We start from the raw sequence: 57,615 nt of genomic DNA on the forward strand, positions 1-57,615 counted from the left end.
AGCAGTCGACCCGCGGGCGGCGCGCGTGATCAACGCCCGCCGCATCGACTCGCTCGCATTGGACAACTATCAGCGCGCCGCCCGGGTGATCCTGGCCAATCACCTGGTCACCCGGACCTATCCGGACCGGATCGCGCTGCCGCTGATCCGCCGCTGGGCCACCGAACTCCGCGAGGATCTGGCCGAATTGTTCGGCTATCGGCTCGAGGTCACCGAAACGACGGCTCGGGTGTTCCCGGTCATCGATCGGCTCGATTCCGGCAAACCGGCCCGCTCCGTCACCGACCGTGTCTTCGACCGCCGCCGCTACGCATACCTCGCCTTGGCGCTGGCGGCACTCGGGCGCGCGGGCGATCAGATCACGTTGTCGGAGTTGGCCGATCAGGTCGCCGCCTATACCGGCCGGGTCGACGGCCTCGAACTGTCACCCGACCGCGCCGCCGATCGCGATGCCTTCGTCGATGCCGTCGGCTGGCTCGCGCACCGGGGCGCGCTCACTCTGGCCGATGGCGATGCGGGTGGCTGGGCCGCCGATCCGGAGGCGGGTGAAGCGCTGTATGACATCGACCGGCCGGTGGTCTTCGCGCTGTTTCGACCGCCGCGCGCATTGCAGCATCTGCATAGTGTCCGCGGTCTGTTGACCGAGGACGCGCTGGCGCACGGACCGGCCGCTGATGCGCAGGCCGCCGATGCGGCTCGGCGGGTGCGACGCAGTCTCGTGGAGCGTCCGGTGGTGTATGCCGAGGACTTGGCCCATGCGGAACGTCCGCTGTTGCAGCAGGATCGAGTCGTCGCGGATGTCGAACTGTTCACCGGGTTGCGCGCCGAACGCCGGGCCGAGGGTGTCGCGCTGATCGATATCTCCGGACGTCTCTCCGACGTCCGCTTCCCGGGCACCGGCACATTGGCACAGGTGGCGCTGCTGCTGGTCGGTGAGATCGCCGATCGGGTACTCGATATAGATAACCCGGTGCCGGTTCGTCCCGGTGCACCCGATCCGGCGGTCGCGCTGGCCGAGCAGCTCGACGGTGCCATCCCGGAGTCCACCGTTTTCGTTCCGCTCGCCGATCTGCCATCGACCGATCCAGAAGCGGTGCAGGAGGTTTCCGATCGCGATGCGGAGGCGACGGCGTATGTGCGCGCGACCTACCCGTTCGTCGAGGCGAGCTGGGTGGGCGAGACCGTACAGGCACTAACCGACCGCTACGGTGTCACCTTCGCCGCGCAGTGGCAGGCCGATGTGCCCGGGCTGACCAGGGAGGTGACCGCCCTGTTGGAACGGCTGCGGCTGGTCCAAGTGGTCGAGGACGGTCTGATCATTCTGCCCGCACTGGCCCGCTACCGCGGCGCGGTCGTCACCGTCCGCACCAAACGGGCGGCCGAATTGTTCGTCACGGTCTCCGACACGCGCGGGGCCGATAGCGTTGGTACGGAAGGGATTTAAACCATGTCGCTCATCCATGGCGGAGTGCGGTTCGTCCCGACCCGCGCCGGAATCATCAATCTGTGGGACTACCGCGACCAGGAATACTGCTTCGCCGACGGCAGGCTGGTACTGCGCGGACCCAACGGTTCCGGTAAGACCAAGGCACTCGAGGTGCTGTTCCCATTCGTGCTCGACGGCCGGATCGAACCGCGCAGGCTCAATCCGTTCGCGGGTGAAGAGCGCACGATGAAGTCGAACCTGTTGTACCGCAAGCAGGAATCCGCGTATTCGTATGTGTGGATGGAGTTCGCGCGCGGTAAATGGGACGATCCCGAGGTCGTCACCATCGGCATCGGTATGCGCGCCACCCGCTCCTCGGACAAGGTGACCCGCTGGTACTTCGTCGCCGATGGCCGTGCGGGCGTGGACTTTTCACTCATCGGCCCGGATGACCGTCCGCTGACCCGCAAGCAATTGGCCGAACAGATCGGCACCGACGCCATCGTCGATCGACCGGTGGAGTATCGCAATGCGATCGATGCGCGCATGTTCGGTCTCGGCAGTCAGCGCTACGACCAGCTGATCAACCTCATTCTCACGCTGCGCCGCCCGCAGCTCGCGAAAAACCTTGATCCGCGCGGGCTTTCGCAGGCGCTCACCGATGGTCTGCGCCCGCTCGACGAACAGCTGATCCTGGACGCGGCGCGTTCGTTCAGCGATATGGAGGAGGTCGGGCGCACCCTGGAGGGCCTGGTGCACGCCGACACCGCCACCAGGTCTTTCGTCGATGTGTATCGCAAATACCTTGCGGTACAGGCGAAGACCGATGTCGATCAGGTGCGGACCCGGCTCGATGCGGTGACCCACGCCAGCACCGCGCTCTTCGCCGCCACCGCACTGCGCGAACGTCGCGAGGCCGAACGCAGCGCCGCCGAGGCCCGCGCCGACGATGCCGACCGCGCCTACGAACAAGCGCTCTCCGACCGGGAAACCCTGCAGCGCTCCAGCGCCTACGAGGGCAAACAGCAGCTCGACGATCTCGCCGACGCGGTCCGGCGCCTGGAGACTTCGGCGGCCGTGCACAAGGATAAGGCGCTCAAGGCCCGCCAAACCCTGGATCAGCGGGGCCAGGAGGCAGAGCGTGCCAAGGCGGCGGCACAGAATGCGGCCGCCGAACTGGCCCGTGGCGAGGACGAATTGCGTGCCGCCGCCGAAGAGGCGGGTATCACCTGGGCCGGTTCGGCCGACCAGGCCCGCGGTGATCAGCTGACCGCCGCGGTTCGCGGACATGCCGAGGAACGCGACGCCGACGTTCGCGCGGTCCGCAAGGCACTCGGTCTGCTGGATTCCGCTAAGGCCGAACGGAATCGGGCCGAACAGCTCGCCGAACGGTCCAGGGCACTGCGCGAATCGGCCGCCGCCGAGGTCTCGGCCGCCGAGGCGGCGGTTGTGCTGGCGCGCACCGAAGCCGGTGGCGCACTGCGCACTTGGTGGGAGGCGCACCGTGCGGTGTACTCCCCCATTCAGAAGGGCCTGTTCGAAGCGCTCGATGCCGCTCTGGCCACCGCGGGGTCCGATGAGGCCGCCGGTCTCGCCGAGATTCTGGCCGAACGTGCCGAACCGCTGCTCGAGGACATCCGCACCCGCCGTCAGCAAGCGCGTGCCGTCGCCGCGCTGGCCGGTGACCGGCTGGTCGAACTCGAGGCCGAACGCGATGAGGTCGCGGCCCAGCGTGCTGAGGCCCCACCGGTTTCGCCCGCTCGTGCGCGGAATGCGGAGGGCCGTCCGGGTGCGCCGCTGTGGCGATTGGTCCGTTTCGCCGATTCCGTGACACCAGCGCAGGCCGCGGGCATCGAGGCCGCGCTGCACGCCGCCGACCTGCTCGACAGTTGGGTCTGCGCGGAATCCGAACGGCCGGAATACATTTCCGACCAATTCCTGGTGCCATTGCCTGCCTCTGCGCGGCCATCCGGTCGGACGCTCGCCGATGTCCTTGTAGTGGAGGAGGATTCGGCCGACCTCGCGGTGCCGAAGCAAACTGTCGCCGACGTATTGGCCTCCATCGCGCTGTACGACAAGGACTCCGACCTCGGCATCGAAGTCGGCGTGAGCACCACCGGCGGATTCCGCCAAGGCGTCCAGGTCGGCCGCCACCACAAGCCCGACGCCGAATTCATCGGTGCCACCGCCCGCGCCAAGCGCCGCGAAATCCGGCTCGCCGAGTTGGCCGCCGCGATCGAGGCAGCGAAGCAGACGCAGCGGCAGGCTCAGGCCGATGAGTCCGCCGCCAGCGCCGAAATCGCGCGAATCTCCGCGGCCGCCAAGGCATTACCGCGTCTCTCGGCCGTCACCGCCGCCCTGCGCGCGGTTTCGGAAGCCGCGGGCATGATGCGCTCGCGCTCCGAGGCGCTCACCCAGGCCGAACGCGACCTCGATCAGGCGGTGGCCGAGACGTCGGCCGTCGAGAAGAAGCTGCGCTCGGTCGCCCAGGCGCACCGCAGTCCCCGCGACGCCCGCGAGATCGATGCGCTCGCCGCCGCCATCCGCCACTTCGAGAACACCGGAACCGGGCTACTGCGCCTGCGCGCCGACCACGAACGGGAGCGCGAACGCGAACGGGAGGGTTCGGACCGCTTCGACGAGGCCCGCGATCTGGCCGAGGCCTTCGCCGAAGAGGCCGAGGCCGCCGACGCGGGCTACCAGGAGCAACTGCGCAAACTCGAAACCCTGCGCGAGGCGCTCGGCGCGGGCGCCGCCGATATCGATCGGGAACTCGAACAGGCGCGCGCGAAGATCGAGGCGACCAGGGCCGAGCAGAAGGCCGCCCGCAAGGCCGCCAATGCGGCGATCGAGGCCGTCGGTGATGCGGAGGCGGCCTATCGCACCGCGCACGAGTCGCTCGGCACCGCGCTCACCGAGGTGCTGGCCGATGTGAAGGCCCTCGCGCCCTATGCCCAACCGGATCTGCTCACCCTGCTCGGCGCACCCGCCGACAGCCGCTGGCCGAGCAGCGACGCCGCCTGGTCGACCCCCGAACAACTGCTCTACCGCATTTCGGCGGCTGGACCGCAGGTCGAACCCCAGGTGCTACCGGACGAGGTGGCCGAACTGTTCGACAACCTCACCGCCGCAACGTCTTCCGTGCGAGCGGGCGAGGCTGCCCGCAAATCCACGCGCAGTGCGGTGACCTCCGCGCTGCAGGAATTCGATGCCGCACTGGCCGCTTCCGGCCGCGACTACCGGCTGCAATGGGATGCCGCGGACGGTCTGACCGTCGTCCAGGTACAGGACGACAACGGGCTATCGGCACTCGCGGATTTCGCCACCCGCATCGACGCCGCCCGCCGCGATCAGGAACTGCTGCTCACCGACGCCGAACGTCGGATACTGGAGGACGCGCTGCTCACCGGCCTGGCACAGCAGATCCACGAACGAACCAGCGATGCGCGCGATCTCATCGCCCGCATGGGTGCGGAAATGAAGAAGCGCCGCATGTCCTCGGGCAATACCATCGGCGTGCACTGGGTGCTCGCCGATTCGCTCTCGGATGCGGCCCGGGCCATGTGCAAGCTGTTGGATCGCGACGCCTCCTCGCTCGGCGCCGATGATCTGGCGGCCATCCGCGCCCACTTCGCCGCCGAGATCCGGGCCGCGCGCGCCGCGCACCCGGAGCGTTCCTACCCCGAAATCCTCGGCGCGACATTGGATTACCGGACCTGGCGGGTGTTCTCCTTCACCCTCATCTCCGCCGACGGCAGCGAGGACAAGCTGACCGTGGCCAGGCACAGCGCGCTCTCCGGCGGCGAGCAGTCGGTCTCGCTGCATCTGCCGCTGTTCGCGGCCGCGCACGTCATGCTCGACTCGGCCGATCCGCAGGCGCCGCGACTGCTCGCGCTGGACGAGGCGTTCGCCGGTGTCGACGACAACGGTCGCAGCGAATTGCTCGGCCTGAGTGTGCAATTCGACCTCGACCTGTTCATGACCGGCTACGACCTGTGGATCACCTATCCGCACGTCCCCGGCTGCGCGCATTACGATCTCGCGCATTCGGCCGCCGAGAACACCGTCAGCGCGACGCTGCTGGTATGGGACAGCGGCGATCTGCTCGCCGAACACGATGGAACCGATCTCACCGCCGCGCTCGGGTCCCCCAACCGCCGCCGCGTCCCGAACTCGATCGAGGGCGGGCTGGCGCTGGACAATATGCCGGGCAGCCCGGCCCCGGTCGGCTGATTCTGAATGGATACCAGTGTCTTCGAGTTCCACCCCGCCCCATCGCAAGGTCGCCATCGCCACACTGATCGGCACCACCCTCGAGTGGTACGACTTCATGCTCTACGGCACGGCATCCGCGCTGATCTTCAGTAAACAGTTCTTCCCAACGCTGAGCCCGGCCGCCGGAACACTGGCGGCATTCAGCACGTTCGCGGTCGGCTTCGGCGCGCGACCGATCGGCGGGTTGCTGTTCGGCCACTTCGGTGATCGGATCGGTCGCAAGACCACCCTCGTGGTGTCGCTGTTTCTGATGGGCGTGAGCACCATGCTCATCGGGGTGATCCCGAGCTACGAGAGCATCGGATTCTGGGCTCCCGCACTGCTGGTCGCGCTGCGACTGCTGCAGGGCATCGGACTCGGCGGCGAAGGTGCGGGGGCGGTGGTGCTGTCGATGGAGCATGCGCCGCCGCGACGACTCAACCGGTATGCCAGTTTCCCGCAGATGGGCACACCGGCCGGGCTGATTCTGGCCAATGCTGTCTTCCTCGGCGCCAGCTCGCTGCTGCCGGATTCGGCCTTCCTGAGCTGGGGTTGGCGAATTCCGTTCCTGCTCAGCGCTATTCTCGTCATGGTCGGGCTCTGGGTGCGACTGGGGATCACCGAATCCGCCGACTATGCCGAACTGGTCCGACGCGGCGAGGTCGCGTCGTTCCCGCTTCGCGACGCGCTCCGGGTCGGGCCTGTCCGGCTACTGCTGATTCTGTTCGCCGCCACCGCGACCTCGGCGGCCGTCTATATCTTCATGGTGTTCACGTTGACCTACGGCACCAAGGCACTCGGGTTCAGCCGAGACTTCCTACTGCTCGGTGTCATCGTTTCGGCCGTTTTCTGGTGCGCCACAATGCCTTTGTGGGGCTCGCTCGCCGACCGGTACGGCACGCGTCGGATATTCCTCGCTGGCACCGCCGCACTGACAGGGTGGTGCGCGGTCTACTTCCCGCTGCTGAACACCGGCAACAAGGTTGTCGCGTTCCTCGCACTGCTCGGCATGGGCGTGACGTTGCCCATTGCCCATAGCGTCGGCGGCATCATCATCGCCGAACTCTTCCCACCATCGGTCCGCTACTCCGGCACGTCGCTGATCGTGCAGGTCTCGGTCATCCTCGGCGGCGGCCTCGCCCCGCTCATCGCGACCGCGCTGTGGACCGCGGGCTCGACCTCGGCAGCGGTGACCTGCTATATCGTCGCCGTCTGTGCGTTGAGCACGATCAGCACGGCGGCGCTGATCCGGGCAGCCGAGGAGCCCACCGACACGCTGGCACCCGTGCCGGTCGGCTGAAACCTACAGCCCGAAGGAGCCGCTCAACCACGGCGGGAGCGGGATCGACGGCAGAGCCGGGAGGACGGGCGGAATCGGCGCGGACGGCGCCGGGGCGGTACCGCCCTCGCTCGCATCCGCACGCAGCGCCGGGCAGGCTCCGCCCGGTGCCGTGGCCAGTTCGAAATGCCACCATTCGTTCTGATAGATCCGGCACAGGCCCCAGCGATTCCCATTCGCCTCCAGCCACTGCGCCCCGGCCTGCGGCCCCACGTCGATCGCCCGTCCCTGCACATGCGTCGACTCGTTGGGCGGCAGCACCCACCGCCGCGCCTCGTCGGGACTGCCGTAGGTCCGCAGCCCCTCGTCCCACAGCGCCTGCTGTTCGGCGGGCGTGCGGTAACCGGAGTTGATGTACAGCGCGACCCCTTCGGCATGTGCCTGGTTCTCGGCCTGCGTGTACGCCGCGGCGAGGCCGGGCTCCAGCCCATCGGTCCCGCTGGCATTACCGGCCACCTGCCCGACCGGCGCGGCGGTGGCGGTGGGCATGGACAGCCCGACCGCGACGATCACCGGGAACAGCGTGGTCGATACGCCCAGCAGGGTCCGGGTACGAAGCGTGAGCGACATGTCAGGGATAGTAACGGGCCCGCAGCCGCCGACCCCGCAGCTACGCCCCTACGGCTCACACCGCGCCGTCGATCATCGCGAGCAACATACCGGCGAACAGGAGGACACCGCCCTGTCCGAACGGACGTCATTCACATAGCTTTCCACATATTCACAGCACAATTAATCACCAATGTCCGAAACATCCTGTGCCCCGCCCGATTTGTCGCACCGGAAATCCCCCTGTCCACAATCCATTCCAGTGTTGTGGATCACGATCAACAATCCCCAGCAATCTTCGAGAAACCGGAAACTACCGCGCCTTCATAAGTTTCACGACCTCGAGGCAAAGTCTGTTGCAGCGCAAGCCTTTCCGGCCCGACACGAACCTTTCCGACGCATAGCGGGTGACCATCGCGCACAAGCTGTTACCTGTGCGCGATAGCCACCCGCTATGCGTCGTGCTTATGGGCTATGTGGTGTCGATCGGCTTGGGTCAGGGGCGCACAGAATCCGAACCGCGGATCGCTTCGGCCGCTTCACGATTGCGGTCGATGCGTTCGATGATCTCCGGGCCGTGCGCTCGCGCGTAGGCGATGGCGACCTTGATCTTGCGGGAATGCAGATCGGACTGCTGGCTCAGGACAGCGATGCGGCGTTCGACCGGACCGTCCAGTTCCTGTAGGCGCGCAACGACTTCCCACACCTCCGGACCGGCGGCCAAAGCCGCGCGGCGGTCGGAGATGGGACCGCGGAAAACGATTCCGGGATGGTCTAGCTGGTCGAAACCCTCCCGGATCAGGCGGTGCAGTAGCGCGGTCGAACTGGTTCCCTCACGAGCGGCGCGTTCGGCCAACCGACGGCTGGCGGATTCCGAGATACGAAACGACGTACTCATTGCCCTCCTCGACCTCCATCGACACCGGTGCAGCGATGTACCCCCCGATTAAGGGTGCCTTGCTTCGGCGGCATTGTTACCCCGGCGAACGGGGTGACATTCCGGTGTCCGGACACATGCCCTGATGGATGACCGTTTCAACCGTTCAGACGCGTTCCTTCGAACGGGTACGGACCCGCAACGCAATCGGCTTCTGCGTTTCGGCGAAGAAGTCGTTGCCCTTATCGTCCACGACGATGAACGCAGGAAAATCTTCGACCTCGATCTTCCAGACCGCCTCCATACCCAGCTCCGGATACTCCAGCACCTCGACGGATTTGATGCAGTCCAGTGCCAACCGCGCCGCGGGCCCCCCGATGGAACCGAGGTAGAAACCGCCGTGTTCCTTGCACGCCTTGGTCACCTGCGCGGAGCGATTGCCCTTGGCCAGCATGACGAACGAACCGCCCGCGGCCTGGAACTGATCGACGTAGGAGTCCATCCGGCCCGCGGTGGTCGGACCGAAGGAACCCGAGGCGTAGCCCTCGGGGGTCTTCGCCGGTCCGGCGTAGTACACGGCCATCTCGCGCAGGTATTCCGGCATCGGCTCGCCCGCGTCGAGGCGCTCCTTGATCTTGGCGTGCGCGATATCGCGGGCGACGACGAGCGGACCGGTCAGCGAAAGCCGGGTCTTCACCGGATATTTCGACAGTTCGGCGCGGATCTCCGACATCGGCCGGTTCAGATCGATCTTCACCACATCGCCGCCGAGGATGGAGTCGGTCTGCTCGGGCAGGTAATGCGCGGGCTCACGCTCGAGCTGCTCCAGGAACACACCCTCCGGCGTGATCTTGGCCAGCGCCTGCCGGTCGGCCGAACAGGACACCGCGATGGCGACCGGGCAGCTGGCGCCGTGCCGGGGCAGGCGCACCACGCGCACGTCGTGGCAGAAGTACTTACCGCCGAACTGCGCACCGATACCGAAGGACTGGGTGAGCTTGAAGACCTCTTCCTCCAGCTCCAGATCCCGGAAGGCATGCGCCGCGAGCGAACCCTCGGTGGGCAGGGAGTCCAGGTAGTGCGCGGACGCGTATTTCGCCGTCTTCAACGCGAATTCCGCACTGGTGCCGCCGATTACCACCGCGAGGTGGTAGGGCGGGCACGCGGCGGTGCCGAGCGAGCGGATCTTCTCGTCCAGGAACTCCAGCATGCGCGTGGGATTCAGCACGGCCTTGGTCTCCTGGTACAGGAAAGACTTGTTCGCCGAACCGCCGCCCTTGGCCATGAACAGGAATTTGTAGGACGGATGCGCGGGATCGCCCGGCGTGGAGTACAACTCGATCTGCGCGGGCAGATTGGTGCCGGTGTTCTTCTCGTCCCACATGGTGATGGGAGCGAGCTGCGAGTAGCGCAGATTCAGCTTGGTGTAGGCGTCGAAGACGCCGCGGCTGATCCATTCGGCATCGTCCACACCGGTGAGCACACCCTCGGACTTCTTGCCCATCACGATCGCGGTGCCGGTGTCCTGACACATCGGCAGGATGCCGCCCGCGGAAATGTTGACGTTCTTGAGCAGGTCCAGCGCGACGAAGCGGTCGTTACCGCTGGCCTCGGGATCATCGATGATCCGGCGCAGCTGCGAAAGATGCGCGGGCCGCAGGTAATGGCTGATGTCGTGCATCGCCTCGGCGGTGAGCAGGCGCAACGCCTCGGGCTCGACCTGCAGGAAGGTGCGGCCATTGTGTTCGAAGGTGCTGACGCCCTCGGTGGTGATCAACCGGTACGGGGTGTCGTCGGCGCCGATCGGCAGCAGATCTGAATAGCGGAAATCCGGCGCGGTCACGGACGCACTCCTTATTCGGTCTCAGGGCTGACGCACCGCCGGGGCCTCGAGAGGGTCTTCGGCAGGCTGGTCACGAGCACAAGGAGCGTATCCAGTAATTAGGGCCGACCGTTGCTTAGGCAACCCTCACTCAGTGCATCCCAACCAAAAGGTTGCACGTTCAACCCCACCAGTGCTACCTCTCAGTTCTGGCATTCGTCGCGCGACAGCACGCGGCCGGACAGTTCAATGACATGTCAGAGTTTGGAGCGCTCTCGTGACCGATCCCCACTGGCTCGATGACGTCGAAATGCGCGCATGGGTGGGTTATGTGCGCACCAGGGACCTCATCGCCGCCGCGGTCGGGCGCGACTCATCCCGCGAGTCGAACCTCACCTACGTCGAGTACTCGGTGCTGGCCTACCTAGCCGACGCACCGGATCATCGACTCACCTTCGCCGATCTCGCCGCCAAACTCGAATGGTCGCAGAGCAGGCTGTCCCATCAGATCACCCGGATGGAGAAGCGGGCACTGGTGGCCAGGGAACCGATTCCGGACGACGCCCGCCGCACCGCCGCCCGGCTCACGCCGCGCGGCGCCGACGTGCTGGCGACGGCCGCGCCCGCACATGTGCAGAGCGTGCGCAGACACATGATCGACGTGCTGGACCGCCAGCAATTGGCCGCCCTCGCCGATATCTACGACACGCTGCTCGCCCATCATCGAAGAGTCGCGGCCACCGAATAACTCACCAGCTCAAGCCGATTGCACGGCCGGGTCCGGCACCCCCAATGCCCGCTCGAAGCCGTCCGGCACCACCAGATCGCTCCGATCGAGATCGCCGACGCTGGTCTTGCGCAGTCCCAGTAGCGCTGAATCAATACCGCCACGCAGGATGTCGAGCACATTCTCGACACCGGCCTGCCCGTTCGCGGCGAGGCCCCACAGGTACGCCCGCCCGATCATGACCGCGCGAGCGCCGAGCGCCACCGCCTTCACCACATCGCTACCGCGCCGGATGCCGCCATCGAGCACCACCTCGATCTGCGATCCGACCGCCTCGGCCACCACGGGCAATGCCCGAATCGCGGCGGGCGTGCCGTCCAGATTGTTTCCGCCGTGATTGGAGACCGAAATCGCCGCGACACCGGCATCGACCGCCCGCAGCGCATCGTCGACGCGCATCACGCCCTTGAGCATGACCGGCCCGTCCCACTGTTCGCAGATCCACGCCACATCCGCCCAATCCGGTGCGGGAGTGCCCATCCACTCGCCGTAGGCGCCGAAAAATCCGGGCGCGGGACCGTCGCCGACGGCCATATTCGGTGCGGTGAGATCCGGAATACGGCCGGAGCGAACATAAGTCGCGAGCCAGCGCGGCCGGGCCAGGGTCTGCGGCGCGAATGTCAGCATGGTCTTGAAATCCAGCTTCTCCGGGATCACCGGGCTGCCCCAGTCGCGCCCGTGCGAGAAGGACCAGTCCAGGGTCAGGATCAGACCGACCGCACCCGCCGCCTTGGCCCGCGACATCCGTTGCAGGATCTCATCTTTCGAACCGCACCAGTACAGCTGGAAGAATGTCGCCGGATTCGCCGCGATGACCTCCTCGATCGGCTTGCTCGCGAAGGAGCTCAGTCCCATCGCGATGCCACGAGCCGCCGCCGCCCGCGCCACGGCCACTTCACCATCCGGATGCACCGCCTGCACGCCGGTCGGCGAGATCAGCACCGGCATCGAGAGCTGCTGTCCCAGTATGGTTGTCGACTGATCGCGCTCGCCGATCGGTCCAGCGCAGTGCGGGGCGAAGCCGAGTTCGGTGAAGGCCTGCTGATTTTCGTCGATGGTCTGGCCGCGCTCGGATCCGGCGATCAGTGCGCCGTACACCGACTTCGGCAGTCGTTTCTTTGCCCGCCGCTGCGCCTCGGCAACGGTTTCGAACCAGGGGTTCACGAGGAGGATCCTTTCGGGGAAGCCACCGGCCACCACAGCCGGATCTGTTCATGCAGGTCAGTGGTCAGTTGGATGAGCAGCGCAGCGCCCTCGTCGGCATTCGCGCCCGTCGGGTCGCCGAGCACTCCGTTGGCGCTCACCGCGCGCACTCCCCCGGCGCGCAGCAGGGGCAGGATTTCGGCGAGCGGTCTGGTATCACCGGCGGCGGCGAGTTCGGTCCGCACCGCATCCGGCCGCAGCGCCAACTGCATCGAGGTCTCGGCGCGGCCCGCGTGCGGATCACCCGGATAGTGCGGCATGAACACCCGCACGTCCCGGGATTCGGTGCGCAGCAACGCCTCGGCTTTGCGCAGCGGCTCGAGATTGCCGCCGTGCCCGTTGACGAGCACGATGCGGTCGAAAGTCTCGGTGGCCGACCGGCACAACTCCACGATCAGCAACTCGAGCGCGACCTGCCCGATCGATAGCGTGCCAGGGAAACCCGCGTGCTCACCGCTGGCGCCGTATGGGATCGCCGGTGCGACGAGCACATCCGACCGCGATTCGGCCAGTCGCGCGCACAATGCCACCGCGATATCGGTATCGGTGGACAGCGGCAGATGCGGTCCGTGCTGTTCGGTCGCCCCGACCGGCACGGCGAGGATCGCGCCCGTGGCCGCGCGCGCCCCGGCCTGCGGCCAGGTCAGTCGCGCGGCCACGGTGTGTTCCGCGACACTTTCCACCATGCCGCGAGATTATCGTCAGTCACTGACATAATCAAGATCCGGCGATCGACGCCCATAATCAACAGCCGTGACAGATGCCAAGGTGCGGGGCCGTCCACGCGGCACAACCAAGCGCGAACTCGAACTGATCGCCATGCGACTGTTCACCGAACAGGGCTTCGACGAAACCACCGTCGAGCAGATCGCCGCGGCCGCGGGTATCAGCGGGCGCACCTTCTTCCGCTACTTCCCCACCAAGGCGGAGGTGCTCTGGTACCAGTTCGACGCCGAGGTCGAGGCGCTGCGCGCAGCCTTCGCCACCGTGCCCGACGAGGTACCGATGATGACCGCCGTGCGCCGAGTTGTGGTGAACGCCAACCGATATCGCGCCGAAGACGTGCCCGAACTGCGGGTTCGCATGCACCTCGTCGGCGGCGATCCGGCACTGGCCGCCACCGCGGGCGCGCATTACGACGCCTGGGAGCGGGCCGTGAGCGCATTCGCCGCACGCCGACTCGGCGTACCGGAGGACGACCTGGTCGCGATGGCGGTCGGGCGCACCACCCTGGCCGCGGCGCGCGCCGCCTTCGACGCCTGGCTGACCCGCGCCGACGCCGACCTCACCGTCTATCTCGACCAAGCGCTCGCGGCGCTGGCACGTGGATTCGCGCCGCCGCGCGAGGATCCGGATCCAGCATCGAGCTAACGGCAGGTTTCACGGGCGACCGGGATGGGGTATGACTAGGCTCGGTATCGGCGCGCAGCCGCATGCACGACTATCCCGACAATCCCGTCGAAAGGGGCTGGAATTTCCATGTCCGAGGTGTCCATGAGCCTTTCGGCGGATTCCCTGCCCGTAGGACCGGTCGACAACCTGCTTCCGCAGCTGGTCGAACACCTGCGGCAGAACCGAACCGCGCTGCGTGAGGAGTGGGCACGCCGCATTACCGATGCCCAACTGCTGACCGCCATGACCCCGGAGGAGATCTTCTCCGAAGCGACGTCGATGTACGACAACTACGTCGAGGTCCTCGTGACCGGTAGCGTCGAAGCGCTGCAGGCCTACGCCCGCGATCTGTCCGAGCGCATCATTCCGAGAGGAGTCGATACTGACGAGGTACTCGGTATCGTCCTGCTGCTGCGCGACGTGCTCGCCCGCTCGCTATTCGAGAAGTACCAGGCCGATTTCGAACTGCTGAATGCCGTTCTGGACGCCTATGAACCGGCGGCCAACCGCATCGCGAGCACCGTGGCCATCTCGTTCGTGCAGGAGCGCGAGCGCGTCATCCGCCAGCAGCAGGAAGCCATCCGCGAGCTGTCCACCCCGGTGCTGCAGGTGCGCGAGCAGCTGCTGATTCTGCCGATCATCGGCGTGCTCGACAGTCAGCGCGCTCGCCAGCTCACCGAGCAGCTGCTGCGTGCCATCCGCGCCAACCGCGCGAAGGTGGTCGTGATCGACATCACCGGTGTGCCCGCGATCGACTCCACGGTGGCCAACCACCTGGTGCAGACCGTGGACGCATCCGGCCTGATGGGCGCCAATGTGATCATCACCGGCCTGTCCTCCGAGATCGCGCTCACGCTGGTGACCATCGGCCTCGACCTGTCGAAGATGAACGCGGTCGGCGACCTTCAGGGTGGTATCGAAGAGGCCGAACGCTTACTCGGCTATGAGGTCACTCGAATGACGGACCGGCAGCTCACCGAACGCGATGGGCGCTGATCGGGCGCACCCATGCCGGTTCCGATACTCAAGCAAGGCACGTATCTCATAGCGTCGGTTCAGTCAGCCTTGACCGACGCGGATACCGAGCGTCTGCAAGACGACCTGATGAAACAGGTCAGCAAATATCGAGCACACGGAATCATCGTAGACGTCACCGCGATCGATGTGATGGATTCGTTCGCGGCCAGATCGCTGCGTACCATCGCGCACATGACGCAGCTCCGCGGTGCCGAAACGGTCATCGTGGGATTACAGCCCGAAGTCGCGTTCGCCATGGTGCAGCTCGGCCTCACCTTCGAGGACATGCACACCGCCCTCGACCTGGAAGAGGGCTTGGCGTGGCTGAACCGCAAGACTACGGGCCGCCGCCAGCGAGATGGTCGTGACAGTGGCCGCTGAGAACTTGGTGATCGCGGTGAGGGTGTCGGGTGACATCGTGACCGCGCGTCAAGCCGGACGGGAGCTGGCAGCCAGGCTCGGTTTTTCTCTGACAGATATGACCATGATCTCGACCGCGATCTCCGAGATCGCCCGCAACATAACCAGTTACGCGGGCAGTGGTGAAATACGTTTGCTGGTCGATGACCGGGAGGGTCGCCAGGCACTCGTCGTCCAGGCCGAGGACCAGGGACCCGGCATTCTCGATATCGCCCGCGCACTCGATGACGGGTACTCCACCGGCCGTGGTCTCGGCCTCGGCCTGCCCGGCGCGCGTCGGCTGATGGATCGGCTCACCGTCGAATCCGCACCCGGTCGCGGCACGTTGGTGGAGATGTGGAAGTGGGTACCCAACGGTGCATGAGGACGGGATCATCGGCCGGATCGAATGGGCGGTGGCCGGTCGCGCCCTGCCTGGCCAGCGGGTTTCCGGTGATCGCGGCGTGGTCCTCGACGCGGGCGGCGGTGCGGTGCTCTTCGCCGTCCTCGACGGGCTCGGCCACGGCACGGCGGCCGCGGACGCCGCCGATCGGGCCGCCCAGGTGCTGTCGGAGAACCGCGCCGAACCGCTGGACGTGCTGATGGTGCTGTGTCATCGGGCCATGGCCGATACCCGAGGTGCGGCAGTGTCTTTGGCGCTGTTCGGCGCATCCGATACGGTGCACTGGCTCGGCGTCGGCAATGTCGACTGCCGAATTCTGACCGCGGGTCCGGTGGGGCTCGCCATGCGCGCGACGGTCCTGATGACCGGTGGCATCGTCGGCTATCGGCTACCCCAGACACTACAGGTGCAGACCGTTCCGGTGCGGCCGGGCGATCTGCTGCTGATGTCGACCGACGGCATCGTCACCGAATCCGCCGACAGCGGCATCGATCCGTCCAAATCCACCGCCGAGATCACCGCCGAAATCCTGGCCAGGCACGCCAAGGATACCGACGACGCATTGGTGCTCGCGGCCCGCCACCGGGGCGGCGTACTGGAGGGATCAGCATGAGCGCGGCGTTGGCCGCATTTCTCGACGCCTACTCGGATGCGCTACGGCGGCATCTGAACTCACCGTCACAGGCGAGTCTCGGTGAGGGTTACGAGCTCGGCCGCCGGGCCCTCGTCGAGGGCATCAGCCTGCTCGATCTCACCGAAAACCATTACCGCGTGGTGCAAGCCACGGAATCGGGAACCGGGGACGCCAAACATGCCGAGACCGCGTTGGAGTTCTTGCTGCAGACTCTCGCCGCGCTCGACATCGCCACCCGCGGATATATCGATGGCACCCGCCGCGCCGAACAACAGCGTTCGCGCATCGACGATCTGGCCGGGCGCGACGCCTTTCGCACTGCCCTGGTCGAGTCGCTGCAGGACGGCTTCTTCGTCGCCGACGCGCGTGGCACCATCATCGAGGTCAACTCCGCCTTCGGCGCGCTGACCGGCTACGGCGCATCGGAACTTCCCTTCCCGCTCCCGCATCCGTGGTCCACGCCGGAGGGGCCGCGCTATCCCGATCTCGGTAGCGAGGCACAGCGATTCGTGATTCCGGTCAAACATCGCGACGGCCGCACGGTCTGGCTGGCGGTCAGCACCAGCGCGATGGTCGAACCGGAGAAGTACGAGCAGATCTTCGTCGGCACCATCCGCGATGTCACCGCCGAACACGATGCGCAGGCGCGCGATCAGGCGGCGTCACGACTGGCCACCGCGGTCGGCGCGGCGACGAGTGTGGTCGAGGTGCTCGCCGTCGGGCTGGACGAGCTGCGACGCACCGTCGGCGCGGAAACCGCGGTGGTGATGGTGTGGCCCAACCGCAATACCGGGCCGGAGACGTATGTCTCCGGGGCCGAGGGGGTTCCGGAGGGCTCGGTGCTCGACGCCCGCGCGCGGGCACTGCTGGATCGGGCTCGACGTCGTCCGGCGCGCAGCCTGTTCGCGATTCCGGAGGGCACCGAGAGTTCCGAGGGCATCGTCGCCCCGCTCGGCGAGACCGGTGATGCGGCGCTGTGGCTGCGCTTCGCCGCGCCGCGCGCCATCAGCGCCGCCGACTGGACATTGTTCTCACTGCTCATCGGACATCTCAGCCTGGCGGTGCAGCGGGCGCGTAACTTCGATCAGGCGCGCTCGACCTCGCTGACGCTGCAGCGCGCCATGCTCGGTCCGATCGAACTGCCGCCGCGGTTCTCGGTGCACTACGAGCCCGCGCTGCCGCCGCTGGAGATCGGCGGCGACTGGTACGACGTGGTGCCACTGCGCGACGGCACCATCGGTGTTGTGGTCGGCGATTGTGTCGGGCGTGGTCTGTCCGCGGCCGTCGTGATGGGCCAATTGCGTACGGCCGCACGGGCTCTGCTGCTGCGCGGCGCGGGTCCGGCGCAGCTGCTCGCGGAACTCGATACCGTCGCGGGCCGGATTCCCGGCGCCATGTGCACGACGGTCTGCGCCGCCGTCCTCGATCCGGTGCGCGGACTGGTCCGCTACAGCAGTGCCGGACATATGCCGCCGATTCTTGCCGATGTCGGTCAGCCGGGCCGACTGCTCGAGGGCGGCCGCGCGGTACCGCTGGCGACCTTCGATACGCCACGGCGTCCCGAGGCAACTACGGCGCTCACGCCAGGTTCGACGCTGGTGTTGTTCACCGACGGCCTGGTCGAACAGCGCGGCGTCGATATCGATGACAGTTTCGCCAAGATCTCGGGGGTGCTCGCCGATACCGCGGGCAAGTTGCCGCGTGAGGTCGCCGATGCCGTGCTCTCCCGACTACGTCCGGCAGCGGGCTACGACGATGACGTCGCCATGGTCGTCTATCGGCAACCCCCGGCACCGCTGCGGCTGGAGATTCCGGCCAATCCGGATCAGCTCTCGGCCATGCGCAAGCGGCTCAAGGCCTGGCTGGCCGCCGCCGCGGTGCCGCACGATCTCGCCTCCGACCTCATCGCCGCGGCCAACGAGGCCTGTAGCAACAGCATCGAACACGCCTACCGCAACGGCGGCGGGCCGGTCACCCGCGCGATCAGCTCCACGGCCGAACTGCTCGGCCGGGCCACCGGCGCCGCGGCGGCCACCACCGATCCTGGGCTCGTCGAATTGACCGCCGAATGTGATACCCAAAAGGTCGTCATTCTGGTCGCCGACACCGGAACGTGGAAACCACGCTCCGCCGATCCGGGGCCGCGCGGACGCGGCATCGACATGATGCGGGCATTGACGGAAGAATTGGAGATAGACCACAGCGGGCTGGGCACCCGCGTCCGCATGTCGGTAACGTTGCCCGCGATCAAATCCCCCGTAGCGAACCCACTGCGTGGCACGAACCGCCAGATTTCTGGCTGAGGAATGCAGCGCGAAAGGCGGGTTCATGGCAGATTGTGATGATGTGACAAACAACTCCGGAGACGCGTATCCCCTGGCGGACACGATGACCACCACAGTCGAGGCACACGATGGCGCGACCGTGCTCACGGTTTCCGGCGAGGTCGATCTGGCGACCGCGCCAGCGCTGGAGAACACCATCGAGGCCATTCTCACCGGCAAACCGGCGGTCCTGATCATCGACCTGACCGGTGTCAGCTTCCTCGCCTCGGCGGGTATGGCGACCCTGGTCGCGGCGCATCAGCGCGCGGGTGACACGACGACCATCGTGGTGGTCGCGGATGGTCCGGCCACCAGTCGGCAGCTCAAGATGACGAGTCTGGATCAGGTGTTCGCACTGCACACCACGCTGGCCGAGGCGCTGGCCAGCCTGCGCTGACTCGAATAGCTCCCGCATCCCGGCCCCGCCGCATCGGCGGGGCCGGGATGGTCGTTTTCAGCACAGTTCGCGCAGCTGCTCGATCAGCTTGACCCGCTCGGCCGTGGTCGCCGCCATCGGCACCACATTCAGCACCGTGACACCGGCCTCGCGGAATGCGGCGACCCGCTCCTTCACGAATCCGGCCGGGCCCACCAGCGAGATATCCCGAACCAGATCGTCCGGGACCACCTTGGCGGCCTCGTCCTTCTTGCCTGTCAGATACAGCTCCTGGATCCGGTCCGCCTCGGCGCCGTAGCCGTACTTGGTGGCCAGCGTGTGATAGAAGTTCTTGCCCTTCGCACCCATGCCGCCGATGTAGAGCGCCAGATGCGGTTTCACGAATTCCAGTAGCGGCGTGACATTCTCGCCGATGGCCAGCGCTGGCCCGGCGTAGACGTCCAGTTCGCCGAGGGTCGGATCACGCTTGGCCAGACCGGCATCCAGTGCTTCGCCCCAGATCTGCTTGGCCTTCTCCGGCACGAAGAAGATCGGCTGCCAGCCCTCGGCGATCTCCGCGGCCAGCTCCACATTCTTCGGGCCGAGTGCGGCCAGCAGCACCGGGATGCGTTCGCGCACTGGATGATTGATCAGCTTGAGCGGTTTGCCCAGGCCGGTGCCCCGATCGGCGGGCAACGGGATCTGGTAGTACTTGCCCTGGTACTCCAGTCGCTCGCGACGCCACACCTTGCGGCAGATCTCCACCAGTTCCCGGGTACGTCCGATGGGTGCGTCGTAGGGGACGCCGTGGAAGCCCTCGATCACCTGCGGGCCCGATGCGCCGAGGCCGAGGATATAGCGGCCGTCGGAGACGAAGTCCAGCCCGGCGGCGGTCATGGCGGTCAGGCTCGGCGTGCGGGTGTAGATCTGCAGGATGCCCGAGGCCAACTGCAGCCGCGTAGTCTTGGCCGCCAGATATCCGAGCGCGCTCACCGCGTCGAACGAGTAGGCCTCCGGCACGAACACGATGTCGAGTCCGGCCTTTTCGAGGTCGGCCACCTCGGCGGCCGCCTCTTTGAAGCCACCCGAGTAGTTGATGCTCAATCCGATCCGCATAGCACTCAACATAACCGCAGCTACGCACCGGCCGCGCACCGGCCACCCCGGTGCGGGCGGTAGCGTATTCGCGGTAGTTCTCCACTGTCGTCGCAGGAAAACGAAAGGCCACCCGCCGTGTCGCAGCCCGCCTTCGCTGAGGCCACCCTCGCGCAGTACCTGACCGACCTGGCCGCGAAGGTGCCCGCACCAGGCGGCGGCGCCGTCGCCGCACTGCACGCCGCACAGGGCGCCGCACTGGTCGCGATGGTCGCGCGCTACACCACCCGGGCCAAGGATGCCGAGCACCGGCCGGTCATCGACCGGATCATCGAGGCGGCAGACGCCTCCCGCGAGCGCGCACTGGCCCTGGCCGATGCCGATGCCGCAGCATTCACCGCCGTCGGCAACGCCTACAAGTTGCCGAAGGATTCTCCGGAGCGGGCCGCCGCGCGCGGCGATGCCATTACCGCCGCACTGCTCGAGGCGGCCCGGGTGCCCGCCGCGGTCGTCGACGAGGCCGATGAGGTGCTCTCGCTCGCCGCCGAACTGCTGCCGATCGGCAATCCCAATGTGGTCACCGACATCGGCGCCGCCGCCGATGCGGCACGGGCCGCGGCCACCAGTTCGCAGCTCAATATCGAAATCAATGTCCGTTCGCTCAGCGCCGAACAGGGCGATAAGTTCGCGCCGGTGCTGATCCGCATCGACGAGATCACCGCACGCGCGGACGCACTGCACGCCGACGTACTGCACGCCGTGCGCGGCTGAATTCGACCGAACGATCGGATCGTTTGTCCGGTTATCTGCCGGGTATGTCGCCCCTATATACGAAAAATGTGGACTTGGACGGCCGTTACAGAACCGGTACGTCTAGTTGATCATGAAGTCCTAGAATGGATTTCTGCGTCCCACACCAGCGTGAAGGGGTGGACCATGCGGAGCGCACTCAGATACCTGTTCCTCGCGATCACCGTCGTCGCATTGGCGGCATTCGGATCCGGAGCGGCAATCGCCACAACGATTCTGAAACCCGGTGCCGACGCGGTCGCGACGATTACCCCGTCGACAGGCCAGGAAGTCGGCATCGCGGCACCGGTGACCATTCGATTCGCCAACCCGGTCACCAACCGCGACCGAGCCGAAGGACTGGTCGATATTCGAGCCACCGAACCGCTGCCCGGCGCATTCTCGTGGTCGAGTGATCGTGAATTGATTTGGACGCCAACGAGTTTCCTGCCCGCGCGAGCGCCGATCTCGGTGCAGGTCGGTAACGCGCGCACGGAGTTCCGCACCAATGCGGGCGTGGTGGCCGACGCCGACATGTCGGCGCATACCTTTACCGTGAGCGTCGGCGGTGCGGTCGCGCGGTCGGTGCCCGCATCGATGGGCAAGCCCGGCTACGAGACACCGACCGGTACCTTCCCGATACTGGAAAAGTTCCGTTCGGTCGTCTTCGACTCGCGCACCATCGGAATCCCGCTGAGCTCGCCCGAGGGCTATGTCATCAATGGCGAGTACGCCGAACGACTCACCTGGGGTGGCGTTTTCGTGCACTCCGCGCCGTGGTCGGTGGATTCGCAGGGCCACGCCAATGTCAGCCACGGCTGCATCAACCTGGCTCCCGATGACGCCGCCTGGTACTACGAGACCGTCGGCGTCGGCGATCCGGTCACCGTGCACTGGTGAGCCGTAGACAATCGGTTTCCTTCGCGACACCTCGCCTCATTTTCGTCACGCGCAGCAAACCTGGCAGTATCCTGCCGGGGTTGATACAACTGCGGGACACACGTGATCGTATGACCTGATGAAGGTAGGGCGATGGATCGACCGGATATGACCTCGCGGGCGAATTCGGACCCGCAGCCGGGCGCTGCGCCACAACAACCGCTCGGTGCGCCGAGGGCATACCAGACACCGACACCGCCGAACCCGTTCCACCGGATCGGCTTCACCGAAGACGATGCGCCGACCGGGCCGATACCGCGGATCCCGATCGAGGGCGCACCCATCGACACCGGCCCATTACGGCGCGTTCCGATCGATCGTGCCGCAACACCATCCGGCCCGCTGCCCAGAGTTCCGGTCGACACGGCGCCGACGAATACGGACCCGTTCCGGCGCATTCGCGGCCAACAAGGTCCCGGCGGTCAGGCTCCGAATCCCCAGGGCCCCAGGCAAACCGGACCGATACCACGGATTCCACGCCAGGAAATTCCCGCGCCCCCGGCACAGGTTCCGTACGTCTCGACGCACCAGGCGCCGACCGTACCGGACGGCCAGCAGTCGCTGATGTTGCCGGAACCGGTTCGTCAGGCGCCGATCACCCGGAACCCGAGCCCGCCCACGCCCGCCGCACCGCGTCCGCCCGCCCCCCAAGATCCGAATTGGCATACGCCTGTTCCGCACGAGCCGCCGCTGCGGGCTCCGCTTCAGCGAGATCCGATGCGCCAGAACCCGATTCGGGCCTTCCACGCAGAAGCCGCCCGACACGATCCGAACCATTACGCACCCGGGAGACACGAGCAGAACCCGATCGACAGCGAATTCACCCGACAGGAACTCGACTATCGAGGTGAATGGTCCGAGTGGGTCGAGGAACCTGCCGAGGAGCCGAAACCGCCTGCGCCGGACTACTTCCGGCACGAGGCGGCCTTGGCGGCCATGATCGATCGGTCCGGACGGAATCGGTCGAAGCGCCGGTGGATGCCGGTACTGGTCGGATCGGTCGCGGCGGCCGGACTGCTCGTGGTGGCGTTCGTGCAAATTCGGCCGGACCCGCAACCGGCGACGGTGGCCTCGTCCACGCCCAGCCAGGTCGCGGTCTCCGGGTCCACGTCCGCTGCGGAGTGCCGGGCCGAGCGGGTCGGGGACACCATCACGGGCAACGGTGCGGGCGGGCTGGATTCCGGACCGGGCGTCATCTTCGCGTTCCAGTACGCGTACTACGTCACCCGATCCGGTGCGGCGACCCGGGAGTTCGTGGCACCCAACGCATCCGTCTCCCCCGCCGGGACGATTCAACAGGGCATCGACGGCATTCCGGCCGGTACCACCCACTGCATCAGCATTACGCCCGGGGCATCCGTCGGCCAGTACCTTGTGCAGGTGACCGAGTATCGGCCCGATTCGACATCGATCACGTACAAACCCCAGATCGTCACGACGGCGCGCGTCGGTAACCAGACGCTCATCACCGGAATCGGCGCGGCCTGACCGTCACACCGCCGAATTCCACGGCACCAGTACGATTTTCCCGCGGACGCGCCCGGATTCGCTCAGGTGATGGGCCTTGACCACCTCGGCCATCGGCAGCACCTGATCGATCTGCACGCGCAACCGGCCCGCCTCGAACAGCGCGGCCAGCTCGCGGAGATCGCGACCGGACGGATCGACATACAGTCGCTGGTACCTCGGGTCGTGCTCGGCATCGTTGCCCTGGGCGTCGATCAGGCGACCATCCGCGGCGAGTACCCGCAGCGAACGCGACCCGTAGTCACCACCGACGAGATCGAAAACGACATCGACCTCATGCACTGTGTCCGCGAAATCGCTTGTCGTGTAATCGATCGCCTCGTCAGCGCCGATTTCCCGCAGGAATTCATGGTTGGCGGCGCGGGCCGTGCCGATCACATACGCGCCGCGGTCCTTCGCGATCTGCACCGCTAAATGTCCGACACCACCTGCCGCCGCATGCACCAGCACGCGTTGTCCGGCAACGACTTCGGTGAGCCCCTGCCATGCGGTCAGCACCGCCGTCGGCACACCCGCGGCGTGGATGTGATCCAGCATCGCCGGTTTCGGTGCGAGGAAATCCGCCTGCGCCACAACATATTCCGCATAGCCGCCGGACCGGGTGAACACCATGCCGTAGACCTCGTCGCCGACCCGGAATTGCTCGACACCGGCGCCAACCTGCTCGACGATCCCGGACACATCGAAACCGAGGGTGAACGGCGGATCCCCGAGTTTGCGCACCAGTCCGGACCGCAGCTTCCAGTCCGCCGCATTCATACCGGTGGCGGCTACCCGCACCAGCACCTCGCCGGGACCGGCGCTCGGCCGATCGACCTCGACGATTTCCAGAACCTCGGGACCACCGAATCGTTGTTGCGTGATTGCGAGCATGCCACTGATTCTGCGGTCGCCTAGTATCCGAGGGAAAGAAGGCACTTCAATGATCCCGAGGTACCCGATGTATACCGTTGTCGACTGGTCCGACTCCGACAACCTGGTCAAGAGCTATCTGACGAACTGCCCGGCGCGCGAAGTGCTGACGGTGCTCGCCGACAAATGGGTGCTCCTGGTCCTGGGCGTCCTGCGCATGGCGGGCGGGCCGGTGCGCTTCAACGATCTGCGCCGTCGACTCGACGGCATCACCCAGAAGATGCTCACCCGCACCCTGCGCAACCTCGAGCGCGACGGACTGGTCCGCCGTGCGGTCTACCCGACCGTGCCGCCGCGTGTGGAGTACTCGCTGACCGATCTGGGTGCCAGCCTCGGCGAGCTCAGTCATGCGATGGGCGTCTGGTCGGTGCGGCACCACAGCGAAATCCTCGCCGCCCGTGCGGAATTCGACACGCGCACCGACCCGGAACCCGTCTGAACGCCCATTGCCGGGGCCCGGCTCAGGCAGCGTGCAGGAGGTCGCCGCCGGATGCCAGGGCGGCGTAGCGGCCCTCGGAGTCCATGAGTTCGCGGTGGGTGCCGCGTTCGATGATGTGGCCCTGGTCGAGTACGACGATCTGGTCGGCGTCGCGGATGGTGGAGAGCCGGTGCGCGATGGTGATGGTGGTTCGGCCTTCGGACAGCGCGTCGATGGCGGCCTGTACCTCCTGCTCGGTCCGGTTGTCCAGTGCGCTGGTGGCCTCGTCGAGCACCAGGATCGGGGGATTGCGCAGGATCACCCGTGCCACTGCCAGACGCTGCTTCTCACCGCCGGAGAACCGATAACCGCGCTCCCCGACCAGCGTGTCGTAGCCGTCCGGCAGGCTCGCGATATGGTCGTGGATCTGCGCGGCCCGTGCCGCGGCGTACAACTCCTCGTCGGTCGCATCGGGTTTGGCGAAGCGCAGATTGTCCGCGACCGAAGCATGGAACAGGTAGGTCTCCTGCGAGACCACACCGACGGCGGCGGCGAGATCGGCAAACGACAAGTCCCGCACATCGATTCCGTCGATCGCGACCCGTCCGGATGTCACATCGTAGAGTCGCGCCACCAGGTAGCCGAGCGTGGTTTTGCCCGAACCGGTTTCGCCGACGATGGCCAGACTCGACCCAGCGGGCACGGTGATGTCGATGTCCTGCAACACATCCCGCGTCCCGGAGCCATAGGTGAAGCCGACGTGCTCGAAGCGGACCGCGCCCTCGACACCCGAATCCGGCACCGGCACCGGCGTTCTCGGCTCCTCGATATCCGGCTTCAGGTCCAGGTATTCGAAGATCCGGCCGAACAGCGACATGGAGCTCTGCACCTCCACACCGGTGTACAGCAGCTGCACCATCGGCCGCAGCAGGCTCGTCTGCAAGGTCGTGAAGGCGACCAGCGTGCCGATCGACACCAGCGGATGTCCCGCCGCCACGGTCACTCCCGCCGCCCAGTAGACGATCGCGGGCATGGCCGCCATGACGATCTGAATCGTCGACTGCCGCCACCGACCGGCCATGCCGGATCGGATCTCCAGGTCCACCAGCCCGCGCGACTCCTTCGCGAAATCTTCGACCAGTGCGGGTGAGCGGCCCATTGTGCGCCCGAGCAGAATGCCGCTCACCGATAGCGATTCCTCCACGATCGCCGACATGCCCGCCAGTTTCTGCTGCCGCTGCGCGGTGATCTTCCTGCGTTCGTCGCCGACGCGCCGACTGATCCAGACGAAGAGCGGCAGCATGATCAGCGAGACCACGGTGAGCCGCCAGTCCAGGGCGATCATGGCGATCACCGAGGCGGTCACAGTGGTGAAGTTCGAGACCAGTGAGGTCGCGGTCGAAGTGACCGTCGATTGCATGCCGCCGATGTCGTTCGCGATCCGCGACTGCACCTCACCGGTGCGGGTAGTCGTGAAGAACGACAACGGCATTCGCTGCAATTGCGCGTACACCGCGGCGCGCAGATCATGCATGACCTCTTGGCCGACCGCGGTCGAGATGTAGGTCTGGAGAACACCGAAGATGCTCGTTAGTGCGGCGACCGCGACCATGCCCGCCGCAAGCGCGGTCAGCAGACCGGTGCGGCCGTGTGGCAGAGCGTCATCGAGGATGCCGCGCAACATGAACGGCGAGGCCAGCGCGACCAGCGACGATAATCCGACGAGCGCGGCGACCAGCGCCAGGCGTGCGCGATACGGACGAAAAAGCCGGACGATCCGGCGAAGTTGATGTGGGGGCTGCATAGGCGCCTCCTTCCGAGGACTACGTCATGAAACTGAGCATGACTCATAATTGTTCCCGAAACAATGAGTTATGCTCAACAAATGGAAAGCGCGCTCGACCCCGATCTTCCCGAGCTGTTCCTGCGCACCGCCAAACGCATCCGCCGCAACCAGATCGCTCGACTCGCTCCACTGGGCATTACCCCCGCTCAGGCCCGCGCACTCCGCATTCTCGGCCACCACGACGGACCCCTGCGAATGGCCGCCCTCGCCGATCACCTCGGCATCGTGCCGCGCTCGGCCACCACCGTCGTCGATGCGCTGGAGACTGCGGACTTGGTCTCACGCGCACCCGACCCGACCAACCGCCGCTCAACTCTGGTGACGCTGACCGACTCCGGCAGGGCCGCACTCTCGCAGATGGCCGCGGCTCGGCGCGCGGCCGCCGAGCAGGTCTTCGCCAGCCTCAGCGCCGCACAACGCACAACGCTCCGCGATTTGCTCGCCGCACTCGACGCGGAGGCACCGGTCGGCGCATCCGCCGGGACGAACACCTCGCTGACGCCGCCCCAGAGCTGAACGGGGACATGATGATGGTTCGCCATCGCTACTGGAGAATCCACCCCGGCAGCGTCCGAAATATCAGGCGGGGTGGCTGTTTTCGGCGGCGCTTACCACGTGGCGCATGAGGAGGGCGGTGGTTACGGGGCCGATGCCGCCGGGGACGGGGCTGAGGGCGGAGGCTTTGCCGCGGACGGTTTCCGCGTCTACGTCGCCGACGATTTTGCCGTCGGGGGCTTCGTTGGTGCCTACGTCGATCACGATGGCGCCCTCGCGGACGTGTTTACCGGTGACCAGGCCGATGCGGCCCGCCGCGGCTACGACGATATCGGCGGCGGAGGTGACGGCGGGGAGGTCGGTGGTGCGGGAATGGCAGATGGTGACGGTCGCGTTTTCGGCGAGCAGAAGTTGGGCAAGGGGCTTGCCGACGATATTGGAGCGGCCGACGACGGCGACATGCCGCCCGGCGAGCGGGATTTCGTGATGCTTCAGTAGTTCGACGACGGCCTCGGAGGTGGCGGGGACGAAACCGTCGAGGCCGGAGGCGAGCAGGCCCAGCGAGAGCGGGCTGACGCCGTCGACATCCTTGCCTGCGACGATCGCGGAGCTGACATCGTCGAGGGTGATACCGGCGGGCAGCGGGGTCTGCAGCATGATCGCGTCGATGGCGGTGTCCGCGCTGCGGGCGGTGAGTTCGTCGCGGATCCGCTCGATGCTCGCGTCGGCGCCGAGTTCGATGGTGTCGCAGGCGATTCCGAGGCGTTCGGCGGCCTTGCGCAGCGAGTTCACGTACCACGCGCTGGCTGGATCGTCATTGGCCACGATCAGGGCAAGGCGCGGCGCGGTTCCGCTCGCGGTGAGCGCGGCCGCGCGCTGCTTGGTGTCGGCGTTGACGGCGGCGGCGAGTTCCTTGCCGGACAGCGAAACGGTATCCACGCTGTCACACCTTATCGGCTGCACCGCGCGGCCGGTTCCGCTGGTCACCCTGCGTGCCGCCCGGTTTGCCCGAATACCGGTAGCGACGCCTGGCAATTACCCGAATATGGCCGCTACCAGTCGTATCGTGATGATGCTTGCCCACGGCTAACTGTCAGCTGACCTACCGAGAACCCCGTTTCACGCGTGGAAAGGTGTCGACTGTAGTGAAGATCTCGAGGCATTGGAAACTATGGGTCGCGACCGTGTTCGCGACCGCGACCATCACCGGACTATCCGGCGCACCCGCCATCGCGGCGCCGGAAACCGACGCCCTCTACAACTCCGCCCAGCGTGCCTTCACCGACGGCGACGATGCCGCCGGACGCGCCGAGCTCCGCCAGCTGATCGCCGCCGACCCGGCCGATGCCGAGGCCCTGTCGCTGCAGGCGATCTGGTCGCATTACGCCGATGACCTGCCCGCCATGGCTGAAGCGCTGGCCCGCCTGGCCGCCGTCGACCCGGCAATGGCCCAGGGCACCAATAATGTGCTCGGCGCGATCGGTGCCGCGGTCGGCACCCTGCCGAATCCGCTGCCCGCGATCGTCGGACCGCAGACCGGAATCGTGGTGCTCGGCTACGGCCTGCTCCCGGATGGTTCGCTGCGCCCCGAACTGGTGAACCGGCTGACCGCGGCCTGGTTGCAGGCGGTCGCCTCGCCACTGTCACCGATTGTCGTCACCGGCGGTAATCCACAGAACGGAATTACCGAGGCCGAGGCCATGCGGGCCTGGCTGGTCGGCAAGGGGCTGCCGGCATCCCGGATCAATGTCGAGAGCCGGGCCGGATCGACGGTGCAGAACGCACTGTCCAGCACCAAGATGCTGCGCGATATCGGCGCGAACAGCGCGGTCGTGGTCACCTCCCCGAACCATATCCGGCGCGCGGTCGCCGATTTCATTGTCGCGGGCACCCAGGTGGTCGGGGCGACCACCTCACTCGAGCAGCTGGTGTCGCAGTTGCCGCCGCCCGCCAGGCAGGCGCAACGCGGCATCTACCTGGACGCCACGCGGACATTCCAGCTCGCCACCGCACGCTGAGCGAGGAAGGTCTGGGCGTGCACTTTCGGCGCCGAAGCCGGGGGGCAATCGGCGAATCCGGACAAATGTGCACGCTCGGACCCAACGGAGCCCGCCGACACGGCACGATATCCCGGTGGCATCAACCGGAGATGTGGTCGCGCAACTGCGCGCAGCGGGCTGTGTATTCGCCGAGGACGAGGCGCGGTTGCTCACCGCCGCCGCCACGGAGACGGGTGCCGATCTCACGGAGTTGGTCGCGCAACGGGTGTCCGGAACCCCGCTGGAATATCTGCTGGGCTGGACCGAATTCCATGGCATCCGAATCGCGGTCGTCCCGGGCGTGTTCGTACCGCGCCAGCGCACCGCCTTCCTCGTCGACCAGGCCGCCGAACTCGCCCGCGCCATGCCCGCGCGCCCTATCGTCGTCGATATATGTTGCGGCTCAGGCGCATTGGGTCTGGCGCTGGCAAAAACCCTTGCCGCCGAAGGCCACCCGATAGAACTCGCCGCCACCGATATCGACGCCACGGCGGTCGAATGCGCCCGCCGCAACCTTACTCCGATCGGCGCGCCCGTCTACGAAGGCGACCTCTTCGAGCCGCTCCCCCGTGAATTGTGCGGCCGCATCAATATCCTGCTCGCCAACACCCCGTACGTGCCATCGCAGATGATCGCCAGGATGCCGCCCGAGGCGCGCGATTACGAACCGCGCACCGCCCTCGACGGCGGCCCCGACGGCCTCGACATCTTCCGCCGCGTCGTCGCGGCCGCCCGCAGCTGGCTCGCGCCGGGCGGCCATCTGCTGGTCGAATCCACCGAAGCCCAGGCCCTGCCATCGATCGGCGTCCTCACCGCGCACGGCTTCATCGGGCGCATCGCCGAATCGGAGGAGCTCTATTCCACCGTCGTCATCGGCACCAAGCCGATTATGTGACCCAGATCACCACGCAGTACCGATGAACTGGGCACAGCCGCTCGGTCTATTCGGATGACCCATCCGAAAGGCGGCGCGCACCATGACTTCCGACGAGATCCAGCTGTGGACAAAGACCGAGCGCCTCGCACTCGCGGATTTCCTCGACGATCTCGAAGACCACGAGTGGGCCGGTCGATCACTGTGCGGCGACTGGACAGTGCACGAGGTCCTCGCCCATGTGACGCTGTCGAACCGCGTCACGCTCGGACAAACGCTGCTGGGTGTGCTCCGCGCCCGCGGCGATTGGAACCGGATGACCGCCGATCTCGCCCGCGAGCGCGCTGCCCGATACACCCCCGCCGAACTCATTGCCCAACTGCGCGAGTCGGCGGGTTCGACCCGACGGGCCCCGGGCGCCGGTCCGCTCGATCCGCTGGCCGACACCATCGTCCACGGCCAGGACATCGCACGACCGCTCGGACGCGTGCGGGAAGTACCGACGAAACCCGGTGTCGCCGCCCTCGATCACATCATCGGCAGTCGCTTCTACGATGCGCACCGACGCCTGCGCGGGATCCGGCTGACGGCCATCGATGCCGACTGGTCGGCGGGCGAGGGTCCCGACGAGGTCCGCGGCCTGCTCAGCGATCTGCTGCTGGTATCGACGGGCCGCGCCGCCGGACTGTCCGGGCTGGCCGGATCCGGTGTCGCGCGGCTCACCACGACATTCTGAGGGCAACTACTTCTTGCGCCCGGTGAACTGGTCCATCGAGTGGTACACACCAACCGAATTCAGGAACAGATCGCGCAGCTTGATCGGCAGCAGCCCGGAGATCGCCTTGTTGAGCCTCGAGGTCCACGGCAGGATCAGCAGCGGGGTGCCCGCCTTCATCTCCCGCCACGAGGTATCGACGACATCGTCCTGTTCCAGAATCGGCGTGAACAGGAAACCCTTTGCGCCATCGAACATTCCGGTATTGATGTAGGTCGGACAGACCGTGGTGACCCGCACGTGGTCGTGCCCCGCCTGTTCCAGCTCGATGCGCACCGAATCCGACCAGCCGAGTGCCGCCCATTTCGAGGCCGCGTACACGCTCATGCGCGGATTGGAAACCAGACCCGCCGAGGACGCGATGGTCATGACGCGCGCCGCACCCGCGCCGCGCACCATGGCGGGCAGGAATTCGAGCGTAATATACATCGGCGCAAGGGAATTGATCGCCATCGTCTTATCGATATCGGCGCGATCGGCAGTCTCCCAGAAGTAGCTGTTGCCGCGCACGATGCCCGCATTGTTGATCAGGATGTCGATATCGCCGACGTCGGCGCGCACCGCCGCCGCGGCCTCGCTGATGGCCTCTTGCGCGGATACGTCGACCACATAGTGGTGAATGGCGACACCGCGACCGGACAACTCGACCGCGGTCTCCTTCAGCGCGGATTCGTTGATATCCCACAGCACCACCGCAGCCGCGCCCTCACGCACCGCACGTTCGGCGAACCGCTTGCCCAGGCCCATTGCCGCGCCCGTGACCAGGACTTTCTTATCGGCTACCGTGTCCAGTTTCATTCGTCCTCATCCTGATTTCTTCGTGAAACAGCTTCTAGCGCAATTACTTCGAGCGCATTACTTGCCAATTACTTTTGACGCCAATTCACTTCTGACGCAGCGCCTTCATAATGCCGAAGTACAGCGTCATCGTCTTCGCCCACAGTTCCTCGGACATGCCGGGCAGCGGCGCGATCGGGATCATCCGCTGTACCGCGATCGTCTGCGTGTCGATGTACTTCAACAATCCTTCGGGACCGTGCCGACGCCCGGTACCGGAAATGCCGAGCCCACCCGATGGCGCATCCGCGCTACCCCAGGCCGCGATGAAGCCTTCGTTGACATTCACCGAACCCGCATTGATGCGCGCGGCTACCCGACGACCTCGATCGACATCCTTGGTCCAGACACTCGCGTTGAGTCCGTACGCGGTGTCGTTGGCCTGCTCGACCGCCTCGTCGTCGCTGCCGACCCGATAGATCGAGACCACGGGCCCGAAGGTCTCCTCGCGATACACCGTCATCCCGGGCCGCACTCCGGCCAGCGCGGTCGGCTCGTAGAAGTACGGTCCGAGATCGGGACGAGCCCTACCGCCCGCGAGCACCTTCGCCCCCTTCGCGACGGCATCGTCGACATGCGCGGTGACGGTGTCCAGCTGGCGCTGGAACGTCAAAGAGCCCATATCGCTGGCGTAATCGAGCGCACCGCCCAATTCGATCGCCCGCACATGCTCGATGAATTCGCCGACGAACTGGTCATAGACCTTGTCGTGCACATAGATTCGCTCCATCGACTCGCACAGCTGCCCCGCCGAGGCGAAGCAGGCCCGAATCGCGATCTTGGCGGCCCTGGACACATCCGCATCCGCGAGCACCAGCAGCGGATTCTTGCCACCGAGTTCGAGCGAATAGCCGATGAGCCGCTCCCCGGCCTGCTGCGCGATGGTCCGGCCGGTCGCACTGGAGCCGGTGTAGTCGACATAGTCGGCGCGCGCGATCACCTCACCGCCGATCGCCGAACCACGGCCGAGCACCGCCTGCCAGAGTCCGCGCGGCAGCCCGGCGCGTTCAGCGGCATCGATGGCCCACAGTGCCGTCAGCGCGGTCTGGTTATCCGGACGCGCGACCACGGCATTTCCGGCAACCAATGCGGGCAGTGCATCGGAGACGGCCAGGGCAAGCGGATAGTTCCACGGCGAAATCACCGCGACCACACCCTTGGGCCGATGCCGCACATCGACCTGGGTCAGTACCGGCAGCACACCGCGCGGCTTGCGGGTGGCCAACAGCTTGTTCGCGACCGACGCGTAGTACCTGGCATTGACCGCGACATCCCCGACCTCATCGAAGGCGTGTGCCCGCGACTTACCGGTCTCGGTCTGCACGATGTCGAGAATGGTGTGCTGTTCGGCCAGCACGATGTCGTGGAATCTCCGCAGCACGGCGACCCGCTCGCGGACCGAGCGGCGCGCCCACTCCCGCTGCGCGGTGCGCGCGGTCGCGAAGGCGGTCTCGATATCGCGTGTCGAGGACTGCGGCAGATCCGCGATCTTGCGCCCGGTCGCGGGCGCGAACACCTCGACCGCGGGGGCACCGCCCGCGATCGCGTGATCTAGCAGGGGATGCACCAGGGTCGCTGGCAGGGCCGTCGGTTCGGTCAGCTGGCGGGCGGTCGTCATTGTCGGCCCTCTCCTGGGTCGGGCGCCTGTGCTGGACGAGGCGGTAAGCCGAGTTCAGCTATTTCCTGAACACTAGTGTTAGATTAATGCCGGTGCCACACCTCGTGTCAAGCTGTCGGGTGTGGCGCACAGACGGGGCAGGCTTCTAGTTGTGAGGCATCACCATGTCCACTGACACTTCCCAGACCAATGGCGCGGCCCGCCGCGGCCGACCACCGCAGACCCAGGAGCAGGCCGAGGAGGTCCGCGCCCGCATCGTGCTCGCCACCGCGGCGGTTTTCACCCGCGGCGGCTCGCGCGGACTCAGCGTCGCCCAGATCATCGAACAGGCCGGACTGGCACGGCCCACCTTCTATCGCTATTTCGGCAATGCCACCGAACCGCTGCACGTCGTCCTGGAGGCATCCAACGACGGCCTCGTCGACGGCATCCGCACGGCGCTGACCGGTCCGGACGAGCCCGTCGAACTCGGCATCCGCCTCATCGACGCCTACCTCGGCTGGGCCCGCGGACACGGGGCGATGCTGCGCCCGCTGTTCGCCGAACTGCACGATCCAGCCTCACCGGTATCGGCCTATCGGGAAAGGGCACTCGACGATATCCGCGCGCTGGTGCGCGAGACGTTCACGGAATTGGGCCGCCCGGTCCCCTCGCCGCTGGATCTCGATGCGGCGCTGCATGTTTGCGAATATGTGGTCTATCGCATTTCGGCGGGTACCGCGCCCGGCGCCGAGCCGGACGCGGAAACCGTTGCCGCCGCGCGGCTCACCATGATCCGCGTGCTGCTCACCACGCTCGGCACCCGGGCCGACCTCGAATACGCCATGACACTGCCGGGTATCTTCCCGGCCGCGCGGTGAAGCTACAGATCGAGCTCGAGTTCGCCGCCGCGAGCACGCGATACGCAGGTGAGCATCGCGTTGGCGCGCTCGCCGGGCAGTAGCGCCCGGTCCCGGTGCTCGACCTCACCGGCGAGCACACTCGCCCGGCACGTCCCGCAGAAACCCTGCTGGCACGAGTAGGCGACACCGGGCACCGCCCGCCGGATCGCGGTCAGCGCGGACTCATCGGCCGCGACGTCCACCTCGGTTCCGCTGCGGCGCAATCGAATACGGAACGGCGCACCGTCGCTGACCGGCACCGCCGAGAAGCGCTCGGTATGCAGCGAGGCCGTCGGATCGTGCAACAGCAGCACCTTGCGCGCCGCTTCGGCCAGTGCCGGTGGTCCGCAGACATATACCGCGGCACCGGTCGGCGTCTGTTCGAAGATCATCCGTGGATCGGGCACCCCGTACTCGTCATCGGGGCGCACCACCACATCGCCACCGGTGAAATGGGCGAGTTCGTAGAGGAACGGCATCCGTGCCCGCGAGCGGCCGAAATACATGAGCCGCCATGGTATTCCGGCACGTTCGGCGGCGGTGACCATCGGCAGAATCGGCGTGATCCCGATACCGCCCGCCACGAAGAAATACTCCGGCGCGTCGATCAGCGGGAACGCATTGCGCGGGCCCCGCACCCACAGTCGGTCACCGACGCGCAGCTGTTCGTGGATCTCGCGGGAACCACCGTCCCCATCGGCGATGTAGCGCACCGCGATTCGGTAACAGCTGCGGTCCTCCGGATCACTGTTCAGCGAATACTGCCGCTGCCGACCCGAGGGCAGGAATACGTCGATATGGGCGCCCGGCGTCCAGGCGGGCAGGTCCGCGCCGCCTGGATCGCACAGGGTCAGGCTGACCACCTCGTCGGCCTCGGCCTCGATTCCCAAGATCGCCAGCTCGAAATCGTAACCGGTGCGCCGCACCGGCTGTGGCCGCGAAAGCAGCTGCGCCGCTTTCGCTTCGGTGAATACCCGCTTGTAGGTGTCCACCGCCGACGCGATCATCCGCAGCCCGGTGCCCGGCCGGAACTGCTCCTCCACGGCGGTCATGACTCACTCGCCCGGGCCGCCGGTGACTGCGCGAGGTAGCGCAGTGCGTTATCCATCGGACCGAGTTGGGAGGGATGGAATCCCGGCCGCAGGTACCGCGGAATCTCGGTCAAGAAGGTCGTGAAGCTCGGCACCACACCGCGCAATGACGCGCTGGCCAACTGCAGCGGCCACCACCGGCCCTTATTCGGCGACGGATCCCGTTGAAACAGGTAGGCACTCGAAATCACGAACAACGCGAGCAATCCCGAACTGGCGATCAGCGCCTGACGCGCCTTGCGGGCATAGCCTCCGTCGATATGCATGTAGGCGTCGTAGACGACGCTGCGGTGTTCGACCTCCTCGGCACCGTGCCAGCGGACCAGATCCAGCATGGCCGGATGCATCCCCTTGGCCGCCAATTTATCGTTGGTGAGCAGCCATTCGCCGATGACGGCGGTGTAGTGTTCCATCCCCGCGAACAGGGCGAGTCGCTCACAGAGCCATTCGTGTTTGGCCCGACCGGACAGTCCGTGGTCGCCGAGCAGCCGATCGATCAGCCAGGCGACGCGGTCCACCATCGGGGCGACCTCGAGTCCGAGGCGCTCCAATTGGTGGCGGGCCTTTTCATGCGAACCGGCGTGCATCGTCTCCTGACCGATGAAGCCGCGGACCTCTTCCCGCAATCGTTCGTCATCGATCAGCGGCAGCGCCTCGGCCAGCGCCTGCGCCATGGCCCGCTCGCCCTCGGGGAGCACCAGATGCATCACATTGATGATGTGGGTGGCCATGACTTCGCCGGGGATGTAGTGCATCGGCACCGAGTCGAAATCGAAGCTGACGTCGCGCGCGTTGATGGCATGAGCCTGATCGGCGTAAGCAGTGCCCATCTGATGGTCCTCACGTCTGGTCCCTGGACGATCAATGTATTGCCGACATCAAATGCTGTCAACATCACATGATGTCAACTTCCCGGCTATGGGAGGATCGAGCCATGAACGACGCCGTTTCCGATGGATCGATACCGGGGATGCGCCGCTGGCGCGGCACGCCCCCGGCCGACCGAATCGCCGCGCGCCGCGAACAGCTCGTCGAGGCCGCCATCGAGTTGATGGCCACGATCGGCGCCTCCGATATCTCCATGCGCGGGGTCTGCAGACAGGCCGGACTCACCGAGCGCTACTTCTACGAGAGCTTCCCAAGTCTGGACAAACTGCTCACCGCGGCATTGGAAACGGTCGTTCTCGGTGCGCAGGAACGCCTGCTCGCGGCGCTGGCCACCGCACCGCCCGAACCGGCGAAACTATTTCGCCACGCCATTTCGGCATTCACCGATTATCTGATCGAGGATCGCCGCCGCGGCCAGATCATGTTCGTCGAATCGCAGGCCACGCGGGTACTCGGCGACCGAGGCAATGAGCTCATCGAATTGTTCACGGCCCCGATCGCGCTCACGATCGGGTTGGGTGAGGATGGGCCACAAACCCCGCCGGACCAGTACGAGAACAGCCTCAACTCGAACGCCATCTTCGGCGCGATGGCATATATGTACCGCCCGTGGCTGGACGGCACCATCGATATTCCGCGCGAACGGTTCGACGATCATGCGACCAGCGTGCTGCGCAATATCGCGGCCGCACGGTCCTCCGAACCGCAGGAGGCGCACTGACCTGCCGTTACTGCGTGGAGACCGGATCCCGATCCCGCGCCCGTTCGAACACCATCGCACGATCGGTGATCTTGCCGTGACGCAGTGTGAACAGATCGCGTAGGTAATTCATACGTAGGCGCCACGGCGCCTTGGTGCCCTGGATCGGGAATTGACTCGCGGCGCGCTGGACATAGCCCGGATTGAAATTCAGGAATAGCGAGGCCGCACCGACAGACGGATCGCGCACCGGCGTGCAGCGGGCGTACCCATTATCGGACATGTGGCGTAGTAACCGAACGACGTACTCGCACACCAGGTCCGCCTTCAGCGTCCACGAGGCATTGGTGTATCCGATGATGTACGCGAAATTCGGCACATCCGACAGCATCATGGCCTTGTAGGCCATGTGGTCCGAGAGGTGCACCGGCTGTCCGTCGACGGCGAGTTCCATGCCGCCGAAGGCGAGCAGATTCAAACCCGTTGCGGTGATGATGATGTCGGCATCGAGGGTCGCGCCGGAGGCCAGGGCCAGACCCGTCTCGGTGAACGTCTCGACCTTATCGGTCACGATATCCAACTGCCCCTTGCGGATCGCGCGGAAGAAGTCGCCATTGGGCGCCAAGCACAGCCGCTGATCCCATGGATTGTAGGCCGGGGTGAAGTGCGTATCGATGTCGAAACCCTCGGGCAACCAACGCCGCTGCCATCCCTTGATCCGCTTACGCATGGATTGCGGATACCGTTGGCTCAGTTGATAAATCGCGGTGGCCAGCGCCACATTCTTGGCCCTGGCCACCGAGTAGGCGGCGCGGGCCGGTAGGAATTTGCGCGCCTTGACGGCGAGGTCGTCGCGTGCGGGTAAGGAGATGATGTAGCTGGGTGAGCGTTGCAGCATCGTCACGTGCGCACCCTGGTCGGTCAGTGCCGGGCCCAACGTCACCGCGGTCGCGCCGCTGCCGATCAGCACCACGCGTTTGCCCGCGACATCGAGATCGCGCGGCCAGTGCTGCGGGTGGATGATCGGCCCGGCGAAACGCTCGATACCGGCGAAATCCGGGGTGTAGCCCTCGTCGTAGCGGTAGTAACCGGAGCAGCAGAACAGGAATCCTGCTGTGAGAGTGAGGGTTTCGCCGGTATCGGTGCGTTCGGCGCGCACCGTCCACCGGTTGTTCCGCGACGACCATTCGGCGCCGACGACTCGATGATTGAAGCGGATATTGCGGTCGATACCGTTCTCGGCGGCGGTGGCGCGCACATAGTCGAGAATGTCCGCCCCGTCGGCGATCGACTTGTCACCCAGCCACGGACGGAAGCGGTAGCCGAGGGTGTACATATCGGAATCGGAGCGAATTCCCGGATAGCGGAATAGATCCCAGGTGCCGCCGATCGCGTCGCGGCTCTCCAGAATCGCATAGCTCTTTCCCGGGAAGGCCCGCCGCAGGTGATACGCCGCGCCTATGCCGGACAGTCCGGCACCGACAATGAGCACATCGACGTGCTCGCCAGCGGTCCGCATCGATCTCGTCCTCCGATATTCGACGGCGCGATTCGCACCGACTTCACCTCCAGCCTATCCGTTGCGGGTCGGTCGAGGCCCAGGCCTCCAGCGTCACCGATCTGTGTTTCGATGGAACCGTTTCGTCGGCGCGTGCGTCTCTATGAATCAGACGAGACCAGTGGAAGGGGCGACCGCTATGGCTGTTGACAACTCGTTCGGCGGGTATATCGCGGATGCGAAGACCGGGGCGCTGAAGGTGCGGATGGAACCGCAGGCGTTTCTCGATATCGACGCGGCCTGCCAGAGCCTCATCGACGAGCTGACAGTCGCGCAGCACGATGCCCGATTGCTCGGCGAGAAAGAGTCCTGGGGCCTCGGTGAGAACAATCCCCGGCTCACTTCCGCCATCGAACTGGTGAAGTTTTTCCGGGAGAAGGCCTTCGGCGGTCCGAACAATGCATATGACACCATCGGCGACTACATAGCGGTCGCTACTGAGATTCAGAGCCTGTTCAAGACCATCCGTGACACCTACGAGCAGACCGACGCCGAGTTCGCTCGTCAGCTTCGCCAGATCCGGATATGAGCCATTGCGCAATCGGCTTATCCCGCAACCGAATCGCCCATCTGCGCCCGCCACGCGCGCTCGACGCCGCGCATCAGCGCCGGATACACCAGCAGATAGCGGAACGGCAGGATCCCGGCCATATAGAGCTTGCCGAATCGGCCGTTGGGTTTGACCAGCACCGCCATCTGTCCGCGATAACCGCCGGTTCCGTCGCGCACCCAACCGATGTGCATCACGCCGTGCATGGTTCGGTTGGCGATCTCGGCGACCCATTCGGTGTCGGTCAGATAGACCGAGCGGAATAGTGCGCCCGCGAAGACCGGACCGGGTGCATCTCGCAGATCAGCAGGCAAGCGATCACACAGCGACGGCACCCGGGCCTCGATGCCCGCATCGGCCTTATCCCAGCCGAGAAGGGCACCGAGCTTCCAGCGGATCGCGAAGAGCGCCCGGTAGACGATGGAGAATTCACTCCCATTGTTGCCCGAGGCCACCTGCCGCACCAGCCGCGGAAAGTCGTCCGGACCGCCCGGGGTCGGCAATGCCCAGACATCCTCGACTCGAAAATCGGGCGCGATCTCGTGGATCCGCCATGGCCGCGAAGTGTGCTCGGAATTCGGTAGCCGCCTTGCCCCATCCATATCCGCGGCCGTCACCGGGACGCCAGTTTGAAGATCTGACGCGGGCGGCGTTCGCGCTCGTCGAAGGTGACGTCCACATCCGCCGCCGCGACGGTCGCGAAGGACGCCGCGAATGCCTCGTCGGACTCCCACTGTCCGGTGGAGACGACCGCGTCGTCACCATCGGTGCTCACCCAGCAGTCGGCGGACAGACATCCTGGCACCGATCGCAGCACCGCCGCGACATTGCGCACCCGGTTGACGAAATCGTCGAAATCCTCCGGTCGCGGATAGTGGAATGCGACGAATCCGACCGTCATGACGGTCCCCTCTCGTTGGCGAGGACACCGTTGCCCTCGCAATTCGCGGATATACCAACCGCTTTCAAATATACGGTACCGTATACATCGATCGTAGCCAGCGGTGCGGCGGTGTCAACACCGTCCGCGATACTGAAGGTATGGTTGCCGTCACTCGCACCCCACGAAGCAGCTGGATCGAACAGGGCCTGCTGGCGCTGGCGAGCGGCGGTCCCGATGCCGTCCGCATCGAGAGCCTCGCGCAGGCGCTCGGTGTCACGAAGGGGGGCTTTTACGGGCACTTCGCCGACCGCAACGCTCTGCTCGAGGAAATGCTCGATACCTGGGAGCGCGAGAGCACCGACGAGGTGCGTGCGCAGGTCGAGCACGAGGGCGGCGATCCACGCACCAAGATCCGGCGCGCGGGCCTGCTCACCTTCTCCGATGAACGGCTACCCATCGACCTCGCCGTGCGCGACTGGGCACGGCGGGACGCGGCAGTCGCCGAACGGCTACGTCGCGTCGACAACGACCGGATGGAGTACGCGCGCGAACTGTTCGGCAAGATCTGCTCGGATCCGGACGAAATCGAGGCCCGCGCGCTGCTCGCATTCTGTTTGGCGGTCGGCAAACATTTCCTCGCCGCCGACCACAACGAGCGCACCCGCCTCGAAGTAGTCGTCCGTGCCGCGGATCTACTGTTCGGTGACGCGCCGGAAAACTGAAACTACCTGCGGCGCAGTAGGACTCCGCGAATGAAGGCAGCCTGTCCGGCGTGCTGGATATCGTCGTCCACGACGCTGATCAGCCGTACTCCCAGGGTGACCGGCGGATCCCAGCGGATGTCGACGATCCGGGGCAGATCGGCGTCGGTGAGTCCGGAGACGTAGTCGATCGTCTGTGCGTGCACCGCGTCGTAATAGCCAAGCAGCAGTTCGGCCGAAATCCCGCCGAGTTCGGCGACCTCCGCGGCGCCGTGCCCGTAGCCGGTTGCCTCGTCGGCGAACGGCAGGTCGAACCGCTTGGCCCAGCCCGCCGCCGTCCACACCTGTGCCACATTCGCCACGTCCGCGATGTGGTCGTCCTGCACTCGAGTCAGATGCCAGATCAACCAGGCGATGGAGTTGGCGTCCGGATCGATCCGCGCCGCCAGCTCGTCCTGTGCGAGGTCCGCGACCGCGCCGTGCACATTCTCCCGCACCCGCCCGAAGGCATCGACCAACAACTCAGCGCTCGTCATGACCTCATGCAAGCACACAGTCACCGCCGATATTCCCGATCACGCCGTTATCGGCCCAGCGGCAGCAGGAATTCGGCCGATTCGAGGTCGAGCAGGGCTCGTTTGACGGGCAGTCCACCCGCGTAGCCGGTCAGCGATCCGTCGGCCCCGATTACCCGGTGGCACGGGAGCAGGATCAGCAGGCGGTTGCGGGCCAGCGCGCCGCCGATCTTGCGGGCGTCGGCGGGGCCGCGACCTAGTCGGCGGGTGAGGGCCCCGTATGTGATTGTTCGGCCATACCCCGTGGTCGCGTCGAGCGTCTGCAGGACCTCTCGATCGAACGCGCTCATATCCGTCGGGTCCATCGGTACCGTGAACTGCTGACGTTCGCCGGTGAGGTATTCGTCGAGCTGGTCTGCGGCGGTCTCGAGATGCTCACGCGCCGTGGCGTTTTCGCCGGTCGGCCCGATGGGCAGCTCGTCGGTGAACGCGACCGAGGTGACACCGGTCCGGTTTGCTTCTATCAGCAGGTTGCCAAGTGTCGAGCCGTGCACCAGTCGTGCGGTGGCGGTATCGGACATGATGTTGCTCCCTCTCTATCGAGCTTCATCAGGTAGACGCTCCTCGGTGCCGAAACGTGAGATCACCTGCCGTAGTGCAGTTTCCATGCGGCGTATGCGGTAGGCAGACAGACCGCGCACGGTCGGTAACCGGCGGCGATGGCGGTTTGTTCGTCGGCGAAGAACACACGGTGGGCGCGGTAGTGGCCGCGCACCAAGGCACGCAAGGCCGAAGGGCAGTCGAGGCGGCCGTAGAGTTTGCCGCGCCGGTGACCGCCGTATCGGCCCGGAGTAGGGCTGGCATACGGGCGGCCGTCGGCACCGGTCAGGGTGTACATCTCATTCGGCGTCGTGTAAGACCAGGCCCAGCGTGTGCCGGTGACCGCTGCGAATTCGACTGACGCCGTGTCGGATCGGGGCACGAGACCAACCGCGCGACGATGGCGTCGGCCGGTCTCGGGTGGTGAAGACGAGTGCGTGGCCCTGTTCCAGAATGGTGACCGTCGGCTTGGATTGAGCGCGGGGGCGTTGTTCGACCAAGAGGAATTCCCCGCCGGTGTGGTCGATGCCGGGGCGATCCAGGCCGATCACGACCTGCAGCGGGAAGACCAGCTCGCCGTAGAGGTCGCGGTGCAGGGCGTTCCAGTCACCTTCGCTGTAGCGCAACAGGATTGGCGTCGGCTTGGTTTGACCGGCGGCGTGGCAGGCGTCGAGCCAATCGTCGAAATCGTCGGGCCACGGCGTCGGGTCGCCGAGTCGGTCGGCCCAGGTGCGGGCGATGGGCAGCAATCTGCGGTAGAAGGCCCTGCGCAGCCGCATGATCGGTGCCGGGACCGGATCGGCGAAGTATCGGTAGGTGCCCTGACCGAATCGGTAGCGGGCCATATCGATCGTCGATCGAAAGCGGCCCAGATCGTCCCATATCGCGATGAATTCGGCACATTCGTCCGGCGTCAACAGCGGGCCGGTCTGGGCACAGCCGCAGGCGTCGATCTCCTCGGTCAGCGCGCTCCACTGCTGTGCTTCGACTCGTTCTTCCAGTGCGGCAAGGGTTTTCATGGCATCTCCTTTCACGCCGCTTCGAGCGTGAGCAGGGTGGTTTTCGCGATGACGCCACCGACGTACTGACCGATCGAACCGTCGCTGCGCACCACGCGGTGGCACGGGATGACCACCGGCAGCGGATTGTGCGCACAGGCCGAGCCGACCGCGCGGACCGCGCGCGGATTCCCGACCGCCGCGGCGACATCGGCATAGCTCTCGCGATGTCCGTAGCCGATATCGCTCAGATGCTCGATCACCTGGCGCCGGAATCCGACGGTCAACCGCAGATCGAGTGGCAAATCGAATTGTGTTCGCGCACCGGCGAAATACTCCTCGATCTCGCGGGCGGCGGCGTCGAGGCGGCCAGGGGCGGCCAGGATGCGCGGACTGATCCGCTCGGCGAGGGTGGCGAGTACGGTGTCGTGGTTCTCGTTGGGGTAGGCGACCCGTACCAGGCCCGCGGGGGTCGCCGCGAGCAGCAGGGTGCCAACCGGAGTGTCCAGCGTGCGGTAGGCGACGTCGAGCAGGCCCGCGGCCTGGGCGTCGGCGGCCAGCCGTCGACGCAATCGGGACAGGATCTCGGCGGAGTTCGGGGTCAGGCCGTCGAAGAGGCCGTCCGGATCCCGGTCGATAGTGGCCATCATGTTCGATCCTTCGGATAGAGCTTGCGCAATGTTTTGAGGCCGTCGGCGGCGGCGCGGCGGGCGGCATCGGTCGAATTGCCCAGCAGCTGGGCGATTTCGGCGTGTGGTAGCCCCGCCAGGTAGTGGTAGGCCACCGCTTGGCGCTGTTTGGTCGGCAACGCGGCGAGTGCGTCCCACAGGTCGGGGTCGTAATCGGCCGGGTCGGCATCGGGCGCCCTGCGTTCGGGCAGGGTTTCGGCGGGAACGGGTGCGCGGGTCAGTGCGCGCCCCACATCGATCGCGCGCCGGTGCGCGATGGTGACCAGCCATGCCTCGATATTCGTCTTCGGGTCGAGGTCCGGATAGGCCCGCAGCGCCGACAGAAAGGTCTCCGACCACGCATCGGCGGCATCGGTCGGACCGAGCACCGCCCGGCACACGCGCAGCACCATCGGGCCGTATTCGGCCACCACTTCCTCGAACGGAGGCAATCTCACGTTCTGTAGACGTCGGGGACGCGGAAAACGTGAGATTCCCCGGTCGGACTCACGCTGACTCCGGGGCGCGCGACAAGCCGCTGGCACGCAGCACCCGGCGGTCGATGGCGGCGCGGATCGAGTCGTCGGTGCCGATGATGCGCACGTGGCGACGGGCGCGGGTGATGGCGGTATACAGCAGTTCCCTGGTGAGCAGGGTGGATTCGGGTTCGGGCAGCACGACCGAGACGGTGTCGTACTGGCTGCCCTGACTGCGGTGGATGGTCATGGCGAAGACGGTGACCACGGCCGGAAATTGCGTCGGATGCACCAGATAGGGCTCGCTGCCGCGCTGCAGGGCCGCGCGCAGTGAACCATCGGGCATCCGCACGATGACACCGGTATCGCCGTTGTAGATGCGCGCCTCATGGTCATTGGCGGTGACCAGCAGGGGCTGACCCGGATACCACGGCGCCTGGTGCGATTCCGGCCCCGCGCCACCGGCCGCGGCCCATTCACCGGCCATACGGTCCCAGCGTTCGACGCCGAAGGGACCTTGGCGGTGCGCGCACAGCAGGCGGTGGGATTCGAGGGCGGTCAGTGCGGCCGCGGCATCGCCGTCGATGGCCGCCGCGGTGACCTCGCGGGCGGCGCGCACGACGTCGGCGCGAACAGCTGCGGTGTCCTCGGGGGTGCAGAGCGAGAGTTCCGCGCCGCCCGCCCGCAGCAGTGCGAGTGCGGTGTCGGCGTCACCGGCGCGGACCGCGACGGCGAGTTCGGCGATCTTGCCGCCGAAGCGGCGGCCACGGGTCAGTCGGACGATGCCGCCGCGCAAGCGCATTCGTTCGAGATCGGTCAGTGCCTCCGGATTACCGTCGGCCGCAACCGATTCCGTGCCGAGCACCTGTTCGAGAACCGGATTCGGTTCGCCGACAACCGGTCCGGCGACGAGATCAGCGAGTACCGCACCGGCATCGACCGAGGCGAGCTGATCCGGATCGCCGACGAGCACCAGGCGGGTATCCGGGCGCAGTGCGGCCAGCAGGCTGCTCATCATGGTCAGCGACACCATGGAGGTTTCGTCGACCACGATCACGTCATAGGGCAGTCGGTTGAATTCGTGATACCGGAACCGGGTCGCCCGGCCGCGCTGCCAGCCGAGCAGCCGATGCAGCGTGGCGGCGGTGAGCTCCGGCAGCGCGAGCGATCGGGCCTGTTCGCGCACGGCTTCCTGCAGCCGTGCGGCCGCCTTTCCGGTGGGTGCGGCCATGGCGATGCGCAGTGCGGGCAACTTCGGATGCGCCTGCTGGTGGGCGTCGAGCAGGGCCAGGATGCGGGCGATGGTATGGGTCTTGCCGGTACCCGGCCCGCCCGCCACCACCGTGGTCCAGTGCGTCGCGGCGAGTGCGGCGGCGATCCGCTGGCGGTCGGGGGCGGCACCGACCGGGGCGTCGAAGAGCCGGTCGAGTTCGCGGCGCACGATGGCCGGATCCACCTTCGGATGATGTCCGGAGCGCTCGGTGAGCACCCGGCGGATGGTCTGCTCCTGCTGGTAGTAGCGGTCCAGATAGAGCAACGGTCCCGTGGCCTGCACGTCGACCAGACGCAGCGGCTGCAAGGGACCGGCTGGTCCTCCGCACACCAGCGGGCTGACCCGCAGCGCGGCGACCACCGCATCGATATCCGGCCACGGCAACGTCGCCGGGTCGATGCCCGCGCCCGCATCCCAGGTTTCATCGGCATCGATGCCGATCTCGCGCATGCGGTTCAGTTCCAGGCAGACCGAACCAGACCGCACCGCCCGCACCGCGAGGGCCGCCGCGAACAGCACCGCTTCCGAGGATTCGCGGCCCATGCGGCCCAATCGAAGGGCGACGTGCACGTCGGCGGCGGAGAGCACACCCGCCTCGTTGAACACGCGCAGCAGCCCGGTTCCCCGCTGCGCCAACTGAATCGACGTCATCGGGCCGCCTCTCCCGCCAGCAGGTCCGACAGGGCGGCGATGAGCGCGGCCGGTGGATTCCAGTCGAAAACACCACAGCCCGACGGTGTTTCGGGACCGATCATGCCGCGCACGAACAGGTAGCGGGCACCACCGAGGTGACGCGCCGGATCGTAACCGGGCAGCCGCCAGCGCAGGTAGCGGTGCAGGGCGACCGCGTATAGCAGAGCCTGCAGCGGGTAGTGCGAGCGCAGCATTTCGGCGGCCATGCGGTCGTGGGTGTAATGATCGACGGTGAGATCGCCGGTGCCGAGGCGATTGGTCTTGTAGTCGACGATGACGAATCGTGGTTGCGCGCCCGGATTTTCGATAATGCGCAGTACCGCGTCGATACTTCCGGTGAGGTAGCCGCGCAGTGGGGTGTCGTCCAGGGACGCGAGTTGGTCGGCATAGCTGGCCAAAGAATCGTCGGCCGGAAGATGGGTGCGCAGCAGATCGGCGATCCGGCGCAGCGTGACCGTATGCGCACCGGGGATGTCACCACCGGCGAGCGGGAGCTCGAAATCGAGTTCGTTGAGCCGGTCGCGTGTGGAAATGTCGGCGAGACAACCGAATCCGAGTGGCGTATGCAGCACGGCGAGTAGGGCGGTGCCGAGTACCACCGGATCGGCCTCGGCCATCAGCTCTTCGGTGGCGGCGCGGCAGCGGGTGTGCACCTCGGTGGCCAGATCGGTTGCGTCGGTATCGATTCGTTCGAGGACGCCGTGCACCAGAGTGCCGAATTCGGCGCCGTACGGTAGCGCGTTCATCAGGGACGGGGCCGAATCGGAGATTGCGGGTTCGGCTTCGGCGAGAAGCGGGGTACCGGGCTCATCGGATGGGCCGCGGTCGTCCTCGGGCTCGGCCTCCGGAATCGCGGCATCGTGCGCACCTGCCGTCAGTGCCGAATAGGAGGTGCGCCGCCACTGCAGGTCCATGGTGCGGGCGAAGTGCGCCGCGGCGATGGCTCCGGTCGGCAATTCGGTGCGCACGCGGCGGATCTCGACGGTATCGGTGTGCTCGACGCCTTCCACCGAAATGGCCTCCGGCGCACCGGCCGCCCACGCCGAAAGCATCGATACCGCAACGGCGTCCGCCGGTACCGCCGCCTTGCTCGGCACCAGATCCCCGCCGTCCGGGCGGCCGAGGACCATCCGGTGCAACGGCGCGTTGGCAGTGGTGATCGCGGGTGCCCACCAGGCGACGATCTGACACATCGCGCGGGTGAGTGCGACGTACAGCAGGCGCAGCTCCTCGCCCGCCTCCTCGGTTTCACTGCGCAGCTTGCGCTCGCCGTAACCGGACGCGTCCTGACCGCCGACATCGAGTACCCGAGCGCCGTCATCGGTGTGGAAAAGCAGAGTCTGCGGATAGGGGTTCTTCGCGTTGTCCCATGCGAAAGGCAAGTAGACGAGGGGGAATTCGAGCCCCTTGCTGGCATGCACGGTGGCGATCTGCACGGCCGCGGCATCGCGGTCGAGGCGACGGCTGCGGTCGGCGACCGACCCGGAGGCGGGATCGCGCACCCGATCGGCAAGCCAGCGGGTCAGCGCGGTGAGGCCGAGACCTTCGGTCAGCGCGACCTGATCCAGCAGTTGCGCGATATGTCGCAGATCGGTCAGTTCGCGTTCGCCGTTCTCGATCGAGAGCAGCCGCTGAGCCAGATTCGCTTCGGCGGAGATCTTTTCGAAGACCGCGGCGAAACCAGCGCGGGCGAACAGCCTGGCCGCTTCCCGCAGCTGAGCCGAGATGCGACCGACCAGATCCGCACCGCCACTATCGATTTCGACCGCGGTCACGCCGAGCAGCGGTGTGCAGGCGGCAAGACGGACACGATCGGATCGATGCGGCTGTTCGAGCGCGCGCAGCAACCAGAGCCAATCCGTCGCACTGCTGGTGGCGAAGACGCTGGTGCCACCGGCGAGTACCGAGGCGACCCCGACCCGATCCAAAGCGGTTCGCACCACATCGATTTGGGATCGGGTCCGCACCAGTACCGCGATATCACCGGGCCCGATCGGCCGCGACCCGGTCTTCGCCTCGAACAGCACACCGGATTCGAGCAGCCGCACGATATCCGCCGCGAGATCTTCGGCGACCTTCGACCGCATGCGCCCGACCGCCGGGAATCCCGATTTGTTCAACGGTCCGGCTCCGGTGCGCGGCAAACACCGCATCCGCAGCGGCGTCGTCAGGTCCTGCGGGCCGGACAGCCGCGACCAGCCGCGGGTCGCGCTGACCGGATAGACCGTGATCTCCTTGTGCCCCAACGCCGCACCGCCCTGCAGATGATCCAGCGCCGCGAGCAGGCCCGCATCGCTGCGCCAGTTGTCGGTGAGCTCCTTGCGGGTATCGGCGTGTGCGACGGCATCGAGATAGCTCAGTACCTCCGCGCCGCGGAAGGCGTAGATCGCCTGCTTCGGATCCCCGACCAGCACCAGCGTCGAATGACCGTGAAAGGCCAGCCGCAAAATGTCCCACTGCAGTGGATCGGTGTCCTGGAATTCGTCGACCAGGGCAACCCGGTACCGGTCCCGGATGCGGCGACAGGCCCGCGGCCCGTGCTCGGGATCGGCGAGCACATCGTGCAGCAGCACCAGCAGATCGTCGAAATCACGCAGTCCGGCAAGGCGTTTGCGGCGCTCGGCTTCCGTGCGCACCGCGGCAGCGAAGGCGACCCGCTCCCCCGCCGGTCCGTCCCCCTTCGGCACCAATACGGCGTGCCGATCCTGCACCGCCGCCAGCGCCAGCGTATGCGCCTCCTTCAGCGAAAACGGTGGCTCCGCACGGGCATACCGATTCAGGTACAGGTCATCGGCGACCGTGCCGATCAGATCATCGATCGTCTCGACCAACCGCGACCCGGGATCGTGTTCACCGGCCAAACCGAGCTCATCGAGCATGCGCTGGCAGAAACTGTGCGTCGTCGCGATGGTCCCGGCATCGAAATCCGAAAGCGCGGTGAGCAATCGGCGACGCCGCCGCAGCACCTCGGCCGAATCCGCCTGCGCGACCAACCGAATCAGTTCGTCGGCGTTGGCCCGAGCCGTCTCCGGATCGGCCAGTGCCGCCGCCACCGCGACGAACCGATCCCGCGTCCGTTCCCGCAGTTCCTGTGTGGCGGCCCGACTGAACGTCACCAGCAACAGCTGCGAAATATCGATGCCGATTTCGGCGACATACCGCACCGCCAACCCGACGATCGCATGCGTCTTACCGGTACCGGCACTCGCCTCGAGCACGGTCGTTCCGGTCGGCAGCGGCCCGTTCGGATCGAATCGGTCGGCGTCCAGCGAGGGCGCGGCGAATGCGGTGTCCTCGATGGTCATCCCCGCCCCTCTCCGTGCCCGGCCGATCCGGTGCTCGCGCTGCGTATCAGCAAGATCTTCCCTCGCCGACCGATACCTCCACCGTCCACCCGACACCCGCCTGGATGCGGGAGGCGCGCCGCGCTGGTTATCCCCCTCGACGTATCCGCGGCACTCACGGCTGGCCCTGATTCTCGGCGGCCAACAGCGGTGCCCACATCCGACGAGCCAGGGATCCGAAGCGGGTGGTTTCCCCGGGCTCACCCGCGGGCGCGGGGGCGGCCATGAGGTGTTCCAGGCGAGGAGCAGGCCCCCAGATGTAGCGGAGGTGACGGTCGGTGTGGTCACCGAACGGCCCGGGACCGTTCGGCCCGCCATTGAATTCGCGTTCGGCGGCGCTCACCGCTTCGTCGGCATTCGAGCCGCGGAAGCGACGTTCGGCGTAAACGGCGGTAGCGGTGGGGGCGATCGGCAGGGGTTCCCTCAGACCGGCATCACGCAGCCGCACCAGCTCACGCAGGATGGACAGCGCGGCAGGCGGTTCCGGCGCCATGAGCTCGGAACGCCATGCGGGACGGCCGAATTGGCCGCGACCAGTGGTCACCGCGCGCCACGAGCGATCCTCGGTGACCGCCAAGGCCAGCAACGAAACCCACGCGGCGATACGGTGTTTCGGTGCGAGCCGAGAGAACGTGGTGCGAACCAGGGATTCGCCGCGCACCTCGGGCACCGTGCCGGTGAGCCGAAGGCCATTACCCAGATCCACCGCGATATCGACCGCGCGCGGCACACCCTCGTACTCCGGCAGCGCCGCCCGCACCAGCTTATCCACCGTCGACTCCACCTCGTCGAGTACCGCACCGCCGAATCCGAACGGCGGCAATGTCCCACGCCGCCACTCCGCCGCGCGCAGCGTCGAAGGATCCGCACCGGTGAGCCGCGCGGACAACAGTCGTTCGCCCAGCTCCCATTTGGCGAGGCCGTCGAGTTCGATGGGCAGCCGGTCGGCGATGTCGTCTTCGTGTTCGGGGACGCGCAGTCCGAGGCGCTGCCAGAGGAATGCCCGTACCGGGTGTTCGACGAACGAAATCAGGTCGGCCAGTGCGACATCCGCGGGTTCGAGCGCGGGCAGCGGTTCGGGCAGGAACGCCGGGCGTGGCTGTGCGGGTTGTCCGGCGGCCTGCGCTCCGGCGAATGCGACGGTGTCGAAGCTGAACGGGCGCTCGGCCGCGAAATTGCGACGGTCGAAGCCCTGCAACGGATGTCGGGTCACCACCGCGTCCATACCTGCCGCGCCGACGTGCGCGCGCAGTGCGTCGAGCAGTTCGGCGACCGGGATGGCGGGTGGGCGGTGCGCGCCGGTCACCGGGTCGGCTCCGGTGTGGAAGATCAGCAATTGCTCCGTGGCGGCGAGCACCGCGTCCAACAGCAGCTGGCGATCCTCGCTGCGCGCATCCCGTTCGCCGAGCAGCGGATTGCGTGCGAGCACATCGTCACCGTCCACGCCGCTGGTGCGCGGGAAGACGTCGTCGTCGAGGCCGAGCAACACCACCACGCGATGCGGCACCGAACGCATCGGCACCATCGTGCACACGGTCAGCTCACCGGTCCGGAAATTCGCTCTGGTCGGTCCTGCCGCGAGCCGACTCGACAGCAGCACACCGACATCCGCCAGCCGCAATGGCACATCACCGGCGTGTTCGGTGGCGGCGGCCAGCTCACGGCGGGCCTCGGTGCGCACCCACGCCTGACTGTCGGGCACATCGGTGAGCAGTTCGAGGCAGCGTCCGAGCACCGCCGCCCACTGCTGCGCCGGACGCGGTCCGCGCAGGCCACGCAGGCAAACCGCGAGCCGGTCGATGAATTCCGCGAACCGGCCCGCCAGATCGACATCATTGCTGTCCACATCGTCAAGTGGCAGCGCGAGATCCAGCCAGTCATCGGAGGATTCATCCGCGGTGACGCCGAGCAGAATGCGGTCCACCGCGCTATTGAGCGTGTTCTGCGCGAAGTCGGCCAGCCCGAATGCCTGCCGCTGGCGTTGCCCGATACCCCAGCGCGCACCGGATTCGGCCGCCCATTCGCGCAACCGCTCGATATCGTCGTCATCGAAACCGCAACGGCGACGGACGGTTTCGGACGCCGCAAGATCCAGCACCTGAGTTACCGTCACCCGACCGTCGGCGAGTTCGAGCAATACCGCGATCACCGCGAGCATCGGATTGGTCACCGCGCGCCCCCGATCGGCGAGCCGCACCCGCAGCAGATGCGCCGGATGCGCCGAATCGGCCACCGACTCGACCGATCCCACCATCTTCTGCCCGAAGGCCGCCCGCACCAGGGGCGCGTACGCCTCCACCTCGGGACACATGATCAACACATCCCGCGGTTCCAGCGTGTGATCGGCCGCGAACAGGCCGAGCAGACATTCGCGCAGCACCTCGACCTGTCGTGCCGGTCCATGACACGAATGCACCTGCACGGTCCGGTCATCGAAGCTCGCGGGTTCGGGCGGCCACACATCGTCCCGAATCCCGGACTGCACGGCAGTCAACAGTGTCGCGGCCGAATCGCCCTGCCCGCCAACATCATTCGTCTCGATGGCCGCATGATGCAGGTCCACGGCATCGACCAGCCGCTGCTGGAGCTCGCGCACATCCCTACCGAGCCCCGCAAGCAACGGATGCCGCATCACCGTCGCGCTGACATCATCGGCCCGCGCCACGGCGGCGGGCAGCTCCCTCAGCTTCGTCCACATCGCCGGACTCGGATGCGCGAGCCACAGATGTACCTCCCGCCGCTGCGCCAGCGCCGATAGCACCGCGAGTTGATCGCTGGGCAAGCGCGTCACCCCGAACAATGACAAACGCGCTGGCAGATCCACCAGATCCGGCTCATCCCGCAATCGCGCACAGGCCGCGTCCAACCGCTCGGCCGGACTCGGCGCCCCGATCTCGGCCCGCAACCGCCGCCACAATTCCGGTTGCCAGAGCAGATCATCCGGCACCGCACGCCCGGCGCCGTCGTTATCCGAACCCGCCGCCCACTCCTTGATCAGCTCAGGGCGCTGCGCCGCATAGCTGTCGAACAGCCCCGCCAGATGCGCGGCAGTCGCATACCGCCGACCGACCCGATGCCCGGCGGGCTCCCCGACCCCGAGATGCCGCGCGAGCACCGCACTCCACGGCTCGCGCAGCGACGCGTCGATCACCCGCAGCAACGTCCACACGACCTGCTCCGACGCCCACGGATCCGCCTCGGGCGGCACCCCACTCGCCGCCGCCGATACTTCGGCGACCAACGCACCCGGAGACGGGAATTCGATATTCGCGGCAACACCGTCCGAACGCCCCGACACGCCGAGCACGGTCGACAGCCGCTGCGTCAACCAGCGCTCGACACCCTTCGCGGGCACCGCGACAACCTCGGTCGCGAAGGGGTCCGGCAACGGTTCGGCAAGCAGTGCGGCCAACGCCTCCGCCAACGCATCGGCGCGCTCGGCACGATGGATGTGCAGCGGCATCTGCGCCCTCTCGTCGGTTGGTCCGGTATGTCCGCGCTGCGCGTCAAGTCGGCTATCCGCACGGCTCGGCGCCTCCGCACGTTTATACGCCCAGCGACCAGCACGCAACCTCCCGACCCCTTTCCCGCGGGAGTGAAATAAGCCACACGCGAACGATTTACTTCGTCGTGTCACGTCGGATCGCGGCCGTCGATGTGCAACAGTGCTCAACCGGGGAGGAACGGGATAGCTGCACGAAAGGCTGGTTCGCGTTCATGATGGCGATGGTGATTCCCCTGATGCCGAGAGGCGGATTCACGGTCCGCCGGGTCGGTGACAGATGGGAGCTGGTCAACTCGCGCTCCTACGGTCGCACCGTCGTCCTACACTCCTGGCCGCGCGATCAGCATGCCGAGGCCTTCGCCCACTGCTACCGCCTCAACGGTCGCACCGTCGAAGAATTGCACGCCGCATTCCGCTAGGCGAAAAACGCTGCGGTACAAGCGCGCAACGCCACCTACCACAGCGTCGCGCAGAGCTCAAGACGTGCGTCCGGCCCGCCGATGTGCGATCGTGTTGCCTCGTGCGTCACGCCTCCGTCTCTGTCCTCGCCGCTGCGGCGATCCTGGTCCCCACTACCACCGCGCTGATTCCGTCCGCGTTAGCGGCGCCGCCTGCCCATACGCAGGGCTGCATGGCCGGTTTCGATTGCGATATGAGCAGCCGAATCGCCGCTGTCGACGCGTATTTGAAGAATCGGCCCGGTGTGACCGGCTATGTGGTCCGCGATCGAGTCAGCGGTGGGGTGTACGCGAACGAGAATGCGGAGAACTCGGTCTGGACCGCCTCCACCATCAAGCTGGCCATCGCCGCCGATCTGCTCAACCGCGCGCGAGCGGGAGTGATCGGTCTGAGTCCGGAGGACCGCGGACTGATGGAATCGATGCTCGCCACCTCCAATGACCAGGCCGCCGACATCCTCTGGAACAAGTACGCGGGCCTGGATCGGATGGCCTATAACAACGCCTTCCGCGCCAGCGGCATGGTGAATCTGGTTCCGCAGCCGACGAATACCGCGATGTTCCCGGACTGGTCGTTCCAGAAGTGCACCCCCGCCGATCTGGATCGGCTGATGGACTCGATCTTCAACAATATGCACCCCGACGACCGGAACTACCTGTTCGACCGGATGCGCGCGGTCGACAGCAACCAGCACTGGGGCGTGTGGGGCGCGGGCGCCGCCATGCGGCCCGGCCTCAAGAACGGCTGGTCCGAGGAGCAGGGCGGCTGGGTGGTGAACTCGGTCGGCTTCGCCGGACCCGGCGAACGCTACACCCTCGCCATCATGAGCTCGCTCGGCGGCGACGGCGGCTACACCGAAGGCGCCGCGACCGACACCAAGGTCGCCGAACTGCTTTTCAGCGGCCGCTGAGCTGATCCTTATCGAGCGACCCGCAAGGATTCGCTACGGCGCAACGATACGGGCGCACCATCCCGGGGGAACGGAATTGTCGTGAATCCCCACGGCATTCGATAATCCCCCGGGAGCTCCCACTCGTAATCGCGCACCAGTGCGGCGATTATCGTCTTCACCTCGAATGTTCCGAAGTGCATCCCGATGCACTTGTGCGCACCCGCGCCGAAGGGCACCCACGCGAGTCGATGCGATTTGTCCTCGCGCCGGGCTTCGCCGAAGCGTTCCGGATCGAATAGCTCCGGCCGGGTCCACAGCTCCGGCAGGAAATGATTGACCGTATACGCGCAGTCGATCGGCGTGCCCGCCGGAATGTAGTGCCCGAGGATTTCGGTGTCGCGTACCGCCCGCCGCGGCAGTCCGGGCACCGGCGGCAGCAAGCGCAAACTCTCCTTGAGCACCAGATCCAGTTCGCGCATCCGGTCCAGATCGGCGATTGTCGGTGCGGCGCCGCCGATTTCGGCATCGACCGCACGCACCTCCGCGCGCACCCGCCGCTGCCATTCGGGATGTTTGCCGAGGTAGTAGGCCACAGCGGTGGCCGTGGTCGTGGTGGTGTCGTGCGCGGCCATGATCAGGAAGATCATGTGGTTGACCACATCCGCGTCACCGAATTCGGCGCCGTCCTCGGTGCGGGCATGACACAGTCCGGAAAAGAAGTCCGCCGACTCGGTCCGGCGCTTGTGCGGCAGCATGTCGGTGAAGTACTGCTCGAGCACCTTGCGCCCGCGCAGCCCGGCCCGCCAATTGCCGCCGGGCACCGGATGTCGAATAACCGACAGCCCGGCATGAGTGCAATCGATGAACGCATCGATGAGCTTGCGGCGCTGCTCCCCGACATCGACGGCCATGAAGGTCTCGCCCGCGATCTCCAGGGTCAATTCCTTGATCGTCGGGTAGAGGCGGATGGTGCCGCCGTTGCGCGGTACCCACCGTTCGACGGCGGCCCGCGCCACCGGCGCCAATGTCGCCAGATGCGCCTCCAGCCGTTCCCTGGTGAAGGCCTGCTGCATGATCCGGCGATGGAACATGTGTTCGTCGAATTCCAGTAGCAACAGTCCGCGCCGGAAGAACGGACCGATGAAGTAGTCCCAGCCCTGGCCGAAATCGCGACGCCGCTTGCCGAGCACCTCATCGATCGCCTCCGGACCGCAGACCAGCACCCGATCCAGGCCCAGCGACGAATTCAGCGATACCGGACCGTAGCGGCGATACCGCTGCATCATTTCGGCCGGGCCCCAGCGCAGGTAGTGCAGTCCGCGGCCGAAATACGGAAGTCCGGCATCGCCCGTCACCGCGGTCGCGGTGCTGCCGCGCGGCGGTGAGGCCAGCACATGCGGACGCTCGGGAACTCGGCGCAGCAGCCGATCGATCAGGTGGTCGTCCGGGATGTCGATGAGCGAGACATTCTCGGATTCGGGCCGCACGCTGGGCTTTCCATTCCCGCTGCGGATGTGTCCGACACGACCCCCGCCGACCATGAGAAACCTCCCTGAAGGACAGGATCTATCGTATTCTCTTTTTCACATTCGTTCGCTCGAAAAGAATCGGCACATCAGCAACCGGGATCTCGCCGTGACGGCCAGGACAGCGCCGACTACCGTAAGTCGGGTCAACAGCGTTCGAGGGGCCGCACCCCAGGTTTGAGGAGCACCGACGATGAGCACTCAGTCTGTCGAGGAGAACCATCGCCACCGGGTGGTGGTGATCGGCTCCGGATTCGGCGGCTTGTTCGGTACCAAGCACCTCAAGCATGCCGACGTCGACGTCACCTTGATCTCCAAGACCTCCACCCACCTGTTCCAGCCGCTGCTCTACCAGGTCGCCACCGGCATCCTGTCGGTCGGCGAGATCGCCCCCGCGACCCGGCTGGTGCTGCGCAAGCAGAAGAACGCCCAGGTGCTGCTCGGCGATGTCATCGATATCGACCTCGAGCACAAGACCGTCACCTCGCAACTGCTCAACCAGAACACCGTCACCCCCTTCGACAGCTTGATCGTGGCGACCGGCGCGCAGCAGTCCTACTTCGGTAACGACCAGTTCGCCACCTACGCGCCCGGCATGAAGACCATCGACGACGCGCTGGAGCTACGCGCGCGCATCCTCGGCTCATTCGAAGGGGCCGAACTGGCCACTACCCAGGAAGTGCGGGACCGGCTGCTCACCTTCGTGGTCATCGGCGCCGGACCGACCGGTGTCGAATTGGCCGGTCAGATCGCCGAACTGGCCGATCGCACCCTGGAGGGCACCTTCCACAACATCGATCCGCGCGATGCCAGGGTGATCCTGGTCGAGGGCGCGGGTGCGGTACTCGGCCCGATGGGTCCGAAGCTGGGCGGCAAGGCCAAGCGGCGGCTGGAGAAGATGGGCGTGGAGATCCAGCTCAACGCCATGGTCACCAATGTCGACGCACACGGTGTCACGGTGAAGGATGCCGACGGCACGGTGCGCCGCATCGAATCCTCGTGCAAGGTGTGGTCGGCCGGTGTGCAGGCCAGCCCGCTGGGCAAGATGCTCGCCGAACGCTCCGACGGCACCGAAACCGACCGCGCCGGGCGGGTGATCGTCGAGCCCGATCTGACCCTCAAGGGCCACCCGAACGTCTTCGTGGTCGGCGACCTGATGTCGGTACCGAATGTGCCCGGTCAGGCTCAGGGCGCGATCCAGGGTGCGACCTACGCGGCCAAGCAGATCAAGGCCGGGCTGAAAGGCCAAGCGCCGCAGGACCGCAAGCCGTTCAAGTACTTCAACAAGGGCAGTATGGCGACGGTGTCGCGGTTCAGCGCCGTCTGCCAGGTCGGCAAGCTGGAGTTCGGCGGATTCATCGCCTGGCTGGCCTGGCTCGCCTTGCACCTGTACTACCTGGTCGGCTATCGCAGCCGGATCATCACCGTCATCCAGTGGTTCGTGACCTTCCTCGGCCGCACCCGCGGCCAGATGGCGGCCACCGAGCAGTGGGTCTTCGCCCGGCTCGCGGTGGAGGCGGTGCAGGCCGATCAGCAGGACGCCGACGAACTCGCGGCCGCGCTGGGTGCGCCGCCCGCGGAGAACGGGAAGGCCGCGCTCGCCGATAAGGCGGCCGACCGCAAGGTGGGCTAGCCGTCCGGTCGGCTAATCACTAGCAATATCTCCGCCTGATAAATTCTCCACCCATCCGAGCGCGCCTCGAATCCGAATGTGGGATGACATTTCTCCGGATGAAAGGCGATGTATGGGGACAGGCAAGCACAGAGCTCCTAACCCGCAGCGGCAGAAGATGGGGACGATGGTCGCGGCGGGTGCAGTACCGATCGTTCTGGCGCTGGTGGGAACCGGCACCGCGAATGCCGAGCCCGCACAGTCGAATACGGTGACGCAGGAGCAGAAGCCGCAATGGCCCGCGGCCGACGCCCCGAACGCGATGCCGTACGAGGGTCTGAACATCCCGGACAACACCAAGAGTTCACTGCAGTGGTCGCGTCCCGCGCCGGATAAGAAGTACCTCGCGCCCGTCGGTGTGCTGCACTCGCCCGGCCCGGTGGCTCCGGTACCGCCGATCGCCCCGCCACCCGGCAAGTTCCGCTTCGGTGACGTCACCGTCGACGCACCGGATTGGATCAACCAGGAGCAGGCAATCCAGATCAACGACAACTCGGCGATGGCCGAGGCCAGCCTGGCGACATTCCTCGATTCGATCGGCATGGAGCGCAGCCGCTCGGACCGGATCGCCGGACAGACCATCGGCACCGCCGCGATGGGTGCGATGGCGGGGGCGGGCGCAGCGATCCCTATCACGGCAAGCTCCGCGCTGGTCGGCGGTGCGCTGGGACTGGTCATCGGACTACCGCTCGTGCCTATCGGGCTCGTCGCGGGTCCGGCACTCGGGGCGGCGGTCGGTGCGGCCGTGATCACGGTCCCCGCGGCCGCCATCGGGG

The 57,615-nt window shown here is 66.5% G+C and carries 53 protein-coding genes; 27 read left to right on the forward strand and 26 right to left on the reverse strand.

The annotated features are described in order from the left end of the window. Positions 1-28: 28 nt before the first annotated feature. From NA5_RS22835 to NA5_RS22845, 3 genes are read left to right on the forward strand one after another with little or no spacing between them, the layout of a single operon-like run. On the forward strand, positions 29-1,444 hold the full coding sequence (locus tag NA5_RS22835; protein WP_062989394.1) for a TIGR02678 family protein: 1,416 nt from the start codon (positions 29-31) through the stop codon (positions 1,442-1,444). A gap of 3 nt (positions 1,445-1,447) precedes the next feature. Beyond that, positions 1,448-5,659 (forward strand): TIGR02680 family protein, encoded by a 4,212-nt coding sequence (locus NA5_RS22840; RefSeq protein WP_062989312.1) that lies wholly within the window; start codon positions 1,448-1,450, stop codon positions 5,657-5,659. A 16-nt stretch (positions 5,660-5,675) separates the two neighbouring features. Beyond that, the gene (locus NA5_RS22845; protein WP_281201742.1) at positions 5,676-6,980 is read left to right on the forward strand and encodes an MFS transporter; all 1,305 of its coding nucleotides are present in this window, start codon (positions 5,676-5,678) and stop codon (positions 6,978-6,980) included. 3 nt (positions 6,981-6,983) lie between these two features. Here the strand turns inward: NA5_RS22845 and NA5_RS22850 are convergent, their stop codons facing one another. From NA5_RS22850 to NA5_RS22860, 3 genes are all read right to left on the reverse strand, one after another. After that, positions 6,984-7,589 (reverse strand): M15 family metallopeptidase, encoded by a 606-nt coding sequence (locus NA5_RS22850; RefSeq protein WP_084484356.1) that lies wholly within the window; start codon positions 7,587-7,589, stop codon positions 6,984-6,986. Between the two features lie 475 nt (positions 7,590-8,064). Then, a complete protein-coding gene (locus NA5_RS22855; RefSeq protein ID WP_062989314.1) occupies positions 8,065-8,466 on the reverse strand; it encodes a hypothetical protein in 402 nt (133 codons plus the stop codon). Between the two features lie 145 nt (positions 8,467-8,611). Beyond that, entirely contained in the window at positions 8,612-10,288 is a 1,677-nt protein-coding gene (locus NA5_RS22860) for a fumarate hydratase (RefSeq protein ID WP_062989316.1), read from the reverse strand. Between the two features lie 256 nt (positions 10,289-10,544). Between NA5_RS22860 and NA5_RS22865 the strand changes: the two genes are divergently transcribed. After that, positions 10,545-11,015, forward strand: a complete 471-nt coding sequence (locus tag NA5_RS22865) for a MarR family winged helix-turn-helix transcriptional regulator (RefSeq protein WP_062989318.1) — start codon at positions 10,545-10,547, stop codon at positions 11,013-11,015. A 9-nt stretch (positions 11,016-11,024) separates the two neighbouring features. Here the strand turns inward: NA5_RS22865 and mftD are convergent, their stop codons facing one another. Continuing rightward, entirely contained in the window at positions 11,025-12,218 is a 1,194-nt protein-coding gene (mftD, locus tag NA5_RS22870) for a pre-mycofactocin synthase MftD (protein WP_084484359.1), read from the reverse strand. Then, entirely contained in the window at positions 12,215-12,943 is a 729-nt protein-coding gene (mftE, locus tag NA5_RS22875; protein WP_062989320.1) for a mycofactocin biosynthesis peptidyl-dipeptidase MftE, read from the reverse strand. The genes mftD and mftE overlap by 4 nt, the downstream gene beginning before the upstream one ends. Positions 12,944-13,010: 67 nt before the next feature. On the opposite strand from mftE, the gene mftR reads away from it, so the two are divergent. The 7 genes from mftR (at position 13,011) to NA5_RS22910 (ending at position 18,823) form a co-directional block, all read left to right on the forward strand. Next, positions 13,011-13,628, forward strand: coding sequence for a mycofactocin system transcriptional regulator MftR (mftR, locus tag NA5_RS22880; RefSeq protein ID WP_062989322.1), 618 nt, complete (start codon positions 13,011-13,013; stop codon positions 13,626-13,628). Between the two features lie 108 nt (positions 13,629-13,736). Then, positions 13,737-14,645, forward strand: a complete 909-nt coding sequence (locus NA5_RS22885; protein ID WP_062989324.1) for an STAS domain-containing protein — start codon at positions 13,737-13,739, stop codon at positions 14,643-14,645. Between the two features lie 12 nt (positions 14,646-14,657). After that, positions 14,658-15,047, forward strand: coding sequence for an STAS domain-containing protein (locus tag NA5_RS22890; protein WP_062989326.1), 390 nt, complete (start codon positions 14,658-14,660; stop codon positions 15,045-15,047). Continuing rightward, on the forward strand, positions 15,025-15,450 hold the full coding sequence (locus tag NA5_RS22895; protein ID WP_062989328.1) for an anti-sigma regulatory factor: 426 nt from the start codon (positions 15,025-15,027) through the stop codon (positions 15,448-15,450). The genes NA5_RS22890 and NA5_RS22895 overlap by 23 nt, the downstream gene beginning before the upstream one ends. After that, positions 15,443-16,081, forward strand: a complete 639-nt coding sequence (locus NA5_RS22900; protein WP_062989330.1) for a SpoIIE family protein phosphatase — start codon at positions 15,443-15,445, stop codon at positions 16,079-16,081. The genes NA5_RS22895 and NA5_RS22900 overlap by 8 nt, the downstream gene beginning before the upstream one ends. Beyond that, the gene (locus tag NA5_RS22905; protein WP_062989332.1) at positions 16,078-18,405 is read left to right on the forward strand and encodes a SpoIIE family protein phosphatase; all 2,328 of its coding nucleotides are present in this window, start codon (positions 16,078-16,080) and stop codon (positions 18,403-18,405) included. The genes NA5_RS22900 and NA5_RS22905 overlap by 4 nt, the downstream gene beginning before the upstream one ends. A gap of 85 nt (positions 18,406-18,490) precedes the next feature. Then, positions 18,491-18,823 carry an STAS domain-containing protein gene (locus NA5_RS22910; RefSeq protein ID WP_062989400.1) on the forward strand — a complete coding sequence of 111 codons (333 nt, stop codon included), beginning with the start codon at positions 18,491-18,493 and terminating at the stop codon, positions 18,821-18,823. A gap of 57 nt (positions 18,824-18,880) precedes the next feature. Here the strand turns inward: NA5_RS22910 and NA5_RS22915 are convergent, their stop codons facing one another. Further along, positions 18,881-19,918, reverse strand: a complete 1,038-nt coding sequence (locus NA5_RS22915; protein ID WP_062989333.1) for an LLM class F420-dependent oxidoreductase — start codon at positions 19,916-19,918, stop codon at positions 18,881-18,883. Positions 19,919-20,035: 117 nt separating this feature from the next. Here NA5_RS22915 and NA5_RS22920 point away from each other — a divergent pair, with 117 nt between their 5' ends. The 3 genes from NA5_RS22920 to NA5_RS22930 all read left to right on the forward strand — a co-directional run bounded on the left by NA5_RS22920 (position 20,036) and on the right by NA5_RS22930 (position 23,113). Continuing rightward, positions 20,036-20,668 (forward strand): cyclodeaminase/cyclohydrolase family protein, encoded by a 633-nt coding sequence (locus NA5_RS22920; RefSeq protein ID WP_062989335.1) that lies wholly within the window; start codon positions 20,036-20,038, stop codon positions 20,666-20,668. Positions 20,669-20,833: 165 nt separating this feature from the next. Beyond that, positions 20,834-21,586 (forward strand): L,D-transpeptidase, encoded by a 753-nt coding sequence (locus NA5_RS22925; protein WP_062989337.1) that lies wholly within the window; start codon positions 20,834-20,836, stop codon positions 21,584-21,586. A gap of 132 nt (positions 21,587-21,718) precedes the next feature. Then, positions 21,719-23,113, forward strand: a complete 1,395-nt coding sequence (locus NA5_RS22930; RefSeq protein WP_062989339.1) for a DUF8176 domain-containing protein — start codon at positions 21,719-21,721, stop codon at positions 23,111-23,113. Positions 23,114-23,116: 3 nt separating this feature from the next. On the opposite strand, the gene NA5_RS22935 is transcribed toward NA5_RS22930, so the two are convergent. Next, the gene (locus NA5_RS22935) at positions 23,117-24,025 is read right to left on the reverse strand and encodes an NADP-dependent oxidoreductase (RefSeq protein ID WP_062989341.1); all 909 of its coding nucleotides are present in this window, start codon (positions 24,023-24,025) and stop codon (positions 23,117-23,119) included. Positions 24,026-24,092: 67 nt separating this feature from the next. On the opposite strand from NA5_RS22935, the gene NA5_RS22940 reads away from it, so the two are divergent. Further along, positions 24,093-24,503 (forward strand): winged helix-turn-helix transcriptional regulator, encoded by a 411-nt coding sequence (locus NA5_RS22940; protein WP_062989342.1) that lies wholly within the window; start codon positions 24,093-24,095, stop codon positions 24,501-24,503. Between the two features lie 22 nt (positions 24,504-24,525). Here the strand turns inward: NA5_RS22940 and NA5_RS22945 are convergent, their stop codons facing one another. Further along, a complete protein-coding gene (locus NA5_RS22945; RefSeq protein WP_062989344.1) occupies positions 24,526-26,286 on the reverse strand; it encodes an ABC transporter ATP-binding protein in 1,761 nt (586 codons plus the stop codon). Between the two features lie 81 nt (positions 26,287-26,367). On the opposite strand from NA5_RS22945, the gene NA5_RS22950 reads away from it, so the two are divergent. Beyond that, entirely contained in the window at positions 26,368-26,844 is a 477-nt protein-coding gene (locus NA5_RS22950) for a MarR family winged helix-turn-helix transcriptional regulator (RefSeq protein ID WP_063813532.1), read from the forward strand. A 63-nt stretch (positions 26,845-26,907) separates the two neighbouring features. On the opposite strand, the gene NA5_RS22955 is transcribed toward NA5_RS22950, so the two are convergent. Then, complete coding sequence (locus tag NA5_RS22955) at positions 26,908-27,762, reverse strand: bifunctional 5,10-methylenetetrahydrofolate dehydrogenase/5,10-methenyltetrahydrofolate cyclohydrolase (RefSeq protein WP_062989402.1); 855 nt, start codon at positions 27,760-27,762, stop codon at positions 26,908-26,910. Positions 27,763-27,968: 206 nt separating this feature from the next. Here NA5_RS22955 and NA5_RS22960 point away from each other — a divergent pair, with 206 nt between their 5' ends. The 3 genes from NA5_RS22960 (at position 27,969) to NA5_RS22970 (ending at position 30,472) form a co-directional block, all read left to right on the forward strand. Then, positions 27,969-28,841 carry a YdcF family protein gene (locus NA5_RS22960; RefSeq protein WP_084484357.1) on the forward strand — a complete coding sequence of 291 codons (873 nt, stop codon included), beginning with the start codon at positions 27,969-27,971 and terminating at the stop codon, positions 28,839-28,841. A 109-nt stretch (positions 28,842-28,950) separates the two neighbouring features. Beyond that, positions 28,951-29,757, forward strand: a complete 807-nt coding sequence (locus NA5_RS22965) for a putative protein N(5)-glutamine methyltransferase (protein ID WP_371856451.1) — start codon at positions 28,951-28,953, stop codon at positions 29,755-29,757. Between the two features lie 82 nt (positions 29,758-29,839). Further along, positions 29,840-30,472, forward strand: a complete 633-nt coding sequence (locus tag NA5_RS22970; RefSeq protein WP_062989350.1) for a maleylpyruvate isomerase family mycothiol-dependent enzyme — start codon at positions 29,840-29,842, stop codon at positions 30,470-30,472. Positions 30,473-30,478: 6 nt separating this feature from the next. Here the strand turns inward: NA5_RS22970 and NA5_RS22975 are convergent, their stop codons facing one another. Both NA5_RS22975 and NA5_RS22980 read right to left on the reverse strand, forming a co-directional pair. Beyond that, a complete protein-coding gene (locus tag NA5_RS22975) occupies positions 30,479-31,309 on the reverse strand; it encodes an SDR family oxidoreductase (protein ID WP_062989351.1) in 831 nt (276 codons plus the stop codon). 85 nt (positions 31,310-31,394) lie between these two features. After that, the gene (locus tag NA5_RS22980) at positions 31,395-32,966 is read right to left on the reverse strand and encodes a succinic semialdehyde dehydrogenase (protein ID WP_062989353.1); all 1,572 of its coding nucleotides are present in this window, start codon (positions 32,964-32,966) and stop codon (positions 31,395-31,397) included. A 164-nt stretch (positions 32,967-33,130) separates the two neighbouring features. Here NA5_RS22980 and NA5_RS22985 point away from each other — a divergent pair, with 164 nt between their 5' ends. Continuing rightward, positions 33,131-33,826 (forward strand): TetR/AcrR family transcriptional regulator, encoded by a 696-nt coding sequence (locus NA5_RS22985; protein WP_062989355.1) that lies wholly within the window; start codon positions 33,131-33,133, stop codon positions 33,824-33,826. A 2-nt stretch (positions 33,827-33,828) separates the two neighbouring features. Here NA5_RS22985 and NA5_RS22990 read toward each other — a convergent pair whose 3' ends face one another. After that, positions 33,829-34,899 carry a PDR/VanB family oxidoreductase gene (locus NA5_RS22990; protein ID WP_062989357.1) on the reverse strand — a complete coding sequence of 357 codons (1,071 nt, stop codon included), beginning with the start codon at positions 34,897-34,899 and terminating at the stop codon, positions 33,829-33,831. Continuing rightward, positions 34,896-35,768, reverse strand: a complete 873-nt coding sequence (locus NA5_RS22995) for a metal-dependent hydrolase (RefSeq protein ID WP_062989358.1) — start codon at positions 35,766-35,768, stop codon at positions 34,896-34,898. The genes NA5_RS22990 and NA5_RS22995 overlap by 4 nt, the downstream gene beginning before the upstream one ends. A gap of 104 nt (positions 35,769-35,872) precedes the next feature. On the opposite strand from NA5_RS22995, the gene NA5_RS23000 reads away from it, so the two are divergent. Next, complete coding sequence (locus NA5_RS23000; RefSeq protein ID WP_062989360.1) at positions 35,873-36,547, forward strand: TetR/AcrR family transcriptional regulator; 675 nt, start codon at positions 35,873-35,875, stop codon at positions 36,545-36,547. A gap of 7 nt (positions 36,548-36,554) precedes the next feature. Here NA5_RS23000 and NA5_RS23005 read toward each other — a convergent pair whose 3' ends face one another. After that, on the reverse strand, positions 36,555-38,045 hold the full coding sequence (locus NA5_RS23005; RefSeq protein ID WP_062989363.1) for a flavin-containing monooxygenase: 1,491 nt from the start codon (positions 38,043-38,045) through the stop codon (positions 36,555-36,557). Between the two features lie 178 nt (positions 38,046-38,223). Here NA5_RS23005 and NA5_RS23010 point away from each other — a divergent pair, with 178 nt between their 5' ends. Then, complete coding sequence (locus tag NA5_RS23010) at positions 38,224-38,613, forward strand: hypothetical protein (RefSeq protein WP_062989365.1); 390 nt, start codon at positions 38,224-38,226, stop codon at positions 38,611-38,613. A gap of 17 nt (positions 38,614-38,630) precedes the next feature. On the opposite strand, the gene NA5_RS23015 is transcribed toward NA5_RS23010, so the two are convergent. Then, the gene (locus NA5_RS23015) at positions 38,631-39,251 is read right to left on the reverse strand and encodes a DUF2867 domain-containing protein (protein WP_443093744.1); all 621 of its coding nucleotides are present in this window, start codon (positions 39,249-39,251) and stop codon (positions 38,631-38,633) included. Continuing rightward, on the reverse strand, positions 39,248-39,535 hold the full coding sequence (locus NA5_RS23020; protein ID WP_062989367.1) for an antibiotic biosynthesis monooxygenase family protein: 288 nt from the start codon (positions 39,533-39,535) through the stop codon (positions 39,248-39,250). The genes NA5_RS23015 and NA5_RS23020 overlap by 4 nt, the downstream gene beginning before the upstream one ends. 140 nt (positions 39,536-39,675) lie before the next feature. On the opposite strand from NA5_RS23020, the gene NA5_RS23025 reads away from it, so the two are divergent. Further along, on the forward strand, positions 39,676-40,239 hold the full coding sequence (locus tag NA5_RS23025; RefSeq protein ID WP_062989369.1) for a TetR/AcrR family transcriptional regulator: 564 nt from the start codon (positions 39,676-39,678) through the stop codon (positions 40,237-40,239). Positions 40,240-40,241: 2 nt separating this feature from the next. Here NA5_RS23025 and NA5_RS23030 read toward each other — a convergent pair whose 3' ends face one another. The 9 genes from NA5_RS23030 to recC form a co-directional block, all read right to left on the reverse strand. Then, positions 40,242-40,754, reverse strand: a complete 513-nt coding sequence (locus NA5_RS23030; RefSeq protein ID WP_062989370.1) for a mycothiol transferase — start codon at positions 40,752-40,754, stop codon at positions 40,242-40,244. A 47-nt stretch (positions 40,755-40,801) separates the two neighbouring features. After that, positions 40,802-41,314: a methylated-DNA--[protein]-cysteine S-methyltransferase gene (locus NA5_RS23035; protein WP_062989372.1), complete on the reverse strand. Its 513-nt coding sequence runs from the start codon at positions 41,312-41,314 to the stop codon at positions 40,802-40,804. Positions 41,315-41,376: 62 nt separating this feature from the next. Beyond that, positions 41,377-41,631, reverse strand: a complete 255-nt coding sequence (locus NA5_RS23040) for an Ada metal-binding domain-containing protein (protein WP_062989374.1) — start codon at positions 41,629-41,631, stop codon at positions 41,377-41,379. Between the two features lies 1 nt (position 41,632). Continuing rightward, a complete protein-coding gene (locus tag NA5_RS23045; protein WP_062989376.1) occupies positions 41,633-42,352 on the reverse strand; it encodes a 2OG-Fe(II) oxygenase in 720 nt (239 codons plus the stop codon). 11 nt (positions 42,353-42,363) lie between these two features. After that, a complete protein-coding gene (locus NA5_RS23050; RefSeq protein WP_062989378.1) occupies positions 42,364-42,978 on the reverse strand; it encodes a methylated-DNA--[protein]-cysteine S-methyltransferase in 615 nt (204 codons plus the stop codon). Beyond that, a complete protein-coding gene (locus NA5_RS23055) occupies positions 42,978-43,412 on the reverse strand; it encodes an RNA polymerase sigma factor (protein ID WP_371856452.1) in 435 nt (144 codons plus the stop codon). Before NA5_RS23055 ends, NA5_RS23050 begins: the two co-directional genes overlap by 1 nt. 94 nt (positions 43,413-43,506) lie before the next feature. Beyond that, the gene (gene recD / locus NA5_RS23060) at positions 43,507-45,399 is read right to left on the reverse strand and encodes an exodeoxyribonuclease V subunit alpha (protein WP_062989380.1); all 1,893 of its coding nucleotides are present in this window, start codon (positions 45,397-45,399) and stop codon (positions 43,507-43,509) included. Beyond that, positions 45,396-48,746 (reverse strand): UvrD-helicase domain-containing protein, encoded by a 3,351-nt coding sequence (locus tag NA5_RS23065; RefSeq protein ID WP_062989382.1) that lies wholly within the window; start codon positions 48,744-48,746, stop codon positions 45,396-45,398. Before NA5_RS23065 ends, recD begins: the two co-directional genes overlap by 4 nt. A 154-nt stretch (positions 48,747-48,900) precedes the next feature. Then, positions 48,901-52,248 carry an exodeoxyribonuclease V subunit gamma gene (gene recC, locus NA5_RS23070; RefSeq protein ID WP_062989384.1) on the reverse strand — a complete coding sequence of 1,116 codons (3,348 nt, stop codon included), beginning with the start codon at positions 52,246-52,248 and terminating at the stop codon, positions 48,901-48,903. 278 nt (positions 52,249-52,526) lie between these two features. On the opposite strand from recC, the gene NA5_RS23075 reads away from it, so the two are divergent. Beyond that, complete coding sequence (locus NA5_RS23075; RefSeq protein WP_245672347.1) at positions 52,527-52,709, forward strand: hypothetical protein; 183 nt, start codon at positions 52,527-52,529, stop codon at positions 52,707-52,709. A 101-nt stretch (positions 52,710-52,810) separates the two neighbouring features. Next, positions 52,811-53,659, forward strand: a complete 849-nt coding sequence (locus NA5_RS23080; RefSeq protein ID WP_245672348.1) for a serine hydrolase — start codon at positions 52,811-52,813, stop codon at positions 53,657-53,659. A gap of 8 nt (positions 53,660-53,667) precedes the next feature. Here the strand turns inward: NA5_RS23080 and NA5_RS23085 are convergent, their stop codons facing one another. After that, complete coding sequence (locus NA5_RS23085; protein ID WP_245672349.1) at positions 53,668-55,128, reverse strand: cytochrome P450; 1,461 nt, start codon at positions 55,126-55,128, stop codon at positions 53,668-53,670. A gap of 232 nt (positions 55,129-55,360) precedes the next feature. On the opposite strand from NA5_RS23085, the gene NA5_RS23090 reads away from it, so the two are divergent. Both NA5_RS23090 and NA5_RS23095 read left to right on the forward strand, forming a co-directional pair. Further along, positions 55,361-56,800: an NAD(P)/FAD-dependent oxidoreductase gene (locus NA5_RS23090; RefSeq protein WP_062989390.1), complete on the forward strand. Its 1,440-nt coding sequence runs from the start codon at positions 55,361-55,363 to the stop codon at positions 56,798-56,800. Between the two features lie 166 nt (positions 56,801-56,966). Beyond that, the coding region (locus tag NA5_RS23095) for a hypothetical protein (RefSeq protein WP_062989392.1) at positions 56,967-57,615 on the forward strand (649 nt) is incomplete at its 3' end.

It is taken from the genome of Nocardia anaemiae NBRC 100462, assembly GCF_001612725.1.
Classification (GTDB): Bacteria; Actinomycetota; Actinomycetes; order Mycobacteriales; family Mycobacteriaceae; genus Nocardia; species Nocardia anaemiae.

Bases quoted from the DNA above. Each gene is read 5' to 3' on its own strand.
- NA5_RS22840 (WP_062989312.1), top strand. From the start codon at position 1,448: ATGTCGCTCATCCATGGCGGAGTGCGGTTCGTCCCGACCCGCGCCGGA.
- NA5_RS22910 (WP_062989400.1), top strand. From the start codon at position 18,491: ATGACCACCACAGTCGAGGCACACGATGGCGCGACCGTGCTCACGGTT.
- NA5_RS22930 (WP_062989339.1), top strand. From the start codon at position 21,719: ATGGATCGACCGGATATGACCTCGCGGGCGAATTCGGACCCGCAGCCG.
- NA5_RS22855 (WP_062989314.1), bottom strand. From the start codon at position 8,466: ATGAGTACGTCGTTTCGTATCTCGGAATCCGCCAGCCGTCGGTTGGCC.
- NA5_RS22940 (WP_062989342.1), top strand. From the start codon at position 24,093: ATGTATACCGTTGTCGACTGGTCCGACTCCGACAACCTGGTCAAGAGC.
- NA5_RS22980 (WP_062989353.1), bottom strand. From the start codon at position 32,966: ATGACGACCGCCCGCCAGCTGACCGAACCGACGGCCCTGCCAGCGACC.
- NA5_RS22925 (WP_062989337.1), top strand. From the start codon at position 20,834: ATGCGGAGCGCACTCAGATACCTGTTCCTCGCGATCACCGTCGTCGCA.
- NA5_RS22885 (WP_062989324.1), top strand. From the start codon at position 13,737: ATGTCCGAGGTGTCCATGAGCCTTTCGGCGGATTCCCTGCCCGTAGGA.
- NA5_RS22850 (WP_084484356.1), bottom strand. From the start codon at position 7,589: ATGTCGCTCACGCTTCGTACCCGGACCCTGCTGGGCGTATCGACCACG.
- NA5_RS22895 (WP_062989328.1), top strand. From the start codon at position 15,025: ATGGTCGTGACAGTGGCCGCTGAGAACTTGGTGATCGCGGTGAGGGTG.
- NA5_RS23010 (WP_062989365.1), top strand. From the start codon at position 38,224: ATGGCTGTTGACAACTCGTTCGGCGGGTATATCGCGGATGCGAAGACC.
- NA5_RS22935 (WP_062989341.1), bottom strand. From the start codon at position 24,025: ATGCTCGCAATCACGCAACAACGATTCGGTGGTCCCGAGGTTCTGGAA.
- NA5_RS23030 (WP_062989370.1), bottom strand. From the start codon at position 40,754: ATGACGAGCGCTGAGTTGTTGGTCGATGCCTTCGGGCGGGTGCGGGAG.
- NA5_RS23090 (WP_062989390.1), top strand. From the start codon at position 55,361: ATGAGCACTCAGTCTGTCGAGGAGAACCATCGCCACCGGGTGGTGGTG.
- NA5_RS23065 (WP_062989382.1), bottom strand. From the start codon at position 48,746: ATGACCATCGAGGACACCGCATTCGCCGCGCCCTCGCTGGACGCCGAC.
- NA5_RS22905 (WP_062989332.1), top strand. From the start codon at position 16,078: ATGAGCGCGGCGTTGGCCGCATTTCTCGACGCCTACTCGGATGCGCTA.
- NA5_RS22995 (WP_062989358.1), bottom strand. From the start codon at position 35,768: ATGGGCACTGCTTACGCCGATCAGGCTCATGCCATCAACGCGCGCGAC.
- mftE (WP_062989320.1), bottom strand. From the start codon at position 12,943: ATGGTGGAAAGTGTCGCGGAACACACCGTGGCCGCGCGACTGACCTGG.
- NA5_RS22985 (WP_062989355.1), top strand. From the start codon at position 33,131: ATGTCCACTGACACTTCCCAGACCAATGGCGCGGCCCGCCGCGGCCGA.
- NA5_RS22890 (WP_062989326.1), top strand. From the start codon at position 14,658: ATGCCGGTTCCGATACTCAAGCAAGGCACGTATCTCATAGCGTCGGTT.
- NA5_RS22990 (WP_062989357.1), bottom strand. From the start codon at position 34,899: ATGACCGCCGTGGAGGAGCAGTTCCGGCCGGGCACCGGGCTGCGGATG.
- NA5_RS23055 (WP_371856452.1), bottom strand. From the start codon at position 43,412: ATGGTGCTGCGCGTGTGCCGGGCGGTGCTCGGTCCGACCGATGCCGCC.
- recC (WP_062989384.1), bottom strand. From the start codon at position 52,248: ATGCCGCTGCACATCCATCGTGCCGAGCGCGCCGATGCGTTGGCGGAG.
- NA5_RS22970 (WP_062989350.1), top strand. From the start codon at position 29,840: ATGACTTCCGACGAGATCCAGCTGTGGACAAAGACCGAGCGCCTCGCA.
- NA5_RS23000 (WP_062989360.1), top strand. From the start codon at position 35,873: ATGAACGACGCCGTTTCCGATGGATCGATACCGGGGATGCGCCGCTGG.
- NA5_RS22945 (WP_062989344.1), bottom strand. From the start codon at position 26,286: ATGCAGCCCCCACATCAACTTCGCCGGATCGTCCGGCTTTTTCGTCCG.
- NA5_RS22975 (WP_062989351.1), bottom strand. From the start codon at position 31,309: ATGAAACTGGACACGGTAGCCGATAAGAAAGTCCTGGTCACGGGCGCG.
- NA5_RS23005 (WP_062989363.1), bottom strand. From the start codon at position 38,045: ATGCGGACCGCTGGCGAGCACGTCGATGTGCTCATTGTCGGTGCCGGA.
- NA5_RS23040 (WP_062989374.1), bottom strand. From the start codon at position 41,631: ATGTACACCCTGACCGGTGCCGACGGCCGCCCGTATGCCAGCCCTACT.
- NA5_RS23025 (WP_062989369.1), top strand. From the start codon at position 39,676: ATGGTTGCCGTCACTCGCACCCCACGAAGCAGCTGGATCGAACAGGGC.
- recD (WP_062989380.1), bottom strand. From the start codon at position 45,399: ATGACGTCGATTCAGTTGGCGCAGCGGGGAACCGGGCTGCTGCGCGTG.
- NA5_RS22915 (WP_062989333.1), bottom strand. From the start codon at position 19,918: ATGCGGATCGGATTGAGCATCAACTACTCGGGTGGCTTCAAAGAGGCG.
- NA5_RS23050 (WP_062989378.1), bottom strand. From the start codon at position 42,978: ATGGCCACTATCGACCGGGATCCGGACGGCCTCTTCGACGGCCTGACC.
- NA5_RS23020 (WP_062989367.1), bottom strand. From the start codon at position 39,535: ATGACGGTCGGATTCGTCGCATTCCACTATCCGCGACCGGAGGATTTC.
- NA5_RS23045 (WP_062989376.1), bottom strand. From the start codon at position 42,352: ATGAAAACCCTTGCCGCACTGGAAGAACGAGTCGAAGCACAGCAGTGG.
- NA5_RS23075 (WP_245672347.1), top strand. From the start codon at position 52,527: ATGCCGAGAGGCGGATTCACGGTCCGCCGGGTCGGTGACAGATGGGAG.
- NA5_RS22950 (WP_063813532.1), top strand. From the start codon at position 26,368: ATGGAAAGCGCGCTCGACCCCGATCTTCCCGAGCTGTTCCTGCGCACC.
- NA5_RS23035 (WP_062989372.1), bottom strand. From the start codon at position 41,314: ATGTCCGATACCGCCACCGCACGACTGGTGCACGGCTCGACACTTGGC.